At 70.8% G+C, this 56,394-nt stretch carries 49 protein-coding genes and 1 pseudogene (2 of these 50 cut by a window edge); 25 read left to right on the top strand and 25 right to left on the bottom strand.

Annotation, left to right across the window (positions count from 1 at the left end; all coding sequences use genetic code 11):
- The 3 genes from ACFWXQ_RS02985 to ACFWXQ_RS02975 all read left to right on the top strand — a co-directional run.
- On the top strand, positions 1-404 hold the 3' end of the coding sequence (locus ACFWXQ_RS02985; RefSeq protein ID WP_383953084.1) for an NAD(P)-dependent oxidoreductase. It extends 544 nt beyond the left edge of the window; only the last 404 of its 948 coding nucleotides appear in the window; its start codon lies beyond the left edge, outside the window; the stop codon is at positions 402-404.
- Positions 401-1,288 carry a sugar phosphate isomerase/epimerase gene (locus ACFWXQ_RS02980; protein WP_362083694.1) on the top strand — a complete coding sequence of 296 codons (888 nt, stop codon included), beginning with the start codon at positions 401-403 and terminating at the stop codon, positions 1,286-1,288. The genes ACFWXQ_RS02985 and ACFWXQ_RS02980 overlap by 4 nt, the downstream gene beginning before the upstream one ends.
- Before the next feature lie 202 nt (positions 1,289-1,490).
- On the top strand, positions 1,491-2,339 hold the full coding sequence (locus tag ACFWXQ_RS02975) for a sugar phosphate isomerase/epimerase family protein (RefSeq protein WP_383953086.1): 849 nt from the start codon (positions 1,491-1,493) through the stop codon (positions 2,337-2,339).
- A 160-nt stretch (positions 2,340-2,499) separates the two neighbouring features.
- Here the strand turns inward: ACFWXQ_RS02975 and ACFWXQ_RS02970 are convergent.
- Positions 2,500-3,750 (bottom strand): annotated as a pseudogene (locus ACFWXQ_RS02970) (CoA-acylating methylmalonate-semialdehyde dehydrogenase); the annotation flags it as partial.
- 438 nt (positions 3,751-4,188) lie between these two features.
- On the opposite strand from ACFWXQ_RS02970, the gene ACFWXQ_RS02965 reads away from it, so the two are divergent.
- From ACFWXQ_RS02965 to ACFWXQ_RS02950, 4 genes are read left to right on the top strand one after another with little or no spacing between them, the layout of a single operon-like run.
- Positions 4,189-5,205, top strand: coding sequence for a sugar ABC transporter substrate-binding protein (locus ACFWXQ_RS02965; protein ID WP_383957451.1), 1,017 nt, complete (start codon positions 4,189-4,191; stop codon positions 5,203-5,205).
- 5 nt (positions 5,206-5,210) lie between these two features.
- The gene (locus ACFWXQ_RS02960) at positions 5,211-6,284 is read left to right on the top strand and encodes an ABC transporter permease (protein WP_386267379.1); all 1,074 of its coding nucleotides are present in this window, start codon (positions 5,211-5,213) and stop codon (positions 6,282-6,284) included.
- 5 nt (positions 6,285-6,289) lie between these two features.
- Positions 6,290-7,204 (top strand): ATP-binding cassette domain-containing protein, encoded by a 915-nt coding sequence (locus tag ACFWXQ_RS02955; RefSeq protein ID WP_383940394.1) that lies wholly within the window; start codon positions 6,290-6,292, stop codon positions 7,202-7,204.
- A 50-nt stretch (positions 7,205-7,254) separates the two neighbouring features.
- Complete coding sequence (locus tag ACFWXQ_RS02950; protein WP_383940397.1) at positions 7,255-8,274, top strand: Gfo/Idh/MocA family protein; 1,020 nt, start codon at positions 7,255-7,257, stop codon at positions 8,272-8,274.
- Between the two features lie 90 nt (positions 8,275-8,364).
- Here ACFWXQ_RS02950 and ACFWXQ_RS02945 read toward each other — a convergent pair whose 3' ends face one another.
- The 4 genes from ACFWXQ_RS02945 to ACFWXQ_RS02930 are packed head-to-tail and all read right to left on the bottom strand — an operon-like array spanning position 8,365 to position 12,375.
- Positions 8,365-9,384, bottom strand: a complete 1,020-nt coding sequence (locus tag ACFWXQ_RS02945; RefSeq protein ID WP_386267376.1) for a Gfo/Idh/MocA family protein — start codon at positions 9,382-9,384, stop codon at positions 8,365-8,367.
- Positions 9,381-10,385 (bottom strand): Gfo/Idh/MocA family oxidoreductase, encoded by a 1,005-nt coding sequence (locus tag ACFWXQ_RS02940; RefSeq protein WP_383940403.1) that lies wholly within the window; start codon positions 10,383-10,385, stop codon positions 9,381-9,383. The genes ACFWXQ_RS02945 and ACFWXQ_RS02940 overlap by 4 nt, the downstream gene beginning before the upstream one ends.
- A gap of 32 nt (positions 10,386-10,417) precedes the next feature.
- On the bottom strand, positions 10,418-11,179 hold the full coding sequence (locus ACFWXQ_RS02935; protein ID WP_383940406.1) for an SDR family oxidoreductase: 762 nt from the start codon (positions 11,177-11,179) through the stop codon (positions 10,418-10,420).
- 17 nt (positions 11,180-11,196) lie between these two features.
- On the bottom strand, positions 11,197-12,375 hold the full coding sequence (locus ACFWXQ_RS02930; protein WP_383940408.1) for a phytanoyl-CoA dioxygenase family protein: 1,179 nt from the start codon (positions 12,373-12,375) through the stop codon (positions 11,197-11,199).
- 110 nt (positions 12,376-12,485) lie between these two features.
- Here ACFWXQ_RS02930 and ACFWXQ_RS02925 point away from each other — a divergent pair, with 110 nt between their 5' ends.
- The 4 genes from ACFWXQ_RS02925 (at position 12,486) to ACFWXQ_RS02910 (ending at position 16,588) form a co-directional block, all read left to right on the top strand.
- The gene (locus ACFWXQ_RS02925) at positions 12,486-13,532 is read left to right on the top strand and encodes a LacI family DNA-binding transcriptional regulator (protein WP_383940411.1); all 1,047 of its coding nucleotides are present in this window, start codon (positions 12,486-12,488) and stop codon (positions 13,530-13,532) included.
- A 491-nt stretch (positions 13,533-14,023) separates the two neighbouring features.
- Complete coding sequence (locus tag ACFWXQ_RS02920) at positions 14,024-14,875, top strand: sulfite exporter TauE/SafE family protein (protein WP_383952852.1); 852 nt, start codon at positions 14,024-14,026, stop codon at positions 14,873-14,875.
- 127 nt (positions 14,876-15,002) lie between these two features.
- Positions 15,003-15,971: a TerC family protein gene (locus ACFWXQ_RS02915; RefSeq protein WP_383952850.1), complete on the top strand. Its 969-nt coding sequence runs from the start codon at positions 15,003-15,005 to the stop codon at positions 15,969-15,971.
- A 101-nt stretch (positions 15,972-16,072) separates the two neighbouring features.
- Positions 16,073-16,588, top strand: coding sequence for a hypothetical protein (locus tag ACFWXQ_RS02910; protein ID WP_383952848.1), 516 nt, complete (start codon positions 16,073-16,075; stop codon positions 16,586-16,588).
- Between the two features lie 46 nt (positions 16,589-16,634).
- On the opposite strand, the gene ACFWXQ_RS02905 is transcribed toward ACFWXQ_RS02910, so the two are convergent.
- The 5 genes from ACFWXQ_RS02905 to egtA form a co-directional block, all read right to left on the bottom strand.
- Positions 16,635-16,850: a dodecin gene (locus ACFWXQ_RS02905; protein WP_189839283.1), complete on the bottom strand. Its 216-nt coding sequence runs from the start codon at positions 16,848-16,850 to the stop codon at positions 16,635-16,637.
- A gap of 124 nt (positions 16,851-16,974) precedes the next feature.
- Complete coding sequence (gene egtD, locus ACFWXQ_RS02900) at positions 16,975-17,937, bottom strand: L-histidine N(alpha)-methyltransferase (protein WP_383952846.1); 963 nt, start codon at positions 17,935-17,937, stop codon at positions 16,975-16,977.
- The gene (egtC, locus tag ACFWXQ_RS02895; RefSeq protein WP_383952844.1) at positions 17,934-18,725 is read right to left on the bottom strand and encodes an ergothioneine biosynthesis protein EgtC; all 792 of its coding nucleotides are present in this window, start codon (positions 18,723-18,725) and stop codon (positions 17,934-17,936) included. Before egtC ends, egtD begins: the two co-directional genes overlap by 4 nt.
- Complete coding sequence (egtB, locus tag ACFWXQ_RS02890; protein WP_383952842.1) at positions 18,725-20,071, bottom strand: ergothioneine biosynthesis protein EgtB; 1,347 nt, start codon at positions 20,069-20,071, stop codon at positions 18,725-18,727. Before egtB ends, egtC begins: the two co-directional genes overlap by 1 nt.
- Positions 20,068-21,402 (bottom strand): ergothioneine biosynthesis glutamate--cysteine ligase EgtA, encoded by a 1,335-nt coding sequence (gene egtA, locus ACFWXQ_RS02885; RefSeq protein WP_383952840.1) that lies wholly within the window; start codon positions 21,400-21,402, stop codon positions 20,068-20,070. The genes egtB and egtA overlap by 4 nt, the downstream gene beginning before the upstream one ends.
- A gap of 257 nt (positions 21,403-21,659) precedes the next feature.
- On the opposite strand from egtA, the gene ACFWXQ_RS02880 reads away from it, so the two are divergent.
- Entirely contained in the window at positions 21,660-22,550 is an 891-nt protein-coding gene (locus tag ACFWXQ_RS02880; RefSeq protein ID WP_383952838.1) for a TIGR02452 family protein, read from the top strand.
- On the opposite strand, the gene ACFWXQ_RS02875 is transcribed toward ACFWXQ_RS02880, so the two are convergent.
- The 4 genes from ACFWXQ_RS02875 to ACFWXQ_RS02860 form a co-directional block, all read right to left on the bottom strand.
- A complete protein-coding gene (locus tag ACFWXQ_RS02875) occupies positions 22,535-22,981 on the bottom strand; it encodes a type II toxin-antitoxin system PemK/MazF family toxin (protein WP_383952836.1) in 447 nt (148 codons plus the stop codon). The two genes, ACFWXQ_RS02880 and ACFWXQ_RS02875, sit on opposite strands and share 16 nt — an antisense overlap.
- Before the next feature lie 137 nt (positions 22,982-23,118).
- Positions 23,119-24,621, bottom strand: coding sequence for an SPFH domain-containing protein (locus tag ACFWXQ_RS02870; protein WP_383952834.1), 1,503 nt, complete (start codon positions 24,619-24,621; stop codon positions 23,119-23,121).
- A gap of 145 nt (positions 24,622-24,766) precedes the next feature.
- Positions 24,767-24,985 carry a hypothetical protein gene (locus tag ACFWXQ_RS02865; RefSeq protein ID WP_383952832.1) on the bottom strand — a complete coding sequence of 73 codons (219 nt, stop codon included), beginning with the start codon at positions 24,983-24,985 and terminating at the stop codon, positions 24,767-24,769.
- Positions 24,986-24,995: 10 nt separating this feature from the next.
- A complete protein-coding gene (locus tag ACFWXQ_RS02860; protein WP_383952856.1) occupies positions 24,996-26,438 on the bottom strand; it encodes an amidase in 1,443 nt (480 codons plus the stop codon).
- A gap of 234 nt (positions 26,439-26,672) precedes the next feature.
- On the opposite strand from ACFWXQ_RS02860, the gene ACFWXQ_RS02855 reads away from it, so the two are divergent.
- Positions 26,673-27,554 (top strand): LLM class F420-dependent oxidoreductase, encoded by an 882-nt coding sequence (locus tag ACFWXQ_RS02855; RefSeq protein WP_383952854.1) that lies wholly within the window; start codon positions 26,673-26,675, stop codon positions 27,552-27,554.
- A gap of 25 nt (positions 27,555-27,579) precedes the next feature.
- Here ACFWXQ_RS02855 and ACFWXQ_RS02850 read toward each other — a convergent pair whose 3' ends face one another.
- Positions 27,580-28,434, bottom strand: coding sequence for an HAD family hydrolase (locus ACFWXQ_RS02850; RefSeq protein WP_383952830.1), 855 nt, complete (start codon positions 28,432-28,434; stop codon positions 27,580-27,582).
- 163 nt (positions 28,435-28,597) lie between these two features.
- Positions 28,598-29,161, bottom strand: coding sequence for an NAD(P)H-dependent oxidoreductase (locus ACFWXQ_RS02845; protein ID WP_384093669.1), 564 nt, complete (start codon positions 29,159-29,161; stop codon positions 28,598-28,600).
- Between the two features lie 118 nt (positions 29,162-29,279).
- On the opposite strand from ACFWXQ_RS02845, the gene ACFWXQ_RS02840 reads away from it, so the two are divergent.
- The 4 genes from ACFWXQ_RS02840 to ACFWXQ_RS02825 all read left to right on the top strand — a co-directional run bounded on the left by ACFWXQ_RS02840 (position 29,280) and on the right by ACFWXQ_RS02825 (position 33,783).
- Positions 29,280-29,942 (top strand): TetR/AcrR family transcriptional regulator, encoded by a 663-nt coding sequence (locus tag ACFWXQ_RS02840; RefSeq protein ID WP_383954944.1) that lies wholly within the window; start codon positions 29,280-29,282, stop codon positions 29,940-29,942.
- A gap of 110 nt (positions 29,943-30,052) precedes the next feature.
- Positions 30,053-31,087, top strand: a complete 1,035-nt coding sequence (locus ACFWXQ_RS02835) for a LacI family DNA-binding transcriptional regulator (RefSeq protein ID WP_383954946.1) — start codon at positions 30,053-30,055, stop codon at positions 31,085-31,087.
- A gap of 18 nt (positions 31,088-31,105) precedes the next feature.
- A complete protein-coding gene (locus ACFWXQ_RS02830) occupies positions 31,106-32,329 on the top strand; it encodes a 4-hydroxybenzoate 3-monooxygenase (protein ID WP_383954948.1) in 1,224 nt (407 codons plus the stop codon).
- Between the two features lie 17 nt (positions 32,330-32,346).
- Complete coding sequence (locus tag ACFWXQ_RS02825) at positions 32,347-33,783, top strand: benzaldehyde dehydrogenase (protein ID WP_383954950.1); 1,437 nt, start codon at positions 32,347-32,349, stop codon at positions 33,781-33,783.
- A 42-nt stretch (positions 33,784-33,825) separates the two neighbouring features.
- Here the strand turns inward: ACFWXQ_RS02825 and trxA are convergent, their stop codons facing one another.
- Entirely contained in the window at positions 33,826-34,200 is a 375-nt protein-coding gene (gene trxA, locus ACFWXQ_RS02820) for a thioredoxin (protein WP_383954952.1), read from the bottom strand.
- Between the two features lie 122 nt (positions 34,201-34,322).
- Here trxA and ACFWXQ_RS02815 point away from each other — a divergent pair, with 122 nt between their 5' ends.
- Positions 34,323-35,756 (top strand): dihydrolipoyl dehydrogenase family protein, encoded by a 1,434-nt coding sequence (locus tag ACFWXQ_RS02815; RefSeq protein ID WP_386267368.1) that lies wholly within the window; start codon positions 34,323-34,325, stop codon positions 35,754-35,756.
- A 123-nt stretch (positions 35,757-35,879) separates the two neighbouring features.
- On the opposite strand, the gene ACFWXQ_RS02810 is transcribed toward ACFWXQ_RS02815, so the two are convergent.
- The 3 genes from ACFWXQ_RS02810 to ACFWXQ_RS02800 all read right to left on the bottom strand — a co-directional run bounded on the left by ACFWXQ_RS02810 (position 35,880) and on the right by ACFWXQ_RS02800 (position 38,247).
- The gene (locus ACFWXQ_RS02810; protein ID WP_383954959.1) at positions 35,880-36,539 is read right to left on the bottom strand and encodes a peptide deformylase; all 660 of its coding nucleotides are present in this window, start codon (positions 36,537-36,539) and stop codon (positions 35,880-35,882) included.
- Positions 36,540-36,661: 122 nt separating this feature from the next.
- Positions 36,662-37,228 carry a sigma-70 family RNA polymerase sigma factor gene (locus ACFWXQ_RS02805; protein ID WP_383954961.1) on the bottom strand — a complete coding sequence of 189 codons (567 nt, stop codon included), beginning with the start codon at positions 37,226-37,228 and terminating at the stop codon, positions 36,662-36,664.
- Positions 37,229-37,587: 359 nt separating this feature from the next.
- The gene (locus tag ACFWXQ_RS02800; protein ID WP_383947159.1) at positions 37,588-38,247 is read right to left on the bottom strand and encodes a hypothetical protein; all 660 of its coding nucleotides are present in this window, start codon (positions 38,245-38,247) and stop codon (positions 37,588-37,590) included.
- A 175-nt stretch (positions 38,248-38,422) separates the two neighbouring features.
- Between ACFWXQ_RS02800 and ACFWXQ_RS02795 the strand changes: the two genes are divergently transcribed.
- Positions 38,423-39,820 carry a PepSY-associated TM helix domain-containing protein gene (locus ACFWXQ_RS02795; RefSeq protein ID WP_383947162.1) on the top strand — a complete coding sequence of 466 codons (1,398 nt, stop codon included), beginning with the start codon at positions 38,423-38,425 and terminating at the stop codon, positions 39,818-39,820.
- Positions 39,821-39,981: 161 nt separating this feature from the next.
- Here the strand turns inward: ACFWXQ_RS02795 and ACFWXQ_RS02790 are convergent, their stop codons facing one another.
- The 3 genes from ACFWXQ_RS02790 to ACFWXQ_RS02780 form a co-directional block, all read right to left on the bottom strand.
- Complete coding sequence (locus ACFWXQ_RS02790) at positions 39,982-40,329, bottom strand: tetratricopeptide repeat protein (RefSeq protein ID WP_383947165.1); 348 nt, start codon at positions 40,327-40,329, stop codon at positions 39,982-39,984.
- A gap of 100 nt (positions 40,330-40,429) precedes the next feature.
- Positions 40,430-40,894, bottom strand: a complete 465-nt coding sequence (locus ACFWXQ_RS02785; protein ID WP_383947168.1) for a MarR family winged helix-turn-helix transcriptional regulator — start codon at positions 40,892-40,894, stop codon at positions 40,430-40,432.
- Complete coding sequence (locus ACFWXQ_RS02780) at positions 40,891-41,382, bottom strand: MarR family winged helix-turn-helix transcriptional regulator (protein ID WP_383947170.1); 492 nt, start codon at positions 41,380-41,382, stop codon at positions 40,891-40,893. The genes ACFWXQ_RS02785 and ACFWXQ_RS02780 overlap by 4 nt, the downstream gene beginning before the upstream one ends.
- 120 nt (positions 41,383-41,502) lie before the next feature.
- On the opposite strand from ACFWXQ_RS02780, the gene ACFWXQ_RS02775 reads away from it, so the two are divergent.
- Both ACFWXQ_RS02775 and ACFWXQ_RS02770 read left to right on the top strand, forming a co-directional pair.
- Positions 41,503-42,468, top strand: coding sequence for a pirin family protein (locus ACFWXQ_RS02775; RefSeq protein WP_383947173.1), 966 nt, complete (start codon positions 41,503-41,505; stop codon positions 42,466-42,468).
- 220 nt (positions 42,469-42,688) lie between these two features.
- Complete coding sequence (locus ACFWXQ_RS02770) at positions 42,689-48,355, top strand: WD40 repeat domain-containing protein (protein ID WP_383947175.1); 5,667 nt, start codon at positions 42,689-42,691, stop codon at positions 48,353-48,355.
- 93 nt (positions 48,356-48,448) lie between these two features.
- Here the strand turns inward: ACFWXQ_RS02770 and ACFWXQ_RS02765 are convergent, their stop codons facing one another.
- Complete coding sequence (locus ACFWXQ_RS02765) at positions 48,449-49,081, bottom strand: TetR/AcrR family transcriptional regulator (protein ID WP_383947178.1); 633 nt, start codon at positions 49,079-49,081, stop codon at positions 48,449-48,451.
- A gap of 137 nt (positions 49,082-49,218) precedes the next feature.
- Here ACFWXQ_RS02765 and ACFWXQ_RS02760 point away from each other — a divergent pair, with 137 nt between their 5' ends.
- The 3 genes from ACFWXQ_RS02760 to ACFWXQ_RS02750 all read left to right on the top strand — a co-directional run bounded on the left by ACFWXQ_RS02760 (position 49,219) and on the right by ACFWXQ_RS02750 (position 52,819).
- Positions 49,219-50,172 carry an MBL fold metallo-hydrolase gene (locus ACFWXQ_RS02760; RefSeq protein WP_383947181.1) on the top strand — a complete coding sequence of 318 codons (954 nt, stop codon included), beginning with the start codon at positions 49,219-49,221 and terminating at the stop codon, positions 50,170-50,172.
- A 77-nt stretch (positions 50,173-50,249) separates the two neighbouring features.
- The gene (locus ACFWXQ_RS02755; protein ID WP_386267364.1) at positions 50,250-51,878 is read left to right on the top strand and encodes an MFS transporter; all 1,629 of its coding nucleotides are present in this window, start codon (positions 50,250-50,252) and stop codon (positions 51,876-51,878) included.
- Positions 51,875-52,819 carry a fumarylacetoacetate hydrolase family protein gene (locus ACFWXQ_RS02750; protein ID WP_383947185.1) on the top strand — a complete coding sequence of 315 codons (945 nt, stop codon included), beginning with the start codon at positions 51,875-51,877 and terminating at the stop codon, positions 52,817-52,819. Before ACFWXQ_RS02755 ends, ACFWXQ_RS02750 begins: the two co-directional genes overlap by 4 nt.
- Positions 52,820-52,883: 64 nt before the next feature.
- Here ACFWXQ_RS02750 and ACFWXQ_RS02745 read toward each other — a convergent pair whose 3' ends face one another.
- Positions 52,884-53,846 carry a threonine/serine dehydratase gene (locus ACFWXQ_RS02745; protein WP_383947189.1) on the bottom strand — a complete coding sequence of 321 codons (963 nt, stop codon included), beginning with the start codon at positions 53,844-53,846 and terminating at the stop codon, positions 52,884-52,886.
- 287 nt (positions 53,847-54,133) lie between these two features.
- On the opposite strand from ACFWXQ_RS02745, the gene ACFWXQ_RS02740 reads away from it, so the two are divergent.
- Positions 54,134-56,394: the 5' portion of a PQQ-dependent sugar dehydrogenase gene (locus ACFWXQ_RS02740; protein WP_383947192.1), read on the top strand. It continues 598 nt past the right edge of the window; only the first 2,261 of its 2,859 coding nucleotides appear in the window; it begins with the start codon at positions 54,134-54,136; its stop codon lies beyond the right edge, outside the window.

Here is a 56,394-nt window from a genome sequence, read left to right as displayed (position 1 = left end):
GTGAACTCGCCGAAGTGAGCGACGTACTGACCCTGCACGTCCCGCTCACCGAGAGCACGCACCACCTGGTCGGCGAGGACCTGCTCTCCCGGGTCAAGCCCGGGACGATCCTCGTCAACTGCGGCAGGGGCGGTCTGCTCGACCCGGACGCCACCCTGATCGCCCTGGAACTCGGCCGGCTGGCCGGTGTCGGACTGGACGTCTTCGATCCCGAGCCGGCCGTCCACCACCCGCTGTTCGACCACCCGGACGTCGTCCTCACCCCGCATCTGATGGGCATGACGAACAGGGCCATGACCCTTACCTTTGTCGACGCCGCCCGCGGTGTCGCGGACGTGCTCGCCGGCCGTCCGCCGGCCGCGGTAGCCAACCCCGACTGGAACCACCGAAAGGCCACGGCATGAACACTCAAGCGCAGCGGATCGCCGGAGCGCCCATCTCGTGGGGCGTGTGCGAAGTACCCGGCTGGGGCTACCAGTTGACGCCTGAGCGGGTCCTGAAGGAGATGCGCGAGGTCGGTCTCGCCGCCACCGAGATAGGCCCCGAGGGCTTCCTGCCCGGCGAGCCGCAGGCCATGGCGCAGGTCCTCGCCCACCACGACCTCCGGGCCGTCGGCGGCTTCACCCCGCTCCTGCTGCACGTGCCCGGGCACGACCCGCTGCCCGAGGTCGAGACGCTCCTGGAGAGCTACGCCGCGTCCAAGGCCGACGTCCTCGTCCTGTCGGCCATCACGGGACAGGACGGTTACGACTCCCGGCCCGAGCTCGACGCCGACGGCTGGAAGCTGCTGCTGTCCAACCTCGACCGGCTGACCGCGCTGGCCGCGGAACGGGGCGTACGCGCTGTGCTGCACCCGCACGTCGGCACGATGATCGAGAACGGCGACGAGGTCCAGCGCGTCCTTGAGCACTCCTCGATCGCCCTCTGCCTCGACACCGGCCACCTGCTCATCGGCGGTACCGACCCCGCCGAGCTCACCCGGCAGGCACCCGAGCGGATCGCCCACACCCACATGAAGGACGTGAACGCCGCCCTCGCCGCCAAGGTCCAGTCGGGCCGCCTCACGTATACGGAAGCCGTCCGGGAGGGCATGTACCGCCCGCTCGGCGCCGGTGACGTGGACGTCCGGGCCATCGTGACCCACCTCGGGGCCCGCGGCTACGACGGCTGGTACGTCCTTGAGCAGGACACCATCCTCACCGAAGAGCCCGCCGGCAAGGGGCCCGTGGACGATGTGTGGGCCAGCGCGGAACACCTGCGCACCGTGCTGCGCGACGCACATCTGTGATGTGTTTTTGACGGGTTGCCGGGATTTGCCTTTCGGGGTGGAATCAAAGGGAGCCGGGCCGATGTCAAACGGCTTGGAATTATCAGCTGTTCGCCGTATTGACGCGCATGAGAATCATCGGAATGGCCTTGGTGGGAATTGGCCTTGATGGTGTCCGTGGCCGGAAGGGGTTCTCTGAAATCGTTATGAAGAGGAAACAGGTATGACTACGGAAGACCTGCTGGCCACCTGTTGGACCACCGCGGGCGATACCGCGCCCGGTCTGCCCGACGGGCGCAGCCCACTGACGCTGCGGGAGCGGGTGGAAGCGGCGGGCGCCGCCGGGTTCAAGGGCTTCGGCCTGTTGCATCAGGACCTGGTGGAGGCCGAGCGCACATACGGACTGTCCGGCGTCCGGTCCCTCTTCGAGGACAACGGACTCGTCCATCTGGAGCTGGAGCTTCTGGTCGACTGGTGGGCGGACGGACCACGGCGTGCCGCGTCGGACGCCGTCCGCCTGGATCTTCTGCGGACCGCCGAGGCGCTCGGCGCGAGCCACCTCAAGATCGGACCGGACGTCGAGGACCTGCCCTGGGAACTCGACCACTGGGCCGAGGAATTCGCCACGCTGGCGGCGCAGGCCGACGGTGTGGGCGCCCGGCTCGCGATCGAGTTCCTGCCCTGGTCCAACCTCAAGACCGTGCACGACGGACTGCGGCTGGTCGAGACCGCCGGGCATCCCGCGGGCGGCCTCATCATCGACGTCTGGCACACCGAGCGCGCCCACACGCCACCGGCCGACCTCGCGGACGTACCGGCGTCGCGCATCGTCGGTGTCGAGCTCAACGACGCCGACAGCGAGGTGATCGGCACGCTCTTCGAGGACACGGTCCGGCGTCGGCGCCTGTGCGGCGAGGGGTCCTTCGACCTGCCGGGGATCATCTCCGCGCTCCGCACGGCCGGCTGGTCCGGTCCGTGGGGGGTGGAGATCCTGTCCGACACGCACCGGACGCTTCCTGTGCGGGAGGCTGCCGCAGCGGCGTTCAGCACCGCTGCGGCGGTGCTGAAGTAGGCCGCCGGGGAGAGCTCGGGGGGTTCTGCTTTTTGGTCGGCTGCGGGCCGGTGGGGGCTTGTCGCGCAGTTCCCCGCGCCCCTGAGACGCCCCTGGCGGGGCGCTCAGAGGTCGCGGCTCAGAGGTCGCGGCTCAGAGGTCGCGGGTCAGTGGTTGCGGGTCAGTGGTTGCGGGGGAAGCCGAGGTCGACGCCGGTGGGGGCTTCCGAGGGGTCGGGCCAGCGGGTGGTGACGACCTTGCCTCGGGTGTAGAAGTGGGTGCCGTCGTTGCCGTAGATGTGGTGGTCTCCGAAGAGGGAGTCCTTCCAGCCGCCGAAGGAGTGGTAGCCGACGGGGACCGGGATGGGGACGTTGACGCCGACCATGCCGGCCTCGATCTCCAGCTGGAAGCGGCGGGCGGCGCCGCCGTCCCGGGTGAAGATCGCGGTGCCGTTGCCGAACGGCGAGGCGTTGATCAGGGCCACGCCCTCCTCGTACGTGTCGACGCGCAGCACGCACAGCACCGGGCCGAAGATCTCGTCCCGGTAGGCGTCCGAAGCCGTCGGCACCTTGTCCAGCAGCGAGAGGCCGATCCAGTGGCCGTCCTCATGGCCCTCGACCGTGTGGCCGGTGCCGTCCAGGACGACCTCGGAGCCCTGGGCGGCCGCGCCGGTGACGTACGAGGCGACCTTGTCGCGGTGGGCGGCGGTGATCAGCGGGCCCATCTCCGAGGCCGGGTCGTTGCCGGGGCCGATCTTGATCTTCTCGGCGCGTTCGCGGATCTTGTCCACCAGTTCGTCGCCGATGGCGCCGACGGCGACGACGGCCGAGATGGCCATGCAGCGCTCGCCCGCCGAGCCGTAGGCCGCGGAGACGGCCGCGTCCGCCGCCGCGTCCAGGTCGGCGTCGGGGAGGACCAGCATGTGGTTCTTGGCGCCGCCGAGGGCCTGGACGCGCTTGCCGTTGGCGGAGGCGGTGGTGTGGATGTAGCGGGCGATCGGGGTGGAGCCGACGAAGGAGACCGCCTTGACGTCCGGGTGCTCCAGGAGCCGGTCGACGGCCACCTTGTCGCCGTGCACCACGTTCAGCACCCCGTCGGGAAGTCCGGCCTCCGCGAACAGCTCCGCGAGCCTGACGGACGCCGACGGGTCCTTCTCGCTGGGCTTCAGCACGAAGGTGTTGCCGCAGGCGATGGCCAGCGGGAACATCCACATCGGCACCATCGCCGGGAAGTTGAACGGCGTGATGCCCGCCACCACGCCGAGTGGCTGGCGGATGGAGGCGACGTCGACCCGGGAGGCCACCTCGGTCGACAGCTCGCCCTTGAGCTGGACGGTGATCCCGCAGGCCAGGTCGACGATCTCCAGGCCGCGGGCGACCTCGCCGAGGGCGTCGGAGTGGACCTTGCCGTGCTCGGCGGTGATCAGAGCGGCGGGTCGAACACCGGGCTGTGACGTCCTGAAACGCCCTCCGCGGGCTTGCCGTTGATCCAATGGGCGATGGTCTTCACGAGGTTCCTCTCACATGGGTGGGCAGGCCGGTTCACAGTCGCTCCATAGCGATCACATTGACCAGGCCGGTATCGCGCGAGTGATTTATGGAGCGCTCGGCCAGACACGAGGACCCCTGAATCGGAAAGGCCGACAGTGACCCCGGCCATTTCAGGTGTAGACGGCACACGGAACAGGCGTCAAGGAGATGTTCTGTCGTTTTCTCTTGATGGATAAATGATGTCTTTACATATGTTGACGCTGAGGTGCAACTAGGGCTTGTATCCCGTCATAGGCAACAGCCGTGTTAACGGTATGTGACCGGAGCCTCTGCCCGGTCGGGCGTCGCTCCCTTCTCCTGCACAGTGAGGTGCCGGCAAGATGAACCGCTCTCTCCACCCCCGTTCCCGCAGATTCGCCCTCGTTGCCGCGGCCGCCGCAGCGGCCCTGATAGTCACCGGCTGTTCCAGCGACTCCGGTGGCAAGCAGTCCGAGGAGGACACAGGCGCCGCGTCTGCCGGCAAGGCCGACACCCCTCGTATGAAGGTCGCGATGATCACCCACGCGGCCCCCGGCGACACCTTCTGGGACACCATCCGCAAGGGGGCGAGCGCCGCCGCCGCCAAGGACAACGTCGAGCTGATCTACTCCAGCAACCCCGACGGTGCCAAGCAGGCCAACCTGGTCCAGAACGCGATCGACCAGAAGGTCGACGGCATCGCGGTCACGCTGGCCAAGCCGGACGCGATGAAGTCAGTGGTCGCCAAGGCCAAGGCGGCTGGCATCCCGGTCGTCGGCTTCAACGGAGGTGTCGACGACTGGAAGGAGCAGGGACTCCTGGAGTACTTCGGCCAGGACGAGTACGTGGCCGGCAAGGCCTTCGGCGAGAAGCTCAACGGCGTCGGAGCAAAGCACAACATCTGCGTGATCATGGAGCAGGGACACGTCGCCCTGGAGGCGCGCTGCAAGGGCGTCAAGGAAGGCTTCAAGGGCAAGACGGAGATCCTCTACGTGAACGGCACGAACATGCCGTCCGTGAAGTCGACGATCACCGCCAAGCTCAAGCAGGACTCGGCGATCGACTACGTCGTCACGCTCGGCGCTCCGTTCTCCCTCACTGCCGTGCAGTCGGTGGACGACGCGGGCAGCAAGGCCAAGGTGGCGACCTTCGACCTCAACAAGGACCTGATCGGCGCCATCAACGACGGTGACATCCAGTTCGCGGTCGACCAGCAGCCGTATCTGCAGGGCTACTTGTCCGTCGACTCGCTGTGGCTCTACAAGACCAACGGCAACTTCAGCGGTGGCGGCGAGGAGCCGGTGCTGACCGGTCCGGCGTTCGTGGACAAGTCCAACGTCGAGACCATCGCGAAGTTCGCAGCGAAGGGCACCCGGTGATTTCCATGTCCCAGGCAACGGCACCGGCGACGAGCTCTTCGTCGCCGGCTCCGCCGGCCGCCCCGAAGGACGGCCGGACCTCGGAACGGTCCCTGACCCGCAGGCTGGCGGCCCGCCCCGAGATCGGCGCGCTCATCGCGGCGATCGCTGTCTACATCTTCTTCTTCGCGGTCGCCTCCCCGTTCCGCGAGGCCGGTTCGCTGGCCAACGTGCTCTACGAGTCGTCCGTGATGGGCATCATGGCCCTGCCGGTGGCGCTGCTGATGATCGGCGGGGAGTTCGACCTGTCCGCCGGTGTGGCCGTGACGACCTCGGCACTGACGGCCAGCATGTGGAGCTTCCAGCTTTCCATGAACGTGTGGACCGGCATCATCGTCGCCCTCGTCGTCTCGCTGGCGATCGGCGCGTTCAACGGCTATCTGCTGGTGCGCACCGGCCTGCCGTCGTTCCTGATCACGCTGGGGTCGTTCCTGATCCTGCAGGGCGGCAACCTGGCGATCACGAAGATCTTCACCGGGAACGTGGCGACGGACTCGATCAGTGACATGGACGGGTTCGACCAGGCGAAGAAGGTCTTCGCGTCCGAGATCAGCATCGGCGGTGTCGACGTCAAGATCACGGTCTTCTACTGGTTCGTGTTCGCGGCGGCCGCGACCTGGCTGCTGCTGCGCACCAAGTTCGGCAACTGGATCTTCGCCACCGGCGGCAACAAGGAATCCGCCCGCGCGGTCGGTGTCCCGGTCACCTTCACCAAGATCGCCCTGTTCATGGGCGTCGGCGCGGGCGCCTGGTTCGTCGGGATGCACATCCTGTTCTCGTTCAACACCGTCCAGTCCGGCGAGGGCGTGGGCAACGAGTTCCTGTACATCATCGCCGCGGTCATCGGCGGCTGCCTGCTCACCGGCGGCTACGGCTCCGCCATCGGCCCGGTCATCGGTGCGTTCATCTTCGGCATGGTCTCCCAGGGCATCGTCTACGCCAACTGGAACCCCGACTGGTTCAAGGCCTTCCTCGGCGTCATGCTCCTGCTCGCCGCCCTCGTCAATCTGTGGGTCCGCCGCCAGGCCACCCGGAGGTAACCCTCATGACCACCAACCCCATCACCGCCGACGGACCGGTCTCGTCCAACGGGACGGCCCCCAGGAACACCGCGCCCGCGAACGGCACACCCACCGTCGAACTGCGCGGCGCCGGTAAGGCGTACGGCAACGTCCGTGCCCTGCACAGCGTCGACCTGGCCGTCCACCCCAGCCAGGTCACCTGCGTGCTGGGCGACAACGGCGCCGGCAAGTCCACCCTGATCAAAATCATCTCCGGCCTGCACCAGCACACCGAAGGCCAATTCCTCATCGACGGCCACCCGGTACAGCTCAGCAACCCGCGCGAAGCCCTCGACAAGGGCATCGCCACCGTCTACCAGGACCTCGCCACCGTCCCCCTCATGCCGGTATGGCGGAACTTCTTCCTCGGCTCCGAGATGACCAAAGGCCCCTGGCCCATCCGCCGCCTGGACATCGCGAAGATGAAGGCAACCGCCGACACCGAACTACGCGCCATGGGCATCATCCTGGACGACCTCGACCAGCCCATCGGCACCCTTTCCGGCGGCCAGCGCCAGTCGGTGGCCATCGCCCGCGCCGTCTACTTCGGCGCCCGCGTCCTCATCCTCGACGAGCCCACCGCGGCCCTCGGCGTCAAGCAGTCCGGCGTGGTGCTGAAGTACATCGCGGCGGCCCGTGACCGCGGCCTTGGCGTCATCTTCATCACCCACAACCCGCACCACGCCTACATGGTCGGCGACCACTTCAGCGTCCTGCGCCTGGGCACCATGGAACTCTCCGCCGCCCGCGCCGACGTCAGCCTCGAAGAACTCACCAACCACATGGCAGGCGGCGCCGAACTCGCCGCGCTGAAGCACGAGTTGGCCCAGGTCCGCGGCGTGGATGTCGAGGAACTCCCCGAAGCGGCAGAGCTTCAGGTCGGTGCGCAGCGCAACTGACCCTCGTCCAACGGCAACTGATCCTCAGACACAGGAGAGACACTGCTTTTATGTCACCTCAGGGAGCGCTCGGCGTAGCCGTCATCGGCACCGGCAAGATGGGGGCCGATCATGTCCGAAGGCTCCAACACGTCATCAGCGGGGCGCGGGTGACCGCCGTCGTGGACATCGACGCGGAGCGGTCCAAGGCCCTCGCCGACACGCTGGACGGGTGCACGGCGTACACCGAAGCCACGGTCGCGCTGGCCGCGGATGACGTGGACGCCGTACTGATCGCCTCTCCCGGGCCCGCCCACGAGGCGGCCCTGCTCGAAGCCCTCGGCCGTGACCTGCCGGTTCTGTGCGAGAAGCCGCTCACCCCTGACGCGGCCTCCGCGCTACGGGTCCTGGAAGCCGAACAGCGGCTAGGGCACCGCCGGGTGCAGGTGGGCTTCATGCGCCGGTACGACTCCGAGTACGTGAAGCTCAAGCAGCTGCTCGGCGGCGGGGAGCTGGGCAGGGCACTGATGGTGCACCACCGGCACCGCAACCCCTCCATGCCGTCGTGGTTCACCACCGAGATGCTCATCAACGACTCGGTGGTACACGAGATGGACGTGACCCGCTGGCTCCTCGATCAGGAGATCACCGCGGTCACGGTCCTCAAGCCGACTCCGTCCTCACTGGCGCCGGAAGGCATGAGCGACCCCCAACTCGTCCTGTTCGAAACCGAGTCGGGGGCTCTCGTCGACGTCGAGATCTTCGGCCACTGCGGCTACGGATATCAGGTGTGGGCCGAAGCCGTCTGCGAGCGGGGCGTGGTGGGCATCGGTGACGAGCACGGACCGCGGCTCAGCGCCGACGGCCGATGGGGCGGCCGCGTCACACCGGACTACATCGAGCGGTTCGAGGACGCGTACGACCGCCAGGTACGGGCCTGGGTGGACGCCACCCGGCGCGGCGAGGTCACCGGGCCCAGCGTCTGGGACGGCTACGCGGCGGCCGCGGTGTGCGAGGCGGGCGTGCGGGCCCAGCGGGAGGGCCGGCGCGTCGAGGTCGACCTGATCGAGCGGCCCGACTTCTACCGGTAGGCAGACCGCGAAGGTGCGGATCGCACAACCGGAGAGGACAACGGGAGAGGGCGGTGCCGTTGAGGCACCGCCCTCTCCCGTTCGTTCCTCTCAGCCCGAGGCCGGAAGGACCGTTCGCGGCCGGGGCGAGAACCCGGCCCCCTCGTAGCAGTCGTCGATGAGCCGCATGGTGGCGAGCGCGTCATCGGCGTCCAGACGCAGCGGCGTACCCCTCCGCAGATGGGCCGCGAAGGCTTCGAGCTGGTAGGTGTACGAGGACCGGCGACCGAGCATCTCGGTGCGCTCGCCCGAGGCCGTGCGGACCAGGACCCGGTCGTCGAGGTGCGGTTGGACGAAGTTCGTCGCCGTGGCCTCACCGAGTGAGCCCACGATCCGGTAGCTCATCTCCCACTCGTGGTACGCCATGTGGCAGCGGGCGGTACCCGTGACACCACTCGGGAACGCCAGCTCGGCGTCCAGCCATTCGTCGACTTCGGGCGCGCCCGGCCGTTCCCCGCCGCGCGCCGCGACGAGCCGCGGTGCGCCGCCCGCCCAGGGCGCGAGCACCCGCTGGGCGTGCAGGCTGTAGCAGCCCAGGTCCATGAGCGCGCCGCCGGCCAGCGGATGTGACCAGCGCACGTCGTCGTCCTCGGGCGCCGGCATGAGCATCGTGGTTTCCACGTGCCGGAGTTCGCCCAGTTCCCCGCTGTCCAGCAGCTCGTGCAGGCGCCGGGTGACCGGATGGAACAGGTAGTGGAAGCCCTCCATGAAGGCCGTGCCCGCCTTCGCGACGGCGTCCCGGACCTCGATGGCCTCGTCCGTGTTGCTCGCGGACGGCTTCTCCGTCAGCACGTGCTTGTCCGCGGCGAGGGCTGCGAGGTTCCAGGGCCCGTGCAGACCGTTGGCGAGGGGGTTGTAGACGACCTCGACCTCGGGGTCGGCGATCACGTCGGCGTACGAGTCCAGGACCCGCTCGACATCGTGCTCGGCGGCGAAGGTCTCGGCGCGCGACCGGTCGCGGGCGGCCACTGCGACGAGGCGGTGGCCGGTCACACGGGCAGGGCCGACGATCGAGAGCTCAGCGATCCGGGCCGCGCCCAGAACGCCTATCCGCAGGGGTTCGTCCGTCATGCCTTGCGCACCTCTTCCAGTCGTACGGGCCGGCGCTCGTGCAGCGACAGCGTGCAGGCCTCGGCGATCCAGCTCGCTTCGAGAGCGTCGGCCACGGTGCAGGGGGAGGGGCGTGAGCCCGCCACGACCTCGGTGAACGCGGTGAGCTCGGCGCGGTAGGCGTCGGCGAAGCGGTCCATGAAGAAGTTGTGCGGGGTGCCGGCGGGGAAGGTGACTCCCGGCTCGACGGACCGCAGCGGCAGCTTGTCCTCCAGGCCCACGGCGATGCTGTCCTTCATGCCGTGCACCTCCAGACGGACGTCGTAACCGCGGGCGTTGTGCCGGGAGTTGGAGATGACGCCGATCGTGCCGTCGTCGAAGGTGAGCAGCGCGGAGGCGGTGTCGACGTCGCCCGCCGCCGCGATGTAGTCCGCGCCCCGGTTGCCGCCGGTCGCGTACACCTCGACGACCTCGCGGCCGGTGACCCAGCGCACGATGTCGAAGTCGTGCACGCTGCAGTCGCGGAAGATGCCGCCGGAGACGGCCACGTACGCGGGGGGCGGCGGCGCCGGGTCCAGGGTGGTGGACCGTACGGTGTGCAGCAGTCCGAGTTCGCCGCTCACCACGGCCGCGCGCGCGGCGACACAGCCGGCGTCGAAGCGCCGGTTGTAGCCGATGTGCACCTCGACTCCGCCGCCCTCCACGGCGCGCAGCACTTCGAGGCTCTCCTCGATGCCGAGGGCCACGGGCTTCTCGCAGAAGACCGGGATGCCCGCCTTGACGGCGGCGAGAATGAGTTCGGGGTGTGCGTTGGTCGCGGCGGCGATCACCACTCCGTCCACGCCGGCGGCGAGCACCGCGTCGGGGGAGTCCACCGCCGTCGCCCCGAACCGCTCCGCGGCGGAGGAGGCGGCCGCAGCCACCGGGTCGGTGACCACCAGCGAGTCCACCGCCTCGAGTCCTGCCAGGGTTTCCGCGTGGAACGCGCCGATCCGGCCCAGCCCCATGATGCCAATACGCATGAGAATCTTGCTCCTTCAGCCCAGGGGGCGGTTCAGTCGAGTCCGCCGAAGACGGTCTGGTCCCAGTCGATGACCGAGCCGGTCACCACACCGCTGCGGTCGGAGAGCAGGAAGACGACGAAATCGGCGATCTCGTCGACCTGCCCGAGTTTGCCCATCGGCTGGGCGGCGGCGGCCTTCTCCCGCCAGTCGTCGCCCGCACCGTGGAAGGCGCGCTGGGTGGCGTCCTCGCCCTCGGTGTCGGTCCAGCCGATGTTGAGGCCGTTGATACGGATCCGGTCCCAGCGGTGCGCGTGGGCCGCGTTGCGGGTCAGCCCGGCGAGGCCGGCCTTCGCCGTGGAGTACGGGGCCAGATACGGCGGGCCGCCGTGCGCGCAGTTCGAGATGATGTTCACGACCGTGCCCGGCGTCTTGCGGGCCGTCATGTCGGCGACCGCGGCCTGCATGGCGAAGAACGGCGCCCGCAGGTTGATCGCGATGTGCGCGTCGAACAGCTCCGGCGTGGTGTCCAGGAGCGAACCGCGTGACGTCAGCCCCGCCGCGTTGACCAGGCAGTCGACGCGCCCGTGTGTCTCCACGGTCCGCAGGACGCTGTCGCGTGCCTGTGCGGCGTCCGACAGATCCGCGCGTACGAAGTGGGCGCCGGTGTCCGCGGCGAGTTTCTCGCCGATCTCGGCCCGCCGCCCCGTGAAGACGACGGTCGCGCCCTCGCGTACGGCGGCCTGGACGATGCCCGCGCCGACGCCTTGGCTGCCGCCGTTGACGAGGACGACTTTGTCCTCAAGCAGTCCCATGAGTGCGTTGTTCTCCTTCAGCTCCGGCGGCGCTTCGCGCTCGCCTGCAGTTCATGGCGGAGCCGGTCCGGGGCCCAGCCCTCAGCGACGGCCTGCCGGACGGTGTCCGCCTGGGAGGGCGGAGCGAGACCGTCGACCGGCGGGTCGAGGTCCAGGTTGGTGGGGAAGGGGTAGCCCTCGGCCGTGGCGGCGATCACGCGGCGCAGCCAGCTCTCCGGGGCGCCCTCGGCCTTGCGGCGCAGCAGCACCGGGAACAGGGCGACGGCCATGGCCTCCCGGTCCACGGACTCCATGGCGCGGCCGAAGGCGGAGGAGACCTGCAGCAGGTTGGCCATGCGCTTGATGTCCGCCGAGCGGTTGTGCCCGGCGGCGTGGAAGAGCGCGGGGTTGAAGAACACCGCGTCGCCCTTCTCCAGCGGGAGCTGGACGTGATGCTCCTCGAAGTACGCGATGAACTCCGGGCGCCGCCAGGCCAGATAGCCGGGCTCGTACTTCTGCGAGTGCGGCAGATACAACGTGGGCCCGGACTCCACGGGCATGTCGCAGTGCGCGACCGCGCCCTGGAGCGTCAGTACGGGGGAGAGGCGGTGGACGTGCGCGGGGTACGCGGCGGCGACGTCGTTGCTCAGGAAGCCCAGGTGGTAGTCGCGGTGCGCGCTCTGCGCGGCGCCGCCCGGGTTGACCACGTTGATCTGCGAGGTCACCTGGTAACCAGGGCCGAGCCAGGCCTCGGAGACCAGAGCCAGCACGTCGTTGGCGTAGTAGTCCGCGAAGACCTCCGGCGCACGCACGGCCACCTTGTCCAGGGCGTTCCACACCCGGTCGTTGGCGCCGGGCTTGGCGAAGTGGTCACCGCGGGACGTGCCGCTCGAACGTTCCTCCTCGATCAGCGCGTTGAAGGCGTCGGAGGCCGCGTCCACGACTGCCGGGTCCGGGAACGCGCCCTTGAGCACCACGAGTCCGGGCCCGTCCAGCAGGGCCCGTACCCACTCGGCCTGCACCTCCCGGCGCCCCCGCGTGGTGGCCGCGAGGTCGCGGATCCGATCACTGGCGTAGACCAGGACGTTCTGCTCGATCCGCTCGGCAGCGGGATACAGCCGCCGATCGGTGCTCTGCTCGACCAGCGAGCGGAACGCGTCGAGATCGCAGTCGTCCTCGCTCAGCCAAATCGGTGCTCCCGCCTCCGTGGGGGACATCCAGGGTCCTTTCGCCATGCCTGCTTTTCTGCCAGTCTTGTGAACCAGAGCCCGTCATTCAATCCGCAGAGACCCATCAAAAGTCCATCATTCTGCTTTCGGGGACCGCCATGCGACATCCTTATCCGATCAGAGAGATCGCCCGTCAAGCGGGTCTGAGCGAGGCCACGGTCGACCGGGTCCTCAACGACCGGGGCGGCGTACGGGAGAGCACCGTCATGGAGGTGCACCAGGCGATCAAGGATCTGGACCGTCAGCGGACCCAGGTACGCATCGGTGGACGTACGTTCATGATCGACATCGTGATGCAGACGCCGGAGCGGTTCTCGACCGCCGTGCGGAACGCCCTGGAAGTCGAACTGCCGTCGTTGCACCCCGCCGTGGTGCGATCGCGCTTCCACTTCCGGGAGACCTGCCCCGCCGCGGAGCTGATCGCGACCATGGACAAGATCGCGAAGCGCGGTTCGCAGGGCGTGATCCTCAAGGCCCCCGACCTGCCGGAGATCGGCGCGGCCGTCGGCCGGCTGGTCGCGACCGGCATCCCCGTCGTCACGCTGGTCAGCGACCTGCCCAGCAGCGCGCGTATGGCGTACGTGGGAATCGACAACCGGGACGCGGGTGCCACCGCCGCCTACCTCATCGGCCAGTGGCTCGGCGACCGGCCGGGCAACGTCCTCGCGACGATCAGCCGGGGCTCCTTCCGCGGTGAGGAGGAGCGCGAGATGGGCTTCCGCAGCGCGATGCGCATCGCACAGCCCGGGCGCTCCCTGGTGGAGGTCACCGACAGCGACGGCCTGGACGCCACCCAGCGGGATCTCGTCCTGGAGGCCCTCAAGCGGGACGAGGACATCGTCGCCGTCTACTCGGCCGGTGGCGGCAACGCCGCGACCCTCGACGCGTTCGACACCCTCGGCCGGGAATGCGCGGTGTTCATCGCCCACGACCTGGACCACGACAACACCCGCTTCCTGCGTGAACGCCGGCTGTCCGCCGTGCTCCACCACGACCTCCGCCAGGACATGCGCCGCGCCTGCCAGACCATCATGCGAGCCCATAAGGCCCTCCCGGACGAGGGCCCGTTCCTGCCTTCGGCGATCCAGGTGGTGACTCCGTACAACATGCCGCCGGGGGTGCCGCTGGCGGAGTTCGCGGGCTGAGGCGACTCGCCTGCCGCGAGCCGCCACGCCGGAGAGGCTGATGTGAAGGGCTGTTCGTCCGGCGTCGGGTGTCGGGTGCGGGTGGTGTGTGGCTGGTCGCGCAGTTCCCCGCGCCCCTGAAAGCCAGGGCTTCGCCCCGCTTCCAGCCCGCCCGGCTACTTCCCAGCCCGCCCGGCTGCCTCCAGCCCGTCCGGCGTTTGAGGACGAGGCCGTTCAGGCCGATTCCCCACCCACCCACGGTCAACCCACCCACCCCCATCAGCTCCCACCCACCTCTCAGCCCGTCCGGCCTTTGAGGGCGAGGCCGCCTCTTAGCCTGTCCGGCGTTTGAGGACGAGCGCGGTAGCGCGATACCGGGGGTTCGGGGGCGGAGCCCCTGAGGCAGGGACGGGAATGGGTAGGGGCGGCGGGGGCGAAAAAAGCCGCGAGCCCCCTGGGATGCCAACGCAAAAACGAACCCGCCGTCTGTATATGCAGATGGCGTCTCTAATATGGAACGCCAACGCCTGGCGTGCCAGAACGCCACCGCACCCCGCGAAGATCAAGAGGGCAACGTGCAAGCGCTGATCGCCGGCCAGCCGACCCCCACCGCCGCACTCCTCCTCGCCGCAGGCATAGCCTCCGGACTGGCCGGATCGATAGCCGGCCTGGCATCCCTGTTCAGCTACCCCGCCCTCCTGGCCGCAGGCCTCCCCCCGGTGGCAGCCAACGTCACCAACACGGTCGCCCTCTTCTCCAACACGGTCGGATCCGCGGTCGGCTCCCGCGAGGAACTCCGAGGCCGGCGCACCCGACTCGTCCCCCTGGCCATCACGGCGGCCCTGGGCGGCGCGATAGGCGCGGCCCTCCTCCTCGGCACCCCGTCCTCGACGTTCGAACTGGTCGTACCGTGGCTCATAGCCCTCGGCTCGATCCTGATCCTGGCCCGCGAACCCCTGCGACGGCTGACCGCGAGACTCAACCCCGGCCGGGACTCCCTGCCGAAGCTCCCGCTGGCCTGCGCCGTCCTGCTGGTCGGCCTGTACGGCGGCTACTTCGGCGCCGCGGCGGGCGTCCTGATGCTGGCCGTCCTCTCCCTGTCCGGGACTGAGCCCCTGCGGGTGACCAACGCCGTCAAGAACATCGCCACCGGCGCGGCCAACGTCACCGCGGCCGTCGCCTACGCGTTCCTCGCCCCGGTCGACTGGAGCGCGGCCCTCACACTCGGTCTGGGCTGCTTCGTGGGCGCCTGGATGGGACCCGCCGTCGTACGGCGCCTGCCCGAGGCACCGCTACGGATCGCGATCGCCCTCGCCGGCCTCGGACTCGCATGGAGCCTGTGGCGCGAGGCCACCGCGACCTGAACGAGTGCGCCGTCGCGACGGTGCGGTGCGTATGCCCGGACGTGAGCGTTTGTTTACCTTCTGGGGGTGGTTTTGCTCCTGACGTCTGACAACGCTTTCAGTTCGCACCATCAGCCCCGGAGGAACAGTGAACGTTTCCCTTGGCGTGTGGGCGCTGTCTGTCGCAGTGCTCTGCGCGCTCATCGCCGTGGACTTCTTCATCGGCCGCAAACCCCATGAGGTCTCCCTCAAGGAGGCCGGTATCTGGAGCGCGGTCTGGGTCGCCCTCGCGGTGGCGTTCGGGATCGGACTGCTGGCGGTCTACGGAGGCGGCCCCGCGGGCGAGTTCTTCGCCGGCTACATCACGGAGAAGTCGCTCAGCGTCGACAACCTCTTCGTCTTCGTGCTGATCATGGCGAAGTTCTCGGTGCCGGCCCAGTACCAGCAGCGTGTGCTGATGGTCGGCGTGCTGGTGGCGCTGGTGCTGCGCACGATCTTCATCGCCGCCGGTGCCGCGATCATCTCGACGTTCTCCTGGGTCTTCTACATCTTCGGGGCGTTCCTGATCTGGACCGCGTGGAAGCTGGTCCAGGACGCCCGCAAGGGCCACGGGGACGAGGAGTACGAGGAGAACAAGCTGCTCAAGGCGGTCGAGCGGCGCTTCGGCGTGGCCGACCGCTACCACGGCACCAAGCTGTGGGTCGAGCAGAACGGCAAGCGGGTGATGACCCCGATGATGGTGGTCATGCTGGCGATCGGCTCCACGGACGTGCTGTTCGCCCTGGACTCCATCCCGGCCATCTACGGCCTCACCGAGGAGCCGTACATCGTCTTCACCGCTAACGCCTTCGCGCTGATGGGCCTGCGGCAGCTGTACTTCCTGATCGGCGGCCTGCTCAAGAGGCTCGTCCATCTCTCGTACGGGCTGTCGATCATTCTCGGGTTCATCGGCGTCAAGCTGGTGCTGCATGCCCTGCACGAGTCCGGGGTGCACGTCCCGGAGATCAGCATTCCGTTCTCGCTCGGCTTCATCGTCCTGGTGCTCGCGGTGACGACGTTCACCAGCCTGCGGGCCTCGAAGAAGCGGGAAGTCGAGGCCGAGCGGCCTGTGTCCTAGATCCTCCGGTTCGTCACCTGCGGGTGCGTCGTGGCTGGTCGCGCAGTTCCCCGCGCCCCTGTCGGGGCGCTGCCGCCGCACCGGACTCTAGGGTGGGCCGAGTGACGAACAGCAGCAAGCCGCGCCGCGGGTCGGACGCGCGCAGGCCCCTCGCCGTATTCGATCTCGACGGGACCCTCGCCGACACCGCGCACCGGCAGAAGTTCCTGGAGCGCAAGCCGCGCGACTGGGACGCGTTCTTCGCGGCGGCGCCCGACGATCCGCCGCTCGCGGAGGGCGTCGCCCTCGCGCTGGAGCACGCGCGGGAGTGCGAGATCCTCTATCTGACCGGGCGGCCCGAGCGCTGCCGCAAGGACACGGTGGCCTGGCTCGTCGCGCAGGGCCTGCCCGAGGGCGGCATCCGGATGCGGCGCAACGACGACCGCAGGCCCGCCCGGCGCACCAAGCTGGAGATCCTCCGCGGGCTGGCCCGGGATCGTGAGATCCGGGTGCTCGTGGACGACGACGAGTTCGTGTGCGAGGACGCCGAGCGGGCCGGCTTCACCGTCGTACGGGCGCGCTGGGCAGCCGCGTCCGAGGCGTTGAAGGTGGCGCAGGAGCGGGAGGGGCGGACCTGAGGGGTTCGCGCCTCCCGCTCGCCGCGGCGGTGGGGTTCCGCAGAGGTCAGCCCGCGTCCTCCAGGCGGAAGCCGACCTTCAGGCCGACCTGGTAGTGCTTGATCTGCCCGTCCTCGATCTGGCCGCGGACCTGGGTGACCTCGAACCAGTCCAGGTTGCGCAGGGTCTGCGAGGCCCGGGAGATGCCGTTGCGGATCGCCTCGTCGACGCCCTCGTGCGAGCTCCCGACGATCTCGGTGATCCGGTAGGTGTGGTCGGACATGCGGGTACTCCTCTCCGCCGTGGCCCGTGTGCCACGCGTCATTCCACGGTGCCGCACGAGGCGGGGGACCGCGAGATGTAGGCCCGAGGGACGTGGGTCCGTACGGGTTCCCGCCCGGTGCGGGTCACCGGGCCGTGCTCAGCGACAGCGCGAACCTCCCCTCGGGGTCCGTCCACCAGTGCGTGAGGTCGAGACCGGCCGCGGCCAGCTCCGTACGTACGCCCTCCTCACGGAACTTCGCCGAGACCTCGGTGCGCATCTCCTCGCCCTCCGCGAAGTCCACGGCGAGGTCGAGCGCGGGGATCTTCACGGTCAGCGCCGAACGGGCGCGCAGCCGCATCTCGATCCACTCCCGCTCGGCGTCCCAGACGGCTACATGGCTGAACTCGTCGGGGTCGAAGTCGGCGCCGAGTTCGCGGTCGACGACGGTCAGCACGTTCTTGTTGAACGCGGCCGTCACCCCTGCCGCGTCGTCGTAGGCGGCGACGAGGACCGACTCGTCCTTGACCAGGTCGGTGCCGAGCAGCAGGGCGTCGCCGGGCGACAGCAGGGAGCGTACGGACGCCAGGAACGCGGCGCGTTCGGCGGGCAGCAGGTTGCCGATCGTGCCGCCGAGGAACGCGACGAGCCGAGGGCCGGGCGTGCCGGGCAGCGCGAGACCGCCGGTGAAGTCGGCGATCAGCGCGTGCACGTTCAGCGCGGGACGCTCCGCGATCAGCGCCTGCCCGGCCTGGGTGAGCGCGCTCTCGCTCACGTCGACCGGTACGTACGTGTGCAGGCCGGGCATGGCGTCGAGCAGGTGACGGGTCTTGTCGGACGACCCGGAGCCCAGTTCGACGAGCGTCCGCGCGCCGGTCACCGCGGCGATCTCGGCGGCCCGGGCGACGAGGATCTCGCGCTCGGCCCGCGTGGGGTAGTACTCGGGCAGTTCGGTGATCTTCTCGAAGAGCTCGCTGCCGTGCGCGTCGTAGAACCACTTCGGCGGGAGCGTCTTGGGGGTGCGGGTCAGGCCGTGCAGGACGTCGGCGCGCAGGGCGGCGTCGGTTGCGTCCTCGGGCAGGGTGCGGGTGACGAGGAACGGACTCACGTACTGGGCTCCTTGAGTGGGGCGGATGCCAGGTGTTCTTCCACGTCCTTGAGCGGGGTGAGCAGGACGTCCGTGCGGCTCGCGGCCAGCAGAGTGCGGTCCGGCACCTCCTGCCAGTGCGGATCGTCGTCGTACGGCTCGGACGCCACGACCGTGCGCCGGCCGGGCTCGGTCAGATACCAGAGCGTGTCGCCCCAGGCGGTGGCGGCGATCACCTCGCCGTTGGTGAGCAGCAGGTTGAGCCGTGAACCGGGGGCCGCCGCCGCGACGTCGAGGACCGTGTCGGCGAGCGCCTGGCCCTCCTCGTCGCCGCCGCGCAGCCGGTTCAGGACCAGCGCCCAGACGAGCGCCGAGTCGCAGCGCGCCTCCATCGACAGCAGGTCCTCGGCCGGCAGCGTCCGGGCGAGCGGGGCCAGGGAGCCCGGCCAGCCCGCGACCGCGCCGTTGTGGCTGAACAGCCAGGTACCCGCGGCGAACGGCGCCGCCGCGGCCTCCCCGTCGGCGCTCGCCACGGTCGCGTCGCGCACCGCGGCGAGCAGCGCGCCCGAGCGCACCACCCGCGCCAGATCGGCGAACGAACGGTCGCCCCAGATCGGCCCGGTACGCCGGTAGCGCGCCGGCACCGGATCGCCCTCGGCGTACCAACCGATCCCGAAACCATCGGCGTTGACGGTCCCGTGCTGTTGCCGCCGGGGCGCCCACGACTGCCGGAAGAGGCTGTGCGGCGGGTCCACGAGGAGTCGGCCGAGCCGCTCCTCCGGTCCCAGGAACGCGAGATGACGGCACATCAGACGGTCTCCGGATCGGCGTCCCGGGCGGTACGGAACCCGGAGAAGATCTGCCGCCGGATCGGGTAGTCCCAGTTGCGGAACGTCCCCCGGCAGGCCACGGAGTCGACCGCGAACGAGCCGCCGCGCAGCACCTTGTACTCGGGCCCGAAGAAGACCTCCGAGTACTCCTTGTACGGGAAGGCCGCGAAGCCCGGGTAGGGGAGCAGATCGCTGGACGTCCACTCCCACACATCGCCGATCAACTGCCGTACGCCGAGTGGGGACTGGCCCTCCGGGTAGCTGCCGGCGGGGGCCGGCCGCAGATGGCGCTGGCCGAGGTTGGCGTGCTCGGGCGTCGGGTCGGCGTCGCCCCACGGGTAGCGCGTGGAGCGGTCGGCCACCGGGTCGTGACGGGCCGCCTTCTCCCACTCGGCCTCGGTGGGCAGCCGCCGTCCCGCCCAGCGGGCGTACGCGTCGGCCTCGTACCAACTGACGTGCAGCACGGGCTCGTTCGCCGGTACGAGCTCGGTGACGCCGAAGCGCCGCCGCAGCCACTGCCCGCCCTCGCGGCGCCAGAACAGCGGCGCCTCGATGGAGTGCGCCCGGATGTGGGACCAGCCGTCCGGCGCCCACCAGCGCGGGTCGGTGTAGCCCCCGTCCGCCATGAACGCCTGGTACGCGCCGTTCGTGACCGGAGTCGTGTCGATGTGGAACGGCGGCACGAGGCGCTGGTGCGCGGGCCGTTCGTTGTCCAGCGCCCACGGTTCGGTGGACGTGCCCATGGTGAACGGGCCGCCGGGGACCAGGACTTCGGACGGTCCGTTGAACGCCGGGTCGGGCATGGGGTCGGGCGCGGTCAGTGCCGCCGGGCCCCTGCGCAGCTGATGGGTGATCAGCATCGTCTCGTCGTGCTGCTGTTCGTGCTGGGCGATCATGCCGAAGGCGAAGCCCGCCTCGGTCAGCTGAGCGCCTGTGCCCTGGAACGAGGCGCTCTCCAGGACGTCCAGCGCCCGGCCGCGCACCTCGGCCGCGTAGTTACGGGCCTCGGCGGGCGGCAGCAGCGGCAGCGAGGGCCGCTCGGAGCGCGGGTGCTCGAACGCGTCGTAGATGCCGTCGATCTCGGGCCGCATCGCGTCACGGCCGGCGACCGTCCGCAGCAGCCACAGCTCCTCCTGGTTGCCGATGTGCGCGAGGTCCCACACCAGCGGGGACATCAACGGCGAGTGCTGGGCGGTCAGTTCGGGATCCTCCACACAGGAGGTCAGGAGCGCGGTGCGGTCACGGGCCGTGGTCAGCGCCGCCAGCGCGCGCTTCCTGAGCGTCTCCGGGTCGGTGGGGGAGGAGTGGATGTCGGGGTCGGTCATGTGCGGATGTCCTTCCCGGGGAGCAGGTGTTCCGTGCTCCGGAGGTCCGTTCCGTTGAACAGTCGGTCGGTGCCGTCGGTGTGGTCGAGGATGTCGTCGGCGGGGCAGCGGCCCCTGGCCACATAGCGGTCGGTGAACTCCGCGACCGCCTCCTGCACCTCGGCGCTCGCGCCGATCCGGGGCAGGGCGTCGGCGGCCGCCGCGAAACAGGTGACGGCGGCCTCGCGCAGCTCGGGGTCGGTCAGACCCGCGCGGGCGGCCGCCGTCCACAGCGGGTTCCGCGGCGCGGGCAGCGAGCCGGCCCGCTCGGCGAGCGGCTTGACCGTCCGGTACGCGGTCTCGGCGGCTTCCGCGTCGTCGAACAGCGCGGCCGTCACGGCGAGCGGCACGATCCAGCCGTTCTCGCCCGGCTGCGCGTCGATCATGCGCAGCTCCAGATGGCCGCGCGGCCGCACCGGCGGGAACAGGGTCGTCTGGTGGTAGTCGAGGTCCTCCCGGTCGGGCGGAGCGTCGGAGCGGGTCCACTCACGGAAACTCATCCCCTCCGGCACGCTCCAGGGACCGCTGGGCGCCCGGACGCACATCACCGGCGCGTCCAGGACGTGCCGGGCCCAGGCCGCCCGCGGATCACCGTCGAGGGGCGGGGCACTCGAGCGGCCCGGATCCATCGCGGCCCACAGGGACTGCCGGGTGGAGCGCCAGCCCGTGGGCTCCCCGCAGGCCATCGGGGAGTGGGCGAACGCGGCCACCAGGACAGCGCCCAGCTGGTGCGCGAGCCACCAGCGCCGCCCGTGCCCGAGCGGGCCCGGCTCCTCGTACCCGGCGTCCAGACAGACCTGGACGGAGGCGGAGGTGCACATCATGGCGCGGCCCTCGGGGCCCGTGCGGTCGAGGTAGGTCTCCATGGCGTCGTAGCGCGGGTCATGGAGGAAGCGGGTGGGCGGGTTCCAGGGATCCTGGCCGAGGCCGCTGAGGGCCAGGTCCGCCTCGCGCAGTACCGCGCGTACGGCGTCGAGGTCGGCGGACACGGACCCCACGCACTCCATCAGGGAGGCGGCGGGAGCGGAGCTGAGCTCCAGCTGACCACCCGGTTCGACGGTGAGCGCCGAACTCAGGGGCAGGGCCCGCAGTGCGGCGTAGGCCGCTTCGAGACGTTCTGGTGGTACGGGGAGTCGCGGGGACCGCGACTCGTGGACGAGCCATTCGAGTTCCACACCGAGGAATCGTGGTGGGCCGGTCTTGAAGCAGATGCCGCGGACCAGCGCCTCCACTTCGGCCTCGGTGACGGCGGAGCGCCGGGGCTCCGTACAGTCACTCACCGAATCGGACATGTCGGGATCCTCCTGAGATTCCATCCATGCCGCCGGCCCGGATTCGGATGGACCGGGCCGACAGTCGCTCGTCCCACCCAAGACCCTTACGGCGCCTCGCACAAGGGTGCGTATCGTCGCTTTTGGGGCCGGGAAACTCTGTTGCGGCGCAATACCAGGATCGCTCACCATGCGTTCATGAGCACGACGGGGGATGCGACGGGGGAGTCGGGGGAGATCGCGCGGGACGCGATCATGGCGCGTACAGGGGTGGCGCCATGAGCGCCCGCCTGCGCGGGATCGCGCGGCAGACGGAGGAGATCGTCGCGGCGGGTTCGTACCACGCGTCCGACGGACGCACGGTGTCGATCGCCGCGGCGGTGGCCGCCGCGCGACAGGGCACGCGGATGTACGGGCCGGGGCCTGTGGAGACACCGCCGACCAGCCCAGTGGCCCGGGCGCGGACCAGCCCTGAGGCCCCTTCCCGGGTCGGCCGGGTGGACACGTTCTTCGAGGTCACGGGCGAGAGCAGCCTGGAGGCGGCGCGCCGGCTGCCCGGCCCGGTCGCGGTCCTGAACTTCGCCTCGGCCCGCAACCCCGGCGGTGGCTATCTGAACGGCGCGCAGGCCCAGGAAGAGGCCCTGTGCCGGGCCTCCGCGCTGTACGCGTGCGTGGTGGAGGCCAGGGAGTTCTACGATCACCACCGGGCACACCGCGACCCCTTCTACACCGATCGGGTGATCCACTCACCCGCCGTCCCGGTCTTCCGCGACGACCGGGGACAGCTCCTGGACGAGCCGTACACCGCCGGATTCCTGACCGCCGCCGCGCCCAACGCCGGAGTGGTCCTGCGCACGGTGCCGGAGCGCGCGCCCGAGCTGCCGGGCGCCCTCGCGTCACGGGCCGAGCGGGTCCTTGAGACGGCCGCGGCGCACGGCTACCGACGGCTGGTGCTCGGAGCCTGGGGCTGCGGCGTCTTCCAGAACGACCCGGCGCAGGTGGCGGGCGCCTTCCGCGCCCTGCTCACGGACGGCGGCCGGTTCGCCGGCTCCTTCGAGCACGTCGTGTTCGGAGTCCTCGACCGTACGAAGGGCGCGGTGGTCCTCAGCGCCTTCGAGCGGGCGTTCCTGGACGTCCTGGAGGCAAAGGCGGCTCAGCGCCAGCCGTAGCGCTCCCGCAGCCGGTGCACGACCGAGTTGAACCGCATCCGGTCCAGCGCGCAGGCCTCCCGGCGCATCCCCTTCTCGTGCAGCCGCAGCACCCGGTCCACGTCCACCCAGGAGTCGCGCCCCGACCGGTCCCACGGCCCGCTGCCGATCGGCACCCACTCCCGGTCGCCGTCGTGCCGCTTGCTCGACAGCTGCACGGCGAGAAACGTCCCGGCGGCCTCCCGGGCGACGACCAGCACCGGCCGGTCCTTCCCCCGCCCGTCGTTCTCCTCGAAGGGCACCCACGTCCACACGATCTCGCCCGGATCCGGATCCCCGTCGTGCGCGGGCGAGTACTCGGTACGCACCTGACCCACACGGCGAGGATCCGCTTCGACGGTGGCGGAGGGCCCGGCGCGACCGGGAACGTCTTGCTCGGCAGAGGCAGTCACAGGGCACACGCTAACGCGCGCCCCAGCGCGGCGGCCCGCGCACCCCTTTTGGTCAGGGCCGCGGGCAACTGCCTTCTTGGGGGCGCGGGGAACTGCGCGCTCAGCCACCCCCAACCCGCACCCGGCCACCACCCGTCCTACGACTCCCCATCCACCGGAACCTTCTGCGAAGCAGGACCAGCCGGCGGAGCCGCATACCCGTTCACCGCCGAACCGTCCTTGCCGGCCTGCCCGTTCTGCTCCTGACCCATCGACGACAGCAACTGCCGAGCCAGCCCCAACCCCGTACCGCCCATCGTCAGAGCCTTGGCGAACATGTCGGACATCCCATCGGCCCCGTTCAGCAACACCATGTGCTCAACGTTCCCGAACGCCCCCGCCCCGGCCCTCACGATCTCCGGCCAGTTCTCGGCAAGTTGCTGCGCGACAACGGCCTCCTGGTTCTCCGCCAGCGCGGCGGCCCGCGCCTTGATGGCCTCGGCCTCAGCGAGCCCCTTCGCCCGCGTGGACTCGGCGATCGCAAGACCCTTGGCCTGCTGGGCGGCAGCCTCGGCCTCACCCGTCGCACGGGTGGCGGTCGCGGCGGCCGAACCCCGCGCCCTGGTCGCCTCGGCCTCGGCACCCGCGGCCGTCGTGACCCGGGTCGCCTCCGCCGCGGCCGCGAGCTCCGTCTCCTTGGCCTTGGCCTGCGCCGCGGAGATCCGGACATCGCGCTCCGCCTCGGCCAGCGTGCGCTTCTCGTACGCCTTCGCGTCCGCGGGCTTGCGGACGTCCGCCTGGAGCTGCTGCTCACGGCGGTGCGCCTCCAGCTCGGCGACACGTGTCTCCTGGACCACGACCTCCTGCCGCGCCGCCGCGTCGGCGAGCGGTCCGGCCTGCCGGGCCTTGGCGGAGGCGTTGTCGCGCTCCGCCTGGTATCCGGCCTGGAGGATCTCGCTGTCCCGGGTAGCCTCCGACATCCGCGCGGCGGCCTGCTGTTCGGCCTCGGTGGCCCGCCGGTTGGCCTCGGCCTGCGCGATCCGGGCGTCCCGCTGCACGGCCGCCGCGTGCGGCATGGCCAGGTTCTTGATGTAGCCCGTCGGATCCTCGATCTCGTGGATCTGCAGCGAGTCGACGATCAGTCCCAGCTTCTCCATCTCCGTACCGCACGCGGCGCGGGTCTGCCCGGTGAGCTTCTCGCGGTCGCGGATCATGTCCTCGACGGTCAACCCGCCGACGATGGACCGCAGATGACCGGCGAACACGTTGTGCACCCGCTCCGACATCAGCTTCTGCTGATCGAGGAAGCGGCGGCCCGCGTTGGCGATCGACACGAAGTCGTCGCCCACCTTGAAGATGACCACGCCCCGCACCTTGAGCGGAATGCCCTGGTGGGTCACGCAGTCCACGGACAGCTCGGTCTCGTTGAGGTCGAGCGAGAGTTTGCGCACCGCCTGGACGCCCGGCAGCACGAGCGTGCCGCGCCCGGTGACGATACGGAAGCCCATGCCCTCCTCAAGGCCTTCGGTGCGGTGCTTCGAACCGGAGATGATCAGTGCTTCGTTGGGCTCGGCGACACGCCACATGAGCTTGAAGACCACGACGATGAATATGAGCGCGAGGACCGCTGCCCCCGCCACGACGCCGACAACCATCGGCATTCGCCCCCTGTGGGATGGTGCCCTTTCGGCACCGAACGAACGGAGTGTGCGCCCGGTCGGGCCCGGCGGTACAGACGCTGACGACTCTTTGGCGCATCCTTGACGAGCACGACACGCTCACATGGCACGGACGCCCCTGGCCGGCTCAACCGTCGTACGCCGCCGACACGTACACCGTGCGGGGCGGCAGGTACTCCACCACCATCACCACCGTGCCCGACTCGATGCGGTCCTTCGGGGAGGCGGGATAGGCGAGGAAGTGCTCGGCGCCGCCGCGGACCCGGACGATCACCTCGCCGACGAGCCCCGGCCCGATCGTGCCGGTCACCCGTCCCATGAGGCCCACCATCGACGCGTCGTCCATGGTCCCCAGACTACGGGCCGGCAGGCGCCCCGAAATCAGGTACGGCGCCGTCCACTTCACCGCTCGGCCAACGCTCGTACCACCGCTGGTCCGCCTCCAGCTGCGCGGCCAGCGACACCAGGAGCGGCTCGCTGTTCGCGGGCCCGAGCAGCTGCGCGCCCACCGGCAGGGTGCCGTCGACGAACCCCGCGGGGACGTTGACGCCGGGCCAGCCCAGCACGTTCCACGGCCAGGCGTACGGACAGGCGGCGATCATGGCCCGGTCGGTGCCGAAGCCACTCAGATCGTGCAGGGCGCCGATGCGCGGCGGGGGAGCGGCGGTGGTCGGCGCGAGCACCACGTCGTACGTGTCGAAGAGCGCGCCGATGCGCCGGTGCAGCCTCGCCTCGGCGCGCCGGGCCAGCCGCAGCGGGGCCCCGCCGAGCAGCCTGCCCAGTCGGGCGGCTTCCAGGGTGCGGCGGTCGAGCAGGGCGGGATGGGGTGTCTCGCGGACCCGCTCGGCGATCCCGGCCGTGGCGCGCGGGATGAAGGCCAGCCCGATCTGCCCGTACGGCGGATCGGCCTCCTCCACCTCGTGGCCGAGCGAGGCCAGCCGCTCTGCGAGCGCGAGGACCCGGTCGCGTACGTCGGGCCGCAGCCGGGCGGGCAGTGCCGTGAACGGCGGCTTCAGTGAGAGCGCGATGCGCAGCCTGCGGGGCTCCCGGCCCACCGCGTCCGACACGCGCAGCGCGGGCGGGCGGTGCAGATCGCGCTCGTGGCTGCCGCTCGCCGCGTCCAGGAGCAGCGCGGCGTCCTCGACCGTACGGGCGAGTGTGCCGTTGACCGTGATGCCGTGGAAGGACTCGGCGCGCGGCCAGGTCGAGATGCGGCCGCGCTGCGGTTTGATGCCGATCAGATGGGTCCAGGAGGCCGGGATCCGCACCGAGCCCGCGCCGTCCGAGCCCAGCGCGGCGGGCACCAGGCCGGCCGCGACCGCGGCCGCGGAACCGCCGGACGAACCGCCCGGCGTGTGCCCGGTGTGCCACGGGTTGCGGGTCTCACCGAAGGCAGGCCCCTCGGTGAAGGGCCACTGCCCGAACTCGCAGGTGTTGGTCTTGCCGACGACCACGGCCCCGGCCGCCCGCAGCCGTCGCACCGCCTCGCCGTCCTCGGCCACCGGCGGAAACTCCCCGCGGCAGCCGAACGCGGTCGGCTCGCCCGCCACGTCCATGTCGTCCTTGACCGCAACCGGCACCCCGAGCAGGGGTCGGCGTTCGCCCGCCGCCAGCTCCTTGTCCGCGGCGTCGGCCTCGGCGAGCGCGGCCTCGGCGCGCACCAGCCGGAAGGCGTTCAGCGTGCCCTGAGAGGCCTCGATCCGGGCGAGGGCCTCCTCGACGAGCGTCCGCGAGGACACCGTTCCCTCGGCCAGGGCGCGGGCGCACTCGGCGAGACCCGCGGCACGGTCGGGAGTCACGGGAGTCATACGGCCACCTCCGGGAGCGCGTTGTCTACTGAACGGTAACGTCAAGACGGGCCCAGCGGTACGGGAAGGGCAACTTCCCTCGCCAGGACGGCGATCCGCCCGTCCACGGCACCGCTCCCGCCGGCCGGACGGCGCGTCGGACCTTGACTTCGAGCGCGCTCAAAGATCTACGGTCATGGCAGTCGGTGACGGTCCGGCGGTGAGCCCAGGGTGACGGAGACGGACATGCGGGTCGGCGTACACATCAACCGGTTCAACCACCCCCGGGGCGCCGCCGCGCTCGGTCCCGAGCTGGCCGCCGCGGGCGCCGCCGCCGAAGCGGCGGGCGTGAGCTGGATGTCGGTCATGGACCACTACTTCCAGATGGAGTTCAACGGCGGCGCCGAGAGCGACATGCTGGAGGCCTACACGACTCTCGGCTTCCTCGCGGCCCACACCTCCACGGTCCAGCTCGGCACGTTGGTGACCGGTGTGACGTACCGCCATCCCGGACTCCTCGCCAAGATCGCCACCACGCTCGACGTCCTGTCCGGCGGCCGGGCCACCCTGGGCATCGGTGCGGCCTGGTACGGCCGCGAGCACGAGGGCCTGGGAGTGCCGTTCCCGCCGCTCGCGGAGCGCTTCGAGCGCCTTGAGGAGACACTGCGGATCTGCCTGCAGATGTGGGACCCGGAGACCGACGGGCCCTTCGAGGGCAAGCACTACCGGCTTGCCGAGACCCTCTGCGTACCGGCGCCGGTGAGCACTCCTCGTCCGCGGATCATGATCGGCGGGGGAGGCGAGAAGAAGACCCTCCGGCTGGTCGCCCAGTACGGGGACGCCTGCAACCTCTTCGCCTCGGCCCCGGAGGAGGTCGCGCACAAGCTGGACGTCCTGCGCGGGCACTGCGACGCCGTGGGGCGCGAGTACGCCGACATCCACAAGACGCTCACCCACTCGGGAGACCCGCGGGGCGAGGCCGAACTCGACGCCTTCACCCGGGAGTTGGAGGGCTACTCCAAGCTCGGCATCGAGACGGTGATCCTCGGCCCGCGCGTGGACGAGCCGGCCGCGTGGATCGAGCAGCGGGTGGCCCCGGTGGTCGGGCGACTGTCCGAACTCGGCTGAACCACAAGGCTTCTGGCGCGCGGCCCTACGCGGGCTGGTGGCGTGCCAGTGCGACGAACTGTTCCAGCACCCGGGCCACCCCGTCCTCGTCGTTCGAGGCGGTGTGGAACCGTGCCGCCCGCCTGACCGACGGATCGGCGTTGGCCATGGCGTACGAACGGCCCACGGCCCTGAGCATGGGCAGATCGTTGGGCATGTCGCCGAACGCGGCGATGTCGTCGGTACGTATACCGAGTCCGGCGCTCCAGGCGGTCAGGGCGCTGGCCTTGGTGACTCCCGGCGCGCTGAACTCCACGAGGGCCAGCCCCGTGGAGTGCGTGGTCTCGGCGTCCGTGCCCGCACCGGCATGTGCCCGCGCATGGAAGTCGCGCAACGACAGCGTCGGATGATGCGCCAGGATCTTGAGGACCGGCTGTTCGGGGTTGCTCACCAGCAACTCCTCGGCGCTGCCGATGAGTTCGACCTCGGACTCGCCGTACGACCAGGCGGGGTACGCCGGTTCGTGGCCGAAGACCGTCTCGTACTCGAAGGCGAAGGACACACCCGGCACCGCCGCGCGCACCCGCGCCACGAGCGGGGCCACGGAGGCGGCGGGGAACGGTGACAGCCGCACGGGCGTGCCGTCGGGCGCGTACACGGCGGCGCCGTTGGCGGTGACGGCGAAGTGCCGGCCGATGTCGCGGTGCAGGGCGGGGAGGCCGCGCGGGGGACGGCCGGTGACGAGGGCGAGGCGGATTCCGGCCGCCTCGGCCGCGGTGAGCGCGGCCGCCGTCCGCCCGGAGAGGGTCCCGTCGCTGCGCAGCAGCGTCCCGTCCAGGTCGGTGGCCACGAGCTTCGGCGGCGTGGCGGGGCCGGGGGCCGGGTCGGGCGTCGTCGTCATCGTGAACCGGTGCCTTCCGGGCCGGGCCGGGGGCCGGCCGGGGTGTGGGAACCGGTGGTGCCGGGAGGCGGCCACCGGGCGAACGTACGGGAGGGGGCCGGAACCAGGTCGGTTCCGGCCCCCTCCCGCTCTTGCGGCGAGCCGCGGGAGCCTGCGCCTGTCGTCAGGCGGCGACGGGCGCGTCGGCCTCGCCGTGGATGCGGCCGATGACCTCGGTGAGCTGGGCGGCCACCTCGGCGTCGTCGGCCGGGTGCGTCTCGGCGAAGCGGACCACGGAGCCGGGGATGGAGAGCTTGATGTCCTCAAGGACCTTGGCGCCGGCGATGCCCGCGGCCTTGCGGGTCTCGTCCTGCGCCCAGACGCCGCCGAACTGGCCGAAGGCGGTGCCGACGACGGCCAGGGGCTTGTCCTTGAGGACGCTGGCGCCGTACGGGCGGGACAGCCAGTCGATGGCGTTCTTCAGGACGGCCGGGATGGTGCCGTTGTACTCGGGCGAGAAGAGCAGCAGGGCGTCGGCGGCGGCCGCGGCCTCGCGCAGCCGGGCGGCGGCGGCCGGGACGTTGCCCTCCACGTCGATGTCCTCGTTGTAGAAGGGGATCTCGGCGAGGCCCTCGAACAGGTTGATCTCCGCGCCCTCGGGGGCGAGCTTGACGGAGGCCTCGGCGAGCTGGCGGTTGTGGGAGCCGGCGCGGAGGCTGCCGACGAGCGCGAGGATGCGAACAGACATGGGGAACTCCAAGGGGGGTGAAACATTGCCGTTACGATCCGGACCGGGGTCCGTTTAATGTTGTAGCACCTAAACGGACCACGGTCCAGTTTTCTTCCCGGGGCGATACGCTGTCTTCATGTCCGTCTCCCTGCCGCCCTTCCCGAAGCCCCAGGAACCGACCGGCGAACCCGTCCTGCTGGAGCTCGGCTCCTCGGACGACGAGCCCTGCCTGCGCGCCGACGCGGCGCGGAACCGGGCCCGGCTGCTGGAGGCGGCCACCCGGCTGATCGAGGAGCACGGAGCGGCCGGAGTCACGATGGAGGCGGTGGCCGTGGCCGCCTCGGTGGGCAAAGGGACGGTCTTCCGCCGTTTCGGCGACCGCACCGGCCTGCTGACGGCTCTGCTCGACCACTCCGCGAAACAGCTCCAGGCCGCCTTGCTCAGCGGGCCTCCGCCGCTGGGTCCCGGGGCGCCGCCCGTCGAGCGGCTGCGGGCGTTCGGCCAGGCCGTCCTGCGTCAGGCGGCCGACCACCTGGAGCTCCAGATGGCGGCCCAGCCGGAAGCGGCCCGCCGCTACTCCATCCCGCCCACGCGTTTTCTGTCCGGTCACGTCACCCTGCTGCTGCGGCAGGCGGTGCCCGACGCCGACTGCGCCCTCCTCGCCCAGGCCCTGATGGGCTATCTCGACCCCGCCCTGATCCACCACCTGACCGAGGAGTGCGGGATGCCGATGGAGCGCCTGGAGGCGGGATGGATCGACCTGGTGGCGCGCGTGACGCGTACGGAACTGCCCCAGTAGGCCCGGGATTTGGGCCGCACCGCGCCTGGGGCGGCGGTTCCGCAGGTCCGGCACGCGCGGCGCCCCCGGCCCCGGGCCCGTCCCCGGCTTCTGCAAAGATGCCGTACGTCATGGTGCAGATACCGAAAACATCCGCCCCTGCGTCGCCCGCGCCGCACTCGGTGCCCACGAGTGCCGATGTGGCCCGCCTGGCGGGGGTCTCGCGCGCGACCGTCTCCTACGTCCTGAACAACACCAGCGCCGTACGGATCAGCGAGCCCACCCGTCGCCGTGTCCACGAGGCGGCCAAGGAACTCGGTTACGTCCCGCACGCCGCGGCCCGCAGTCTGCGCGCCGGGCACAGCCGCATGGTCCTGATGCCCGCGCCGGACGTGCCCGTGGGCCCGCTCTACGGCCAGTTCTTCAACGAACTCCAGTGGGCCCTGAGCCGCCTCGACTACACCGTCGTGCAGTACGGCAGTGTCGGCCTCCAGGGCGACGAGGCGGCCCGCGCCTGGGCCGAGCTGCGCCCGGTCGCCGTGCTCGTGCCCGGCGGCGGACTCGGCACGGAGGGCGTGGCCGTCCTCAAGCGCTCCGGCGCCCGCGCCGTCGTCACCCTCGGTCCCGACCGGGTCGAGGGCGCGCACGCCCTGATCATGGACCACCACGAGGTCGGCCGGAGCGCGGGCGCCCATCTGCGGGCCCGTGGCTACCGTCGCGTCGGAGTCGTGGTCCCCGAGGATCCCGGCCTGGCGATCTTCTCCAAGCCCCGATTCGAAGGCGTACGACAGGCGCTCAGCGGCACCGGCGCGTCGGTGACCGAGGTTTCGCTCGTCTACGACGAGGAGGCCGCGTCCCAACTCGCCGCGCGCTGGCGTTCGTTGGGCCTGGACGCCGTGTTCGCGTACAACGACGAGTACGCGATGCTGCTGATGCGCGCCCTTCAGGATGAGGGCATCGCCATCCCGGGAGACACTGCTGTCATCGGCGCCGACGACCTGATGCTCGGCCGGCTCCTGCGTCCCAGGCTGAGCACCGTCCACATCGACCTACCGTCCGGGCGGGAGCTGGCCGAGCTGGTCGACCGCGCGGTGCGGGAGCCCGGCGCCCCGCCGGAGGCGCACGAGGTGCTGGGAGCGACGGTCGTGCACCGCGAATCGAGCTGAACACCTGGGAGGCGCGTCATGCGGACCACGGTCGGCATCATCGGCGGAGGCCCGGCCGGGCTCCTGCTGGCCCGGCTGCTGCACCGGACAGGGATCGACTGCGTCGTCCTGGAGAGCAGGACCCGCGCGTACGTCGAGCAGCGGCAGCGCGCCGGGATGCTGGAGCAGGGCACGGTGGACGCCCTGCGCGAGTGCGGCGCCGCCGACCGGCTGGAGATCGAGGGACTGGTCCACAACGGCATCGAGCTGCGCTTCGACCGTGAGCGGCACCGCATCGACTTTCCCGTGCTGACCGGCGGCCGCACGGTCACGATCTACGCCCAGACGGAGATCGTGAAGGACCTCGTGGAGCTCCAACTCGCCGACGGGCCGCCGCTGTTGTTCGAGGCCGAGGTCCTCGCCGTCGAGAACGCCGCCGAGGAGCCGGGCGCCGGCGCCCCGCTCGTGCGCTTTGTGCACGACGGCCGCGAACAGACCCTCACCTGCGACTACGTGGTCGGCTGCGACGGCTTCCACGGCATCGCCCGCGACGCCTTCCCGGCCGCCGTCAGCCGCACGTACGAACACGAACACCCCTACTCCTGGCTCGGGATCCTGGCCGATGTGGCGCCCTCCTGCGAGGAGTTGATCTACGCGCGCGGCCCGGGAGGCTTCGCGCTGCACAGCATGCGCTCGACATCGGTGTCACGGCTGTATCTGCAGGTCCCGAACGGCACCGACGCCGACGACTGGCCCGACGAGCGCATCTGGGACGAGCTCGACGCGCGCTTCGCGATCGACGGCGACTGGCGGCTGGAACGCGGCCCGATCACCTCCAAGTCGGTCACCGGCATGCGCAGTTACGTCCACGAGCCGATGCGCCACGGACGGCTCTTCCTCGCCGGGGACGCCGCGCACATCGTGCCGCCGACGGGTGCCAAGGGGCTGAACCTGGCAGTGTCCGACGTCCGGGTCCTGGCCCGCGGCTTCGCCGAGCTCCACCGCTCGGGATCGACCCAACTCCTGGACTCCTACTCGGAGTTGTGCCTCGATCGGGTCTGGCAGGCGACACGTTTCTCGTACGACATGACTAAGATGTTGCACGCTCAACCAGATGGGGATGCCTTCGAGGACCGGCTGCAGCTCGCGCGACTGCGGCGGATCACGGCATCCCGCCCCGCGGCCGCCGAACTGGCCGCGAACTACACGGGACTTCCGCTCGCGGCCACCGTTCGCGCTGTGGGTCCCACCGGTGTCCACTGACCGATCGGAGAGCCGACATGCCGCTGCTCGACCCGGAGAACTGGCAGTCCCACAACCTGGCGGGCGGTGAGTACGCCGTCACGGAACCCGCGACCGGCGACCCGCTCGGCACCGTCACCCTTGCCTCTGCCGAGGACGTCACGGCAGCAGCAGGGGCCGCCCGCGCGGCCCAGGCCGAGTGGGCCCGCGTCCCGCACTTCGTCCGCGCCGCCGTCCTGCGCAAGGCCGGCGACCTGTTCGCCGCGCACGCCGACGAACTGCGCGACTGGATCGTGCGCGAGTCCGGCTCCATACCCGGCAAGGCCGACTTCGAACTGCATGTCGCGGCCCAGGAGTGCTACGAGGCGGCCGCGCTCGCGTCGCGTCCGGCAGGGCAGGTCCTGCCGTCCGAGGCAGCCCGGCTGTCGTACACGCGCCGGATCCCGGTCGGCGTCGTGGGAGTGATCTCGCCCTTCAACGCCCCGCTGATCCTCTCGATACGCTCGGTGGCCCCGGCGCTCGCGCTCGGCAACGGCGTCGTACTGAAGCCGGACCCGCGCACCGCGGTCTGCGGCGGCCTCGCACTCGCCGCGGTCTTCGCCGAGGCGGGCCTTCCGGAGGGGCTGCTGCACGTGCTGCCCGGAGGGCCGGAAGCCGGGCAGGCGCTGGTCGCCGACCCGCAGGTGCCGGTGATCTCCTTCACCGGATCGACCGCCGCCGGGCGGGCGGTGGGTGAGGCCGCGGGGCGCCATCTCAAGCGCGTACACCTGGAGTTGGGCGGCAACTCCGCGCTGATCGTCCTTGAGGACGCCGACATCGACGCGGTGATCTCCACGGCGGCCTGGGGCTCGTTCTTCCACCAGGGCCAGATCTGCATGACCACGGGCCGCCATCTGGTGCACGCCTCGCTGTACGAGGAGTACATCGAGCGGCTCGCCGCGAAGGCCGACTCGCTGGCCGTCGGCGACCCGCACCGGGAGCAGGTGCACCTCGGGCCGATCATCGACGACGCCCAACTGGCCAAGATCCATGGCCTGGTGGAGTCCAGCACCGCACGCGGCGCGAAACTGGCGGCGGGCGGCACCCACGACCGGCTGTTCTACCGCCCGACGGTCCTCGCCGGGGTCGACGACGCGACCCCCGCGTACGCCGAGGAGGTCTTCGGCCCGGTCGCGCCGGTCCGCTCCTTCGGCACCGTCGACGAGGCCGCCGCCCTCGCCTCCGACGGGCCGTACGGCCTCTCGCTGGGCATCGTCACCCGGGACACCGCGCGCGGCCTCGATCTCGCCGAGCGCGTCCCCACCGGGATCGTCCACATCAACGACCAGACCGTCAACGACGAGGCCGTCGCGCCCTTCGGCGGCATCGCCGCCTCCGGCACCGGCGCCAGGTTCGGCGGCGAGGCCAACCTGGAGGCCTTCACCGACCTGCGCTGGACGACGGTGCGAGGGGATGTGGCGGGCTACCCCTTCTAGGGGCGCCGACGAGGTTACTGATCCGCCAGGGGCGGCGGCGGGTCACTGGGCCTGCTGGCCCTGCTCCGCGATGGACTTGCGGACCTCGTCCATGTCCAGCTTCCGGGCCTGTCCGATGACGTCCTCAAGGGCGGCCTCGGGCAGCGCCCCGGGCTGGGCGAAGACGGCAACCTGGTCACGGACGATCATCAGCGTCGGAATCGACTGGATGTTGAAGGCCGCGGCCAGCTCCGGCTGCGCCTCGGTGTCCACCTTGCCGAAGACCAGGTCGGGGTTGGCGTCCGCGGCCTTCTCGTAGACCGGGGCGAACTGGCGGCACGGGCCGCACCAGGACGCCCAGAAGTCGATCAGGACGAATTCGTTGTCCGTGACCAACTGGTCGAAGTTGTCCTTGGTGAGCTCCACGGTGCTGCTCATGGCGTTGAATCCCTCTTCCTGGGGTCGGGGCCTTGCCGATGTCCACAACGGCGTCGATCAGTGACGTATTCCGCGCACGTACCCGTGTGGCCACGGCCCACACCAGGGACCAGACTGGCCTCATGACGGAATCGGAATCCATCGCGTACGACGTCGTGGTGCTCGGGGCCGGGCCCGTGGGGGAGAACGTGGCCGACCGCGCCCGCGCGGCAGGCCTCTCCACCGCGATCGTGGAGAGCGAGCTGATCGGCGGCGAGTGCTCCTACTGGGCGTGCATGCCCAGCAAGGCCCTGTTGCGCTCGGTCCTCGCCCGTGCGGACGCACGCCGCGTGCCGGGCCTCATCCAGGCCGTGCAGGGCCCCCTCGACGTCGGCGCGGTCCTCGCCCATCGTGACGACTTCACCTCGCACTGGAAGGACGACGGCCAGGTCCGGTGGCTCGACGGCATCGGCGCCGACATCTACCGCGGACACGGACGGCTCGCCGGACCACGCAAGGTCACGGTCGACGGCCCCGACGGGGAACGGCACGTCCTGACCGCCCGGCACGCCGTGGCCGTCAGCACCGGCACCCGTGCCGTCCTGCCCGACCTGCCGGGACTCGCCGAGGTCAAGCCCTGGACCAGCCGCGAAGCCACCAGCGCGCACGCCGTGCCGGGCCGCCTCGTGGTCGTCGGCGGCGGAGTCGTCGGCGTGGAGATGGCCACCGCCTGGCAGGCCTTCGGCTCCCAGGTCACGGTCCTCGTCCGCGGCAAGGGCCTGTTGCCCCGTATGGAGCCTTTCGCCGGGGAGCTTGTCGCCGAGGCGCTGACCGAGGCGGGCGCGGACGTGCGTACGGGCACCTCGGTCGAGGCGGTGACCCGGGAGGGCAACACCGTCGTGGTCACCACCTCCGCGGGGGACCGCATCGAGGCCGACGAGATCCTCTTCGCCACCGGCCGCGCCCCGCGCACCGACGACCTCGGGCTCGAGACGGTCGGCCTGGAACCCGGTTCCTGGCTGTCGGTCGACGACAGCTGCCGGGTGACGGGCAGCGACTGGCTCTACGGGGTCGGTGACGTCAACCATCGCGCCCTTCTCACCCACCAGGGCAAGTACCAGGCCCGTATCGCAGGCGCCGCCATCGCTGCCCGCGCGGCCGGCGTCCCGCTCCTGGAGACCGACCCGTGGGGCGCCCACGCGGCGACGGCCGACCACGCGGCCGTTCCCCAGGTCGTCTTCACCGACCCGGAGGCCGCCGCCATCGGTCTCTCCCTCGCCGAGGCCGAACAGGCCGGTCACCGGGTCCGCGCGGTCGACGTCGACCTCTCCTCGGTCGCCGGCGCCGGCCTCTACGGCGACGGTTACCGCGGCCGGGCCCGCATGATCGTCGACCTCGACACGGAGACGCTCCGCGGGGTTACGTTTGTCGGCCCCGGCGTGGGTGAAATGCTCCACTCCGCCACGGTCGCGGTGGTCGGCGAGGTTCCGGTGAGCCGGCTTTGGCATGCGGTGCCGGCGTATCCGACGGTGAGTGAGGTTTGGTTGCGGTTGCTGGAGGCTTATCGGGACGCGTGAGCGCTCCGCTGGGGTGCGGGGCTTTGTCTGCGGGTTCGTTGTGGCTGGTCGCGCAGTTCCCCGCGCCCCTTGAGGGGCCCTGCGGGCCCTCAAGCGGCGCAGGGTCTCAAGGGGCGCGGGGGCTCAGTTCTCCTCGGGCAGGTCGAAGCCGAGGTCCGTGGCCGCCTGGCTCGGTGTCGGGTGGGACCACCGTTCCAGCATCGCCTGGTTGGAGGAGAGCGAGCGCAGTTCTGCGCGGTCCAGGTAGAGGGTGCCGTTGAGGTGGTCCGTTTCGTGCTGGACGATGCGGGCGGGCCAGCCCGTGAAGACCTCGTCCAGTGGGCGGCCGTGCTCGTCGTGGGCCAGGAGCCGCACCTCGGCGGGCCGGGCCACCACCGCCTGCCAGCCAGGCACGCTCAGGCAGCCCTCGAAGAACGCGGCGCGGGCCGGGCCCACCGGCTCGTACGCCGGGTTGACCAGGACGCGGAAGGGCAGGGGCACCCGGCCGCGTGCCTCGCGGATCTCGTCCGGCACCGGTGCCGGGTCCTCCACGACCGCGAGGCGCAGCGGTACGCCGACCTGGGGCGCGGCCAGCCCGACGCCCGGTGCCGCGTGCATCGTGTCGCGCAGGGCCGCGACGAAGCGTGCGAGGAGCGCCGGGTCCAGCTGGCCGTCGAAGGGCTCGGCCGCGCGGCGCAGCACCGGGTCACCGGCGGCGACGATCGGCAACGGGCCCGTACGGGAGAGCAGTTCCTCCACCTGGTCGCTGAGGGACGAGGGCACGGGGTCACTGGTGGAAGCCATCGCGCCAGGATGCCAAGCGGGCTGCCGGGGTGCGAGTCGGCTCTCTGGGGGAGAGCGAAGACGCCGCGCCTTCCTGGATTCCGGACCCCCTGATCCCCTCCCCTGATCCCCTCCCCGGATTCCTATCCCGCGGCCTTCAGCAACGCCGTCACGCTCTCCCGGGCGCGCGCGACCCGCGACCGTACGGTCCCGATGGGGCAGCCCACCGCCGACGCGGCGTCCGCGTAGGGCAGGCCCGCCAGCTGGGTCAGTACGAACGCCTCGCGCCGTGGCGCGTCCAGGGTCTCCAGGAGGTCGAGGAGGGCCACGCCCTCGTCGAAGCCGGGCAGCCCGCGCGGCTGTGCGCGCTCGGCGGCCGTCTGCCAGTCGCCGCTGTCAGAAATCCGCGGCCGGGTCGCCGCCGTGCGGAAGCGGTCGGCCACCGTGCGGCGGGCGATCGCCAGCAGCCAAGTGCGGGCGCTGGAGCGGGCGGAGAACCCCGGCAGAGCGGTCAGCGCGCGGAGGAACGTTTCCTGGGTGAGGTCGTCGGCGCCGTGCACATCGCCGCTGAGATGGGCCACGAAACGCCATACGTCCCGGTGGGTGGCCCGTACGAACCGCTCGACCGCGTCGGGGTCGCCGGCCCCGGCGGCCAGGGCCCAGCGGGTGATCCGTTCGTCGTCGTGTGTCTGAAGCAGGGCAGAAGCCATCGCAGGTGGTCCTTCGGTGAAGGGAAGCGCGGAGTGAGGAGAGCGGCGTACGGCCCAGGCGACCCGGAAGTGTGCGCGTGAGGCACGCGCGCGTGGGCCTCGCGTGGACCAAGGGGCCATCGCACGCGCGCGTGGACGTACGGCAACGGCACGCGCGCGTGGCTGCGTACGACGCCTGGGCGCAGTACGAGAAGGACCAGGACTCGGTCCACGAAGGAGGACCCGGACTCGGCCTACGAGAAGAACCGGGACCGGCCTACGAAGGGGACCGGGACTTGGTCGCCGGGCACGCGAGCCGTCCGCCGACGGCAGGCACGTACGCCGCGGATCCGCCCGTCACCGGTGGGCGGGACGGACGGTCAGCGGGCGGCCGGTGCGACCGGTGGCCCTCTCCGCGCGACGGCGTACTCCAGCAGAACTCCGCGCAGCGGGCGCACCGGGACGAACACGGGCGCCCGTACGGGCCCGGCCGACCTCATGGCCGCCGACACCCGCAGCGCTCGCAACACCCGCCGCAGCGGCTCGAAGAGCGCGGTGCCGAGCAGCCGGCCCGTGCGGTACGCGATCGCCCGCGCTGTGCGGAACCCGGCCTCCTCGCCGCGCCACAGCCACACACCGCAGACGAGCGCGGCGAGCAGGTGGGCCGCGAACATGCCGACGTCACCACCCATGAGCAGGGTGTCCGCCGGCTCCGGGCCCATCGGGTGCGTATGCGTATGGCCCGCGTCCATGGACGTCGTGGACATGAAGGCGTCCGAGGAGCGCACCCGCTGGGCAAGTCCGAACAGCTGGTGCAGCCCGAGTTGCGCCAAGACCGTGGCCCCGGTCACCAGCCCGACGCCGCGTTCCCGCCCGGTGAGCCACCACGCGGCCGCAGTCGTCGCCGCGAACGCGTATCCGACGGCCCACCACGGCAGGCCCGCCCCGGACATCAGCGCGTGCCCCAGGGCCGCCGTCACCACGCACACGGCCGCGAACACAGCGGCACGCGCGAGGCGGAAGGCGATCCCGGAGGTCATGGCGAGCATCGTGCCAGTACAGGGCCGCCCGGATGACCGGAGGCCCGATTTGCGCCTCACGATGTGACCCACACCACGCGAACCTCCGGGAACTCGACGGCTCCGCCCACCGACTACTGCACCGCAACGGCCGAGCACGGCCCGTCGTCCCCTGCCCCACCGGAGAAGCCCGCCGATGACCACCGCTCCCACGACCGAGACGGACGAGTCCCCGCAAGCCGTCGCCCCCTCCTCGAAACGCGGCCTCTGGTCGCCGCTGCGCCCCCTGGTCCTGCGGCTGCACTTCTACGCCGGAGTGCTCGTCGCCCCGTTCCTGCTGGTCGCGGCCACGACCGGATTCCTGTACGCGGCGTCGTTCCAGGCCGAGAAGATCCTGTACTCGCACGAGATGACGGTCCCCGTCGGCGACGAGAAGCTGCCGATATCCGAGCAGGTCACCGCCGCCCGCAAGGCCCACCCGGAGGGCACGGTCTCCGCCGTACGCCCCTCGCCGAAGGACGACGAGACCACCAGGGTGATGCTGTCGGGCGTCCCCGGCATCGGCGAGACCCACACGCTCGCGGTGTTCGTCGACCCGTACACCGCCAAGGTGCGCGGCTCGCTCGAACAGTACGGATCCACCGGCGCCCTGCCGCTGCGCACCTGGATCGACGAGTTCCACGCCAACCTGCAACTCGGCCAGAACGGCCGGCTCTACAGCGAACTCGCCGCCAGCTGGCTGTGGGTGATAGCGGGCGGCGGCCTGGTGCTCTGGTTCAGCCGCCGCCGTACGCAGCGCAAGATACGCGGGACCACCGGCCGCCGGCGCACGCTCGGTCTGCACGGCACGGTCGGCGTCTGGGCCGCCCTCGGGTTCTTCTTCCTCGCGGCGACGGGCCTGACCTGGTCGACGTACGCCGGCGCGCACATCGACGAACTGCGCACCTCGCTCCACCAGGCCACCCCGGCGGTGTCGGCGGCCGCGGGCGGCGAGCACTCCGGCCACGGCTCCGCCTCGGCCGAGACGGACGTCGAGCACGGCGTCGGCCTCGACAAGGTGCTGGCGTCCGCGCGGGCGGAGGGCCTGGGCGACCCGGTGGAGATCGTCCCGCCGGCCGATGCCGAGTCCGGGTACGTCGTTCGGCAGGTCCAGCGCAGCTGGCCCACCAAGCAGGACGCGGTCGCCGTCGACCCGTCGAACGGCGAGGTCACCGACACGGTTCGGTTCGCCGACTACCCGGTCCTCGCGAAGCTCACCCGCTGGGGCATCGACGCGCACACCGGAGTCCTCTTCGGCCTCGGCAACCAGCTCGTACTCATGGCCCTGGCCCTCAGCCTGGTCCTCCTCATCCTCTGGGGCTACCGAATGTGGTGGCAACGAGGCCGAGCCGCCGCCTTCGGCCGCCCCATCCCACGCGGCGCCTGGCAACAGGTCCCCGCGTACGTCCTCGTCCCCCTGATGGCGGCAATTGCCGTCCTCGGCTACTTCGTCCCCCTCCTCGGCATCCCCCTGGCCGCCTTCATAGCCGTGGACGTCGTCCTGGGCGAAATCGCCCACCGCCGCGGCAAGCGGACGTACTCGACGGCCAATTAGCCAAGTTGAGGCCGAGCAGAGAAAGGGGCCGAGCCCCGGCACCCCGGGTGCGTCACGTCAGTGACGACCCAGGGCACCTTGGGGCTCGGCCCTGTTGCTTCGCGGCGCACCTCTGGGCGCTTCCGCTGCTCGCCGTACTCAAAGGACTCGAACTCGCCCGCTCACAAGGACTCGAACTCGCCCGCGAGGGCCGAGGCGAGGCGGATGTGGGGCTCGGCCTCGTCGGGGCGGCCCTGGCGTTGGAGGGTGCGGCCCAGCATCAGGCGGGCGTAGTGCTCCACGGGGTCGCGCTCGACGAGCAGTCGCAACTGGGTTTCCGCGCGGCCCAGTTGGGCCGAGTGGTAGTACGCGCGGGCCAGCAGCAGTCGCGGGCCCACCTGCTCAGGCACCTCCTCGACCAGGCCGTCGAGGATGCGCGCCGAGGCGGCGTATTCCTTGGCGTCGAAGAACATCCGGGCGCGCTCCCAGCGCTCCGCCGGTGTCCCGTGGTCGTAGTACGTCGTGTCCACTTCCGACCTCCTTCGACGGGCAGAACGACGTCGTTTCGTTGAATATTCCACGACCCCGGCGCGTGCCCTGCGGGGGCCCGGCAGTTGCTTCCGGTGGCTGTTATGTCCGGGCCAGTTCGGCGTTCGCCCGCTCGGTCACGAGTGTCAGTACGCGGCCTGCCGTCGCCAGGTCCTCGGCGGGGATGTCCGCGTAGATCCGGGCGGAGATCTCGCCGGTCTCGGCGGTGACCCGGTCGTACAGCTCCCGGCCGGCGGGTGTGAAGCGCAGTCGGGAAGCGTCCGACGGGAGTTCCTCGACCAGCTTCGCGGCGACCAGTTCGTCGATGGTGGTCCGCACCGCCGACTCCTCGATCTTCAGCGAGCCGGTCACCTCGGCCGTCACCTTGTCGCGCTCGACGGGAGCGCCCTCGGCGGCGACGACCCTGAGGGTCACCGACTGGTTGAACGTGTTGCCCGTACGCGCCAGAACTCGCTCCAGGACGGCGCGTCCCGCGTAGTGGGCCAGGGCGATGACACGGCCGTTGGTCGTGGGATTCGTGGATGTGGTGGGTGCGGCGGTGGTCATGGCTGCTCCGTCTCGTTCTTGGTCGGCGGATCAAGCGGGTCGAGCGGTACGTCCAGCAGGGTCGCCAGCTCGCGGCTGAAGGCCTTCGTGCGTGGGCCGTCGAGGCCTCCGAGTGGCGTCAGCAGTTGTTCCAGCAGTCGGTGCACGATCCCGATCGCGCGGCGGGTGACCTCGCGACCCTGATCGGTGAGCGTCAGCTGCACCGCGCGGGGATCGGCGGGGTCCCGTGTGCGTTCGACGAGTCCGGCGGCCTCCAGGGCGCGGGCGAGCTTCGACACGTACAGCGGTTCGAGCCCTGTGTGGTCGGCGAGTTGCCGCTGGCTGGGGCGCAGTCCGGTCCTGTGCATGCCGTACAGCGACGCCACCAGCGAATACTGCGCGTGGGTCAGGCCGAGCGGTGCCACCGCCCGGTCCACGGCGACCCGCCATTTCATGGACAGGCGCCACACCAGGAAGCCGGGCGTCGCGCCCTCGGGGTTCGTACTCACGAGAGATACGGTACATGGCTACTATGTACATGGCTAGTATCTGTGGAGCGGGCGTCGTGCCCGCCGATCGGCGGGTGGATGGCCTGACGGAGAGACCCCCACGGGGCTAGGTTGTGGGCCATGAGCAATCTTGATCGCGAGGCAGTTCCCGCTCTGTGCGGCGGCCGGGGTTTCGTGGTGGCGGAGCCGGTGCGTGAACTCCTCAGTCCCCGCCGGGTCAAGCTAGGTGAGTCCAGCGAAGTCCGCCGTCTGCTGCCCAACCTGGGCCGGCGCATGGTGGGCGCCTGGTGCTTCGTCGATCACTACGGCCCCGACGACATCGCCGAAGAGCCCGGCATGCAGGTCCCGCCGCATCCGCACATGGGCCTGCAGACCGTCAGCTGGCTCCACGAGGGCGAGGTCCTGCACCGCGACTCCACCGGCAGCCTCCAGACGATCCGGCCGCGCGAGCTGGGCCTGATGACGTCCGGCCGGGCCATCAGCCACTCGGAGGAGAGCCCCAAGTCGCACGCCCGCTTCCTCCATGGCGCGCAGCTGTGGGTCGCGCTCCCCGACGGCGACCGCCACACCGACCCGCTGTTCGAGCACCACTCCGAACTGCCCGTCGTCACCGCACCCGGCATCGAGGCCACGCTCATCCTCGGCAGCGTCGACGGGGCGGCCTCGCCCGGGACCACGTACACCCCGATCGTCGGCGCCGACCTGGCCCTGGCCCAGGGCGCCGACGTACGCCTCCCGTTGGAGCCGGACTTCGAGTACGCCGTGCTGTCCATGTCCGGCGAGGCCCACGTCGACGGCGTACCGCTGCTGCCCGGTTCCATGCTCTACCTCGGCTGCGGCCGCTCCGAACTCCCCCTGCGCGCCGAGTCGGACGCGGGCCTCATGCTCCTCGGGGGTGAGCCGTTCGAGGAGGAACTGATCATGTGGTGGAACTTCATCGGCCGCTCCCAGGAGGAGATCACCCAGGCCCGTGCGGACTGGATGACAGGCTCGCGCTTCGGTGAGGTGGTGGGGTACGGCGGCGCCCCGCTGCCCGCTCCCGAACTTCCGCCCGTGCCGCTCAAGCCGCGGGGGAGGGTGCGCTGACCGGCGGAGATCCGCCTGGCCCGCCACGAACCACCGTCAGGTCCGGCCGCGCAGTCGCACGAGAGCTTGTCTACACGAGAGCTTGCCTAGTTGAGCCGTACAAGAGTCTGCCCGTTCACTCTTCGTGGCGATTTACCTCCTCGTGTTCATGACGAGAAGCTGATCAGTGGCATCGCCAACGGCGCCTGGCCGGCGCACGGCTTCCTGGGGGAGAGTCACCGTGAGGACCATCGAGCACGTCGTGTCCAGGCACCACCCGGCGTTCGTCGTCCCGGCCCTGAACCTGGGGCTCGGCCGGGACGACAAGGTCTACCTGGTGCTCGGCGGTCGTACGGACGGACAGGCGCTGCGGCTCGCGTCGGACGGCTCGGCGCAGCGGTTCGGGCGGGTCGGGTACGCGGCGATGGCCATCACGGCCACCGCGGACGGCGTGATCGCGACCGCCGAGGCCCACTTTCCGCACCGGATCGACTTCTGGGACCGCGAGTTCAACCCGCTCGGGAGCATCGACGACTTCACCGCCAACGACACGGACGGCTTCTTCGCGCCGTCGGCCGTCGAGGCGGCCCCGTCCGGCTGGTTCTACGCCATCGACCAGCACCGCCGACAGGTGGTCCGGCTGAAGCCCGGCACCGTGGACAGGCGCATCACCCTCACCAGGCTCGACCCGGACGCCACCTCCAAGAAGGGCCCGGCGGGGTTGCGGGTGGCCGAGGGGCTCGGGTTGCTCTACACCGCCTGGCCGACGACGGCCGGGGCCGGACTCGTCTGTGTCTCGAAGCTCGACGGGGTGCACGTGCGGAGCATCCCGGTGCGGCCGGCGGGCTTCGCCTTCGGCGGCTACGACGTGGACGACGACGGTCGGCTCCACGTCTCCACCGGGCTGCCGAAGGACCCGGAGCGGCGGCAGGTGGCCGTCCACGACCCGCAGGGCAAGCCCGAGCGCACGGTCACCCTGGCCCTGCCCGACGACTCGTACACGGTCCAGTACCTCAGGGTGCGCAACAAGCTCTACTACGTGAAGCGCAACGACCCCAAGTACCTGTTCGAGGTGTACGACTTCACCGGGACGCTCGTGCGCCGTGTCAGCGCCGACGTGGAGCGGCTCTCCGTGTCGTACGAGGCGGACGAGTGGACCGCGGGCCGGAAGATGCCGCTGACGGTCACCCACGACCGGGGCCGGTGGTCCGACGACCCGCGCTTCCGGGTGTGGCTGCGGCCGCTCGGCGTACCGGAGTTCACCGAACTCCCGCTCACCGATGGGGCGGTCACCCCGCCCGCCGACGCCCGGGGCCTGTACCACCTGCGGGTGTCACCCGACGTCGCCGGACGGATCAGTGACTACGTCGTGGACGGCATCGTCGAGGTCCGGACGCCCGACAGCACCAAGGGCTCGCTGTCCCTGATGACCTGCCGCGTCGTCCCCGGCACGGGCGGCGCCGAGACGTTCACCGCACTGAACCGCTTCTCCTACGGCCGCGGCGAACCCATCACCGTGCGCGTCGTCGCCCGTGTCGCCGACGGCACGCCCCTGCCGGGCAGCGCACGCGTGCGGGTGCTGCGGGACGGGGTGGAGGTCCGCGCCGAGAACGTCACCCTGACGGACGGCAAGGGCCGCCTCCAGCTCACCGCCGAGTACACCGGCACGCTGGAGCCCGGACGGTACGTCATCGACGCCGAGCAACTGCCCGGCTTCACCGTCGCCCCGCAGCACCTCGACCTCGGACCCGGTCTGGTGCGGCGGCCGGACTTCCACATCACCTGGTACAGCGACATCTACGCCAACAACCACGCGAGCATCCCCTCGGACCCCCGGGACGTCGTCAGGGACCCCTCGACGCAGCGCCTGCCGGCCTTCGCGGACCTCCCGGACACCGTCGAGGACCACGTCGCCAGAACCAGGAAGCTCGGGCTCAACCTCTTCGTCGACCGCCTCGGCCTCCTGTGGCCCGCGTCGTTCAAGGATGGCGCCGCCGACGCCACCGTCGTCGACAGACTGAAGCTGTCGAAGACCGCCGTCCACTGGGACAAGGCGGTCTTCGAGGACCCCGCCCGCCGCACCATCGCCGGATACGGCGCCCACGGTATGGAGGAACAGGCCGTCCTCTACGCCAACGACACCTTCCTGCCGCTCAACTGGCCGCGTAACCACGAGGTCCGCGACCAGGCGGCACTCGACCGCGACCTGCTGAAGGCCACCGACAGCCTGCACACCTACGCGGCATTCCGCGGCTGGACCTGGGGCGCGAACTGGTGGGTGGGCGCCATCGGCGCGGGCGCCGCGGAGAACCAGGCCGAGCGCGACAAGTACACCGACGCACTGAAGACCGTCGAGGAGCCCGGAGGCTGGGTGCCGATCCTCGACACCGTCACCGACCGCTCGATCGGCCTCAAGACCAAGGACGCGGCCCGGTTCCGCGAGGTCCTGAACACGCGGTTCCCGGGCAAGCTCAGCGCGGTGACCGGCCCCTACCGCGCACCGCAGACCCTGCCCCCGGTCATGTTCGCCCCCGCCGACGAGGTCGACCTGCACTACCAGGGCGAGCAGCTCCAACTCCTCGGCGCCGCCGCCCACATGGTCGACTACTACCGGCGCCCGGGCAAACCCGTCTGGGGCCACCCGGAGCTGTTCAACGACGACGGCACCGGCGGCATGATCCTGCCGACGCTGTTGCAACAGGTGATGCGGGGCGCGAACGGCACCGGCATGACCGGCGACCAGGGCGCCTACCACCTGGAGGGCATCACCGCCCTCGACGAACGCGGTCCCGGCAGCGGCGGCAGGCCCGGCGACCCCCGCTCCGGCGGCGCGGGCCGCACCTCGATGCTGCGCGCCGCGTTCGACCTGAGCAGCCGCCTCGGCCCCACGACCGCGGGCGCCCGAAGCGCCGACCGCGTCGCGATCGTCGTCTCCACCCGCATGCAGCGGCTGGAGACCTGGCAGGGCCTCAGCAGCAAGTACTTCCTGCGCCTCTTCGAGGCGTACACCGCCTGCCTGTACGCCCACCGCCCCGCCTCCTTCGTCTTCACCGAGGACGTCAGCGCCGACGTCCTGCGCCGCTACGACGCGATCCTGCTGATCGGCCAGCGCACCGACCTGGATCCGCGCCTCGCCACGGCGTTGACCGAGGTGAGCCAGGGACCGGACGCCGTTCCCGTCTACGCCGACGACAGCTGCGTCCAGCGCCACAAAGACGCCTACCGTCCCCTCGGCACCGCCTTCACCCACGTCGAGGGCGACGAGACGCCCCAGAGCGACGACGATTCCTACCGCCGCCTCCGCCGGGTCCTCCTCGACCAGGCCGCCAAGGTCACCGCCGCCCTGAAGGACGTCGTCACCCCGGTCGCCGAGTGCGACAACCCCGAGGTGTGGCTCAGCGAGTGGACGGCCGGGAACACCACGTACATCTGGGCGGTCAACAACACGCTGCTCGACTGGGAGCCGGGCCTCGTCTGGCGCGTGGGCCTGCGGTGCGGCCACCGCGTGCCCGTGATGGCGAAGCTGAAGGTGGCGCCGCCCGCGCTGCACCAGGTCGTCGACGTGCTCACGGGGGAGCGGGTCAGCCTGCTCGGCGGGGAGTTCACCGCGGACCTGCGCACCGCCCCCGCCCGGCTCTACGCCGTCGTCCCGCTGACGCACGACCCCCTGCCGCCCCCGGCCGAGTACGCCTTCGGCCCGCACGTGCGCGACATCGCGGTCGCCGCGGACGGCCGCACCGCCGCCCTGACCGCCTTCAACTGGGACCACAACCTCTACGGCCTCGACCTCGCCACCGGCACCACACGCTGGCGCCGCCGCCTCGGCCACCATTTCGCGTACGCCCCCAGCGCTCCCGGCACCGGCTTCGCCGCACAGGGCTTCGACGTGCACAGCCCCGAGGGGTACCACCTGTACCTGCTGAACGCCGACGGCTCGCCCCGGCGCCGCTTCGCCCTGTTCGGCCTGGCCAAGAAGGCCACCGACTGGACGAAGGGCGAGTGGGGCCACGACTACGGCCTGAACAACTTCGCGGCCGCGCCCGGCGGTTCCTGGATCGCCACCTCCGGCGACCTGGGCCTCGCGCTCTGGGACAACCAAGGCACCGAGGTGCGCGAGAAGTGGGCGCACGAGTGGTGGAAGACCGGCGAGCGGACCCCGCTGCGGCTCCTCGCCCTCGACGACGACACCCTCATCACCTTCGCCGCCGGCACGATCACCGGACTCGCCGCCGCGGACGGCTCAACCCTGTGGTCGATCGGCGTCGGTGAGGGCAGCTTCGGCGGCGGGGTCGTCAGCGGCGACCGGCGCACCGCGGTGATCTGGTCGGACGCCGACGGCGGCCGCGTGTACGTGATCCGCGGCGGCGCCCTCGTCAACACCATCCCCACCGCCGCCGGCGAGGTCTCCGTCAGTGCCGACGGCTCGTTCCTCGCGGTCACCTTCCGCAACCAGCTCAAGGCGTACGACCCCGCGCGCGGACTGCTGTGGACGTACACCGGGGACGACCTGCTGCGCCGACCCCGCGTCTCCCCGGACGGCACCCGCGTCGCCGTCGGAAGCGAACTCGGCACCCTCGCCGTACTGCGGCGCGACGGCACCAGGCTGACCGCCAAGGACCTCAAGGCGCTCCCGGTGCCGGCCTGGCTGCCCGACGGCGGGCTGCTCGTCGCGACCTGGACGGGCACTGTCATCCGCTACACCGCCGGCCTTGACGAACGCTGGCGGACCCGGCTGACCCCGTCCGAGACCGACATCCGCCCCGAGCTCCTCACCCCCGACCCCGTCCCGGTGGTGCGCCGCGCGGGCTGGGGCAACACCACCGCGACCCAGGACCTGACACCCAATCTGATCAAGACCACCTCCGCGCTCCTGGACGTACGCCTCGTCAATCCGACCCGGTACGTCGATCTCGGCAAGCAGAACGCGGTCGCCCTGCTCACCGACGGGCGCGCGGACGCACCGGCCAACCCGTGGGTGCCCTGGTCGGTCATCGGCGCCATCCGCATCCAGGACGGGCAGGAGCTCCTGTTCACCGTCGACACCTTCCGCACGCAGGTCCGACTCACCGGAGTCACCTTCGCCGAGGACCCCGCCCACCCCGTGTCGTGGCTGCGTGACGTCCAACTGCAGTGGTGGGACACCAGAGCCGGGCTCTGGAAGGACGGCCCGAAACTCCTCTCCGACGCGGGCGCCGTGCACACCCACACCTTCGAGGCCCTGTCCTCCTCGCGCTTCCGGCTGCGCACCACCGGCGGCGGCATCTGGCCCGTGGGCAACATCCGGCTCGGCGAACTCGTCTTCCACGGCACCGTGGTGGGCAACTCTCACCGGGACGTGCTGGAGGGGAACGCGCTCGCCGTCCTCTTCGACGACCGGGACGACGACGTGCGCGACATCGTGGAGGACAGCGCGGCGGCCGACATCCAGATCGGCGGCGCGGCCGTGGGGACCAGGTGTCTGCGGCTGAAGAAGGCGGTGGAGCGCTACCCCACGTCGCGGGCACCCTTCGGGCACGCCATGCACGACTGGGACTTCAGGATCGTGGAGAATCCGAGCGCCCCGGGCGAATACCGCCACCTCCAGTTCGCCTGGAAGGCCCTCAGCTCCGCGACCACGGGGATCAGCGTCCGGCTCGGACCCGCGAGGTCCGCCCCCATCTTCTCGGCGTCCATCGGCGACTCGCACTGGCCACCACAGACGTCCATGGTCGAGAAGCGGTTCGAGGGCCCCGTCCCCGCCGACTGGGAGGTCGTACGCGTCGACCTGTGGAAGTTCACCGCCGGAGCCGTCAAGGTCGTCGACCAACTCGCACTGCGCAGCAATGGCGACGGCGCCCTGTTCGACCAGATCGTCCTCGCCCGCACGGAGGCAGCACTGCCGAACCTGCCCTGGCCCCGGTCGACGTGACCCCCGGTGGGCCGGTGACACTGGGCATGTCGCCGACATCGACGCGGTCGGATCATCGTCGCCTCCGGCGCCCACGGCTTCCGGCGCGATTGTTCACGAGGGCGTGAGGATGCCCGTGAGGACGATGTCGAGTGCCGCGTCGAGGCTGTCGGGCAGGTCGAAGGGTGGCGGCTCCTCCCTGATCCAGCGCAGCACGGTGGTGAAGTAGCAGGCCGCGAGCAGGGCGCCCGCCTGGTCGGAATCGACCTCGGGCCGGATCTCGCCGCGCTGCTTGCCCTCTTCGACGATCTTCGTGAGTTCGATTTCCAGTGACGGATCCTGGAACAGCCGGCCGAACCGTGCGGAGGCGCTCATGAGGACCGTGGTCTCCTCGCGGGAGGCGACGTTCAGTTCGGCCATCTCCCGCAGGTAGCGCCTGAGCCGCTCACCGACCGGCAGGACCTCCGCGTGCTCCTGGCCGAGGATCGCCGCGACCGACGCCCGGCGACGGACGCCCCACTCCTCCAGGAAGCCGACCTTCTGCGAGTAGTGGTTGAAGACGGTGGCCCGGGCGACGTCGGCGGTGTCGGCGATCTCGTCCATGGACGTCGCCTCGAACCCCTGGGTGACGAACAGCCCGACCGCCGCTTCGTACAGCTGATCACGTACCTGGCGGCGCTTCCGCTCCCGGCGCCCGGGGGCCGGTGTCTCGCTCGCGGGGACGGCTCCTGCGTCCGGGATCTTCATGGCTGCCAGTACAGCACAGCGCTGCACGCCTCTTGACCGTATCCGCGCATGGACTCTAGATTCCCACCCATCGATGGACTCAAGTCCATCAATGGATTCCAATCTCGCAATGTAGCGGGGCGTGGAAAGGAGGCAGCGTGGCTTCCGTACTTCCCGGGGCGGGCCGTGTGGACGTCGGCGGCGGCTGTCATGTGTGGCTCCCGGACCGGCGTGGCTGGGGCATGAGCAATGCCGGGCTGGTCGTCGGCCGGGGCGAGTCCCTGCTGGTCGACACCCTCTACGACCTGCGGCTGACCCGCGCGATGCTCGACGCGCTGGCTCCGGTGACCGCCGCCGCCCCCATCTCGACCGTGGTCAACACCCACGGCAACGGCGATCACTGGTTCGGCAATCAGCTCGTGGCTCGGGCCGAGATCATCGCGGCCCGCGGATCACTGGCCGACATGCGGCAGGTGGGCCCGTCCGAGATGCGGCAACTGGCGGCCGCCCAGGGACTCACCGGGCGGTTCGCCCGGAGGATCTTCGGCGCCTTCGACCACACGGACATCGAGCCCGTCCTGCCCGGCCGGGTCTTCGACGGCGAACTGGTGCTGGACGTCGGCGGCACGGAGGTCCGGCTGGTCGACGTGGGCCCCGCGCACAGCTGTGGCGACACCATCGTCCATGTGCCGCGGGCGGGGGTCGTCTACACCGGCGACATCGTGTTCGCCGGCGCCGCGCCCGTCGTGTGGCACGGTCCGTTCGCCAACTGGCTCGCCGCCTGCGATCTGCTCCTCGGTCTCGACGCCGACACCATCGTGCCCGGGCACGGACCGGTCACCACCAAGAAGGCCGTCCGGGACATCCGCGACTACCTCGAATTCGTCCACGAGCAGGCCACCACCCGGTTCACCGCCGGACTGCCCGCCATGGACGCCGCACGCGACATCCGCCTCGGGCGATTCGCCGGGCTGGACGAGAGCGAACGCCTCGCCGTCAACGTGCACACCGTCTACCGGGAACTCGACCCCTCCCTGCCCCCGCTCGACGGACCCGGCCTGTTCGGCCGCATGGCCGAACTCGCACTCGCCTGTCCCCACCCCGGTTTCTGAAGCCTGGGCCCTTCGATCCACCGGTCGTTTCCCGGACCACCCACCGGTCATTCCCCGGACCAGCCTGAGGAGGAGACATGGTCTCCGGACCCGCCCACGAACCACCCACCGCGCCGGCCGACGGGCCGTCGGCCGACGGCCCGCCGGCACGTCACACCGGCACGATCATCGCCGGCTGCCTCGCCGTGTGCCTGGCCCAGATCGGACTGGTGCTGCCCGCCGCGATCAACGGCGTCATCCAGCGCTCCCTGCAGACATCCGGCGCGGAACTGACGTGGATCAGCGACGCGTTCCTGGTTCCGGCCGCCGTGCTCGCGCTGACCTTCGGCGTTCTCGGCGACCTGTACGGACGCAAGAAGCTGTTGGTGGGTGGCGCACTGCTGGCCGCCGTCGGCTACGCGGTCTCCGCGACCTCCGACTCCGCGGCCCAGCTGATCACCGGCCAGGCCCTCTCCGGCATCGGCGCCGCCGCCCTCTTCCCCGCCTCACTCGCCGTGATCACCGCGAGCACACCGACGCCCGCCGCCCGGGCCCGCGCCCTTGCCTCGTGGACCACAGCCCTGTCGCTCGGCGCGCTCATCGCCCCGCTGCTCTCCGGCGCTGTCGTCGAACACACCTCCTTCCGCTGGGCGTTCGCCGCCACCGGGCTGCTCGCGCTCGGGGCGGCGGCAGCGGCCTGGCTGCTGACCGGCGAGTCCAGTGCACCGGAAGGCCGCTCGCTGGACTGGCCGGGGCAGATCACCATCGGCCTGGCACTGCTGGCCCTGCTGTACGGCATCATCCAGGGCCCCTCGGACGGCTGGGGGTCGGCGCCCGTCGTCCTCTCCCTCGTCGCCGCCGCGGTTCTGCTGGCGGCCTTCATCCGCGTGGAGAACAGCAGTGCCTCGCCGATGCTGCGCCTGGAGATGTTCCGTATCCCGGCCTTCGCCGCCTCGGCCGCGATGGCGGTCATCGGGATGTTCGGCTTCCTGGGAGGCGCGTACGACCTGAGCATCCGGCTGGGCGTGATCCAGCACCAGAGCCCGTTGCAGTCCGCGGTTCCCTTCCTGGTGATCCAGGGCATCACACCCTTCATCTGGCCGCTGCTGGTCCGGCTGCTGCACGGAGTCGGCCCCGGTCCGATGCTCGTCACCGGCTTCATGTCGTTGGCCGTCGCCCAGTTGTGGCTGAGGCAGGTGCCGATCCACGAGACCGGCCTGGTGCCCCTGCTCGGGCCGCTGGTTCTCAACGGCGTCGGCTTCGGACTGGTCGTCGCGGCCATCACCGCGGCCGCCGTCAACGTCGTACCGCCCAGTCTCACCGGCATGGCCGGCGCCACCACCAGCCTGGTCCGCGACCTCGGCCAGACCCTCGGTCCGGCCATTGTCGGTGCGGTCGCCCTGGGCCTGGCGACCAGCCGGCTGACGGACGGTCTCGCCGATGCGGGACTCACGCCGGCCGAACACGGAACCGCCACCGCCGTCCTCGAAGCGGGTGGACCCATCGCCCTGCACACCGCCGAACTCGGCCCGCTCAGCGCCAAACTCTCCCCGTTCACCGAACGGGCGCTGGCCGACGGCTACAACGCGGGACTCGTCCTGACCGCCGTCGCCTGCGTGGTCGCCGCCGCGATCGCCGCTGTCTTCCTGGGAGTCAGGACCCGTGGCCGCGATGCCGGTCAGAAGCCCGAAGGACAGATAGCCGCGCCAGAAGGGATCCTGCCGTGAAGTACGCGACCTTCCTCCACGAGGGACGGCAGAAGTCGGGAGTCGTGACCGACGACCGGATCCACCCCTTCGCCCCTGGCATCGGCCTGTTGGAGCTCATCCAGGCAGGCGAGAGCGGACTGCGGGCCGCAGGCGAACGGGCCCTCACCGGGTCACGGCCCCTCGCGCTCGGCGAGATCCGGCTGCTGCCGCCACTGCAGCCGCCGACCGTACGGGATTTCATGACGTTCGAAGGGCATGTGGCCGCGGTCGCCCAGGGATTCGGCGACACCGTCCCTGAAGAGTGGTACGCCCAACCGGCGTTCTACTTCAGCAACCCGTACGCGATGATCGGCGCCCACGACGACGTCCCCGTTCCGCCGGGCTGCCGGCGCTTCGACTTCGAACTGGAAGTCGCCGCTGTCATCGGACGAGCCGGGCGGGATCTGACTCCCGAGCAGGCCCGGGAGCACATCATCGGCTACACGATCCTCAACGACTGGTCCGCCCGCGATCTGCAGGGCCCGGAGATGAAGGTCAAACTCGGCCCGGCCAAGGCCAAGGACACCGCCACCACCCTCGGCCCCTGGCTGGTCACCGCCGACGAACTCGGTCAGCGCCGCGACCCGGAAGGCTTCCTGGACCTCGAACTGACCGTCGACGTGAACGGCGTGACCATCGGTCAGGACACCCTCGCCAACATGGCGTGGACTTTCGAGGAAATGGTCGCCTACGCCTCGCGAGGCACCTGGGTCCGGCCCGGCGACGTCCTCGGCTCCGGCACCTGTGGCAACGGAGGCTGCCTGGCCGAGCACTGGGGCCGGGCCGGCGCACTCGAACCGCCGCCCTTGGATCCCGGCGACACCGTCACCATCACGGCCCAGGGCCTGGGCACCGTCAGCAACACGGTTGTCGAGGGAGTGGCCCCCTTGGCCATAGCCACGGCGCGCCGCAGGCTGTGAAACCCCGCGGACAGGTGGCCGGAACGGGCGGGGACCAGAGCTTCCCGAACCTCAACTCGGGGGCTCACGTGCGGACCCAGCGGTGGTAGGCGTCCAGGTCGACGTTGCTGCCGCAGATGACGGTGGCCACGTGGCGGCCGGCGAAGCGGTCACGGTCCTCCAGGACGGCCGCGACGCCGAGGGCCGCCGAGGGTTCGACGACCAGGCCCGCGCGCTCCAGGAGCATCCGCATGCCCGCGACGATGGACGCCTCGCGGACCAGGACGGCGTCGTCGGCCACCGTGAGGAGATCGTCCAGGACCGCGGGGATGGGGTGCCGCCCGGCGACGCCGTCGGCGATGGTGTCGGTCGAGTCGGTGGAGATCACCCGGCGCTGCTGCCAGGAGCGGGTCATCGCGGGTGCGCCGAGGGGCTGCACGCAGATCACCTCGACGTCCGGCGAAAGGGTCTTCAGGACGTATCCCACTCCGGTGGCCATCGCGCCGCCGCCCAGGGCGATCAGCACCGCGTCGAAGGAGGGCGCCCCGCCGGCCAGTTCCAGGCCGATGGTCGCCGCGCCCTCGCAGGTCTCGATGTCGAGGCTGTCCTCGACCAGCCGGACGCCACGCCGTCGCGCGATATCCACGGCCCGTTCGCGGGCCATCTCGAAGTCGCCGTCGACCAGTTCCAACTCCGCTCCCAGCGCGCGGATCCGATCGAGCTTGGCAGCGGGCGCCCTGTGTGAGGCCACGACCGTCACATCGAGGCCGTGGCGGCGACCGGACCAGGCGAGCGCCTGCCCGAGGTTCCCGGCACTGGCGCACACCGCGGCTGTACCGCCCCGGCCGGTCAGCTGGCCGGCGACAAGCTCGGTACCGCGGGCCTTGAAACTGCGCACCGGGTTCGCCGTCTCCAGCTTGATACTCACCGTGCAGCCGAGCTCACGCCCCAACGCGTCGCACTGGTACAGCGGAGTGTCCAGGAAGACCGGGTCGATATCCCGACGGGCCGCGCGGATCCGGGCAAGATCGAGGCGCGTCGTGAGCATGTCCAGCAACCTACCCCTCCGCGCTTTCACAGCCGAGATCAACAGCCTTACACCGCCCATGACTTGGCGTGTCGCGGTCGGCGCACCGGCCTTTGTCCCGTACGTGGAAAAAGTATCGAGATCATGTGTGAAAGGGGTTACGGAGCTCGACAAAGCTCGCTAACTTCCTTGAAATGAGCCGGTCATAGAGCCGCAACCGGTCATGACGGCGCGACGGCGCGCGCCTGTGCACTGCTTGGCAGCCCGGCGAGGGCTGTCGTCATCCCACCCCACTTTGGGAGACCTCTGTGCGCAACAAACCGCTCAGACACAGACGTATCCGCTACCTGCTGACCGCCGTGGCCTGCGCCTTCGGCTGCCTGCTGCCCATGCCCCAGGCTGCCGCCCGCCCGGCGGATCCGGCCCCCGGGCCCAAGGCGGCCGCCGTCGAGTACCAACAGGTCACCCTCGCCAAGGGCGTGGCCGAGACGGGCGAGCCCATGACGCTCGCGGTGCTGCCGGACCGCTCGGTCCTGCACACCTCCCGTGACGGCACCATCCGGCTCACGAACGCCGCGGGGACCACCGCCGTCGCGGGCAAGCTGGATGTGTACAGCCACGACGAGGAAGGCCTGCAAGGCGTCGCCGTGGACCCCGGTTTCGCGTCCAACCGGTCCATCTACCTCTACTACGCCCCCAAGCTGAGCACTCCGGCCGGTGACGCCCCGGCCGACGGCACGGCCTCCGACTTCGCCCCCTTCGACGGGGTCAACCGGCTCTCCCGGTTCGTGCTGAAGACCGACGGCACCCTTGATCTCGGCAGCGAGAAGAAGATCCTCGACGTGCCGGCCTCCCGCGGCATCTGCTGCCACGTGGGCGGCGACATCGACTTCGACGCGGCCGGAAACCTGTACCTGTCCACCGGCGACGACACCAACCCGTTCGCCTCCGACAGCTACACCCCGATCGACGAGCGCTCCACCCGCAACCCCGCCTTCGACGCCCAGCGTTCCTCGGCCAACACCAACGACCTGCGCGGCAAGGTCCTGCGGATCAAGGTCAACGCCGACGGGTCGTACGCGATCCCGAGCGGCAACCTCTTCGCGCCCGGCACCGCGAAGACCCGTCCCGAGATCTACGCGATGGGCTTCCGCAACCCCTTCCGCATGAGCGTCGACAAGCCCACCGGCATCGTCCACCTCGGCGACTACGGCCCCGACGCAGGCACCGCCAGCCCCACGCGCGGCCCCGGCGGGCAGGTGGAGTTCAACCGGATCACCAAGGCCGGCAACTACGGCTGGCCGTACTGCACCGGCGACAACGACGCCTACATCGACTACAACTTCGCCACCGGCGCCTCCGGGCCGGCCTTCAACTGCTCGGCGCCCACGAACAAATCGCCGATCAACACGGGCCTCACCGCGCTGCCTCCCGTCCAGCCCGCCTGGATCCCGTACGACGGCGGATCCGTACCGGAGTTCGGCAACGGCTCGGAGTCCCCGATGGGCGGCCCGGTCTACCGCTACGACGCGGCCTCCGCCTCCGAGGTGAAGTTCCCGCAGGAGTACGACGGCGACTACTTCGCCGGGGAGTTCGGCCGCCGCTGGATCAAGCGCATCGAGTCCGGCACCGACGGCACCGTGCAGTCCATCAACGCCTTCCCCTGGAGCGGCACCCAGGTGATGGACATGGCCTTCGGCCCCGACGGCGCCCTGTACGTCCTCGACTACGGCACCGGCTACTTCAGCGGCGACGAGAACTCCGCCCTGTACCGCATCGAGCACACCGTCGACGGGCTCGCCCCGACCGCACAGGCGAAGGCCGACGTCACCTCGGGCAAGGCGCCCCTGGCCGTCGCGTTCTCCTCGGCCGGCAGCACCGACCCGGACGGCGACGCCCTCAGTCATGCCTGGACCTTCGGGGACGGCGGCACCTCCACCGCCGCCAACCCCTCCCACACCTACGCGGCCAACGGCCAGTACACGGCCACGCTGAAGGTCACGGACACCACCGGCAAGTCCGCGACGGCGTCCGTTCAGATCACGGTGGGGAACACCGCGCCCACGGTCAAGCTCGACCTGCCCCTGGACGGCAGCATCCACGACTTCGGTGACGCCATCCCCTTCAAGGTGACGGTGACCGATCCCGAAGACAGCACTGACGGCACGATCGACTGCTCCAAGGTGAAGGTCACCTTCATCGTCGGACACGACAGCCACGGCCATCCGCAGACCTCGACCACCGGATGCAGCGGCACGCTCCAGACCCTGGCGGACGGCGAGCACGACCCCAACGCCAACATCTTCGGCGTGATCGACGCCGAGTACACCGACAAGGGCGCCGGCGGCCAGCCCGCGCTGACCACACACGACCAGCACGTCGTCCAGCCCAGCCACCGGCAGGGCGAGCACTACGGCGCCTCCGCCGGCATCGACGTCATCTCCCACGGTCCCGCACACGGCGGGAAGACCGTCGGCAACATCGAGAACGGCGACTGGATCTCCTTCCAGCCGTACGCCCTCGGCAACGCGACACGGTTCACCGCCCGGGTCTCCTCCGCGGGGGCCGG

The organism is Streptomyces sp. NPDC058697 (assembly GCF_042715345.1).
Lineage (GTDB): Bacteria > Actinomycetota > Actinomycetes > Streptomycetales > Streptomycetaceae > Streptomyces > Streptomyces liliifuscus.
This window is presented reverse-complemented; position numbering and strand designations above follow the sequence as displayed.

Excerpts from the sequence above, each read along its gene's own strand:
- trxA (WP_383954952.1), bottom strand. The coding sequence starts at position 34,200 with ATGAGCAGCACCGTGGAGCTCACCAAGGACAACTTCGACCAGTTGGTC.
- ACFWXQ_RS02815 (WP_386267368.1), top strand. The coding sequence starts at position 34,323 with ATGACGGAATCGGAATCCATCGCGTACGACGTCGTGGTGCTCGGGGCC.
- egtA (WP_383952840.1), bottom strand. The coding sequence starts at position 21,402 with ATGTCCGATTCGGTGAGTGACTGTACGGAGCCCCGGCGCTCCGCCGTC.
- ACFWXQ_RS02795 (WP_383947162.1), top strand. The coding sequence starts at position 38,423 with ATGACCACCGCTCCCACGACCGAGACGGACGAGTCCCCGCAAGCCGTC.
- ACFWXQ_RS02950 (WP_383940397.1), top strand. The coding sequence starts at position 7,255 with ATGTCACCTCAGGGAGCGCTCGGCGTAGCCGTCATCGGCACCGGCAAG.
- ACFWXQ_RS02775 (WP_383947173.1), top strand. The coding sequence starts at position 41,503 with ATGAGCAATCTTGATCGCGAGGCAGTTCCCGCTCTGTGCGGCGGCCGG.
- ACFWXQ_RS02965 (WP_383957451.1), top strand. The coding sequence starts at position 4,189 with ATGAACCGCTCTCTCCACCCCCGTTCCCGCAGATTCGCCCTCGTTGCC.
- ACFWXQ_RS02980 (WP_362083694.1), top strand. The coding sequence starts at position 401 with ATGAACACTCAAGCGCAGCGGATCGCCGGAGCGCCCATCTCGTGGGGC.
- ACFWXQ_RS02805 (WP_383954961.1), bottom strand. The coding sequence starts at position 37,228 with ATGGCTTCTGCCCTGCTTCAGACACACGACGACGAACGGATCACCCGC.
- ACFWXQ_RS02925 (WP_383940411.1), top strand. The coding sequence starts at position 12,486 with ATGCGACATCCTTATCCGATCAGAGAGATCGCCCGTCAAGCGGGTCTG.
- ACFWXQ_RS02810 (WP_383954959.1), bottom strand. The coding sequence starts at position 36,539 with ATGGCTTCCACCAGTGACCCCGTGCCCTCGTCCCTCAGCGACCAGGTG.
- ACFWXQ_RS02855 (WP_383952854.1), top strand. The coding sequence starts at position 26,673 with ATGCGGGTCGGCGTACACATCAACCGGTTCAACCACCCCCGGGGCGCC.
- ACFWXQ_RS02935 (WP_383940406.1), bottom strand. The coding sequence starts at position 11,179 with ATGGGACTGCTTGAGGACAAAGTCGTCCTCGTCAACGGCGGCAGCCAA.
- ACFWXQ_RS02880 (WP_383952838.1), top strand. The coding sequence starts at position 21,660 with ATGAGCGCCCGCCTGCGCGGGATCGCGCGGCAGACGGAGGAGATCGTC.
- ACFWXQ_RS02940 (WP_383940403.1), bottom strand. The coding sequence starts at position 10,385 with ATGCGTATTGGCATCATGGGGCTGGGCCGGATCGGCGCGTTCCACGCG.
- ACFWXQ_RS02840 (WP_383954944.1), top strand. The coding sequence starts at position 29,280 with ATGTCCGTCTCCCTGCCGCCCTTCCCGAAGCCCCAGGAACCGACCGGC.
- ACFWXQ_RS02755 (WP_386267364.1), top strand. The coding sequence starts at position 50,250 with ATGGTCTCCGGACCCGCCCACGAACCACCCACCGCGCCGGCCGACGGG.
- ACFWXQ_RS02955 (WP_383940394.1), top strand. The coding sequence starts at position 6,290 with ATGACCACCAACCCCATCACCGCCGACGGACCGGTCTCGTCCAACGGG.
- ACFWXQ_RS02845 (WP_384093669.1), bottom strand. The coding sequence starts at position 29,161 with ATGTCTGTTCGCATCCTCGCGCTCGTCGGCAGCCTCCGCGCCGGCTCC.
- ACFWXQ_RS02765 (WP_383947178.1), bottom strand. The coding sequence starts at position 49,081 with ATGAAGATCCCGGACGCAGGAGCCGTCCCCGCGAGCGAGACACCGGCC.
- egtB (WP_383952842.1), bottom strand. The coding sequence starts at position 20,071 with ATGACCGACCCCGACATCCACTCCTCCCCCACCGACCCGGAGACGCTC.
- ACFWXQ_RS02920 (WP_383952852.1), top strand. The coding sequence starts at position 14,024 with ATGGAACGCCAACGCCTGGCGTGCCAGAACGCCACCGCACCCCGCGAA.
- ACFWXQ_RS02800 (WP_383947159.1), bottom strand. The coding sequence starts at position 38,247 with ATGACCTCCGGGATCGCCTTCCGCCTCGCGCGTGCCGCTGTGTTCGCG.
- ACFWXQ_RS02870 (WP_383952834.1), bottom strand. The coding sequence starts at position 24,621 with ATGCCGATGGTTGTCGGCGTCGTGGCGGGGGCAGCGGTCCTCGCGCTC.
- ACFWXQ_RS02850 (WP_383952830.1), bottom strand. The coding sequence starts at position 28,434 with ATGACGACGACGCCCGACCCGGCCCCCGGCCCCGCCACGCCGCCGAAG.
- ACFWXQ_RS02905 (WP_189839283.1), bottom strand. The coding sequence starts at position 16,850 with ATGTCCGACCACACCTACCGGATCACCGAGATCGTCGGGAGCTCGCAC.
- ACFWXQ_RS02745 (WP_383947189.1), bottom strand. The coding sequence starts at position 53,846 with ATGCTCACGACGCGCCTCGATCTTGCCCGGATCCGCGCGGCCCGTCGG.
- ACFWXQ_RS02825 (WP_383954950.1), top strand. The coding sequence starts at position 32,347 with ATGCCGCTGCTCGACCCGGAGAACTGGCAGTCCCACAACCTGGCGGGC.
- ACFWXQ_RS02865 (WP_383952832.1), bottom strand. The coding sequence starts at position 24,985 with ATGGACGACGCGTCGATGGTGGGCCTCATGGGACGGGTGACCGGCACG.
- ACFWXQ_RS02830 (WP_383954948.1), top strand. The coding sequence starts at position 31,106 with ATGCGGACCACGGTCGGCATCATCGGCGGAGGCCCGGCCGGGCTCCTG.
- egtC (WP_383952844.1), bottom strand. The coding sequence starts at position 18,725 with ATGTGCCGTCATCTCGCGTTCCTGGGACCGGAGGAGCGGCTCGGCCGA.
- ACFWXQ_RS02975 (WP_383953086.1), top strand. The coding sequence starts at position 1,491 with ATGACTACGGAAGACCTGCTGGCCACCTGTTGGACCACCGCGGGCGAT.
- ACFWXQ_RS02945 (WP_386267376.1), bottom strand. The coding sequence starts at position 9,384 with ATGACGGACGAACCCCTGCGGATAGGCGTTCTGGGCGCGGCCCGGATC.
- ACFWXQ_RS02785 (WP_383947168.1), bottom strand. The coding sequence starts at position 40,894 with ATGACCACCGCCGCACCCACCACATCCACGAATCCCACGACCAACGGC.
- ACFWXQ_RS02960 (WP_386267379.1), top strand. The coding sequence starts at position 5,211 with ATGTCCCAGGCAACGGCACCGGCGACGAGCTCTTCGTCGCCGGCTCCG.
- ACFWXQ_RS02930 (WP_383940408.1), bottom strand. The coding sequence starts at position 12,375 with ATGTCCCCCACGGAGGCGGGAGCACCGATTTGGCTGAGCGAGGACGAC.
- ACFWXQ_RS02835 (WP_383954946.1), top strand. The coding sequence starts at position 30,053 with ATGGTGCAGATACCGAAAACATCCGCCCCTGCGTCGCCCGCGCCGCAC.